The 56,702-nt window shown below is 45.2% G+C and carries 59 protein-coding genes and 1 tRNA gene (2 of these 60 only partly in view); 20 read left to right on the forward strand and 40 right to left on the reverse strand.

What is annotated here, in order from left to right; genetic code table 11:
- A protein-coding gene (gene clpP / locus IMZ16_RS02910) for an ATP-dependent Clp endopeptidase proteolytic subunit ClpP (protein WP_193440418.1) crosses the window boundary here: on the forward strand, positions 1-536 show its 3' portion. Its footprint begins 145 nt before the window's first position; 536 of the gene's 681 nt are visible here — the last part of the coding sequence; the start codon falls outside the window, past its left edge; its stop codon occupies positions 534-536.
- Between the two features lie 114 nt (positions 537-650).
- Positions 651-1,052 carry an acyl-CoA thioesterase gene (locus IMZ16_RS02915; RefSeq protein ID WP_227411550.1) on the forward strand — a complete coding sequence of 134 codons (402 nt, stop codon included), beginning with the start codon at positions 651-653 and terminating at the stop codon, positions 1,050-1,052.
- A 33-nt stretch (positions 1,053-1,085) separates the two neighbouring features.
- On the opposite strand, the gene dnaJ is transcribed toward IMZ16_RS02915, so the two are convergent.
- The 4 genes from dnaJ to proS form a co-directional block, all read right to left on the reverse strand.
- Positions 1,086-2,201 (reverse strand): molecular chaperone DnaJ, encoded by a 1,116-nt coding sequence (gene dnaJ / locus IMZ16_RS02920; protein WP_073180453.1) that lies wholly within the window; start codon positions 2,199-2,201, stop codon positions 1,086-1,088.
- A gap of 18 nt (positions 2,202-2,219) precedes the next feature.
- Positions 2,220-2,762 carry a nucleotide exchange factor GrpE gene (locus tag IMZ16_RS02925; RefSeq protein ID WP_193440419.1) on the reverse strand — a complete coding sequence of 181 codons (543 nt, stop codon included), beginning with the start codon at positions 2,760-2,762 and terminating at the stop codon, positions 2,220-2,222.
- Between the two features lie 116 nt (positions 2,763-2,878).
- Positions 2,879-4,156 (reverse strand): OmpA family protein, encoded by a 1,278-nt coding sequence (locus IMZ16_RS02930; protein WP_193440420.1) that lies wholly within the window; start codon positions 4,154-4,156, stop codon positions 2,879-2,881.
- 96 nt (positions 4,157-4,252) lie between these two features.
- Entirely contained in the window at positions 4,253-5,728 is a 1,476-nt protein-coding gene (proS, locus tag IMZ16_RS02935; RefSeq protein ID WP_193440421.1) for a proline--tRNA ligase, read from the reverse strand.
- Between the two features lie 124 nt (positions 5,729-5,852).
- On the opposite strand from proS, the gene IMZ16_RS02940 reads away from it, so the two are divergent.
- Both IMZ16_RS02940 and IMZ16_RS02945 read left to right on the forward strand, forming a co-directional pair.
- Complete coding sequence (locus tag IMZ16_RS02940; RefSeq protein WP_193440422.1) at positions 5,853-6,812, forward strand: hypothetical protein; 960 nt, start codon at positions 5,853-5,855, stop codon at positions 6,810-6,812.
- A gap of 27 nt (positions 6,813-6,839) precedes the next feature.
- The gene (locus tag IMZ16_RS02945; protein WP_193440423.1) at positions 6,840-8,252 is read left to right on the forward strand and encodes an OmpP1/FadL family transporter; all 1,413 of its coding nucleotides are present in this window, start codon (positions 6,840-6,842) and stop codon (positions 8,250-8,252) included.
- 55 nt (positions 8,253-8,307) lie between these two features.
- Here the strand turns inward: IMZ16_RS02945 and IMZ16_RS02950 are convergent, their stop codons facing one another.
- Positions 8,308-8,997: a ZIP family metal transporter gene (locus IMZ16_RS02950; protein WP_193440424.1), complete on the reverse strand. Its 690-nt coding sequence runs from the start codon at positions 8,995-8,997 to the stop codon at positions 8,308-8,310.
- 46 nt (positions 8,998-9,043) lie between these two features.
- Here IMZ16_RS02950 and IMZ16_RS02955 point away from each other — a divergent pair, with 46 nt between their 5' ends.
- A complete protein-coding gene (locus tag IMZ16_RS02955; RefSeq protein ID WP_193440425.1) occupies positions 9,044-10,207 on the forward strand; it encodes a THUMP domain-containing class I SAM-dependent RNA methyltransferase in 1,164 nt (387 codons plus the stop codon).
- A 3-nt stretch (positions 10,208-10,210) separates the two neighbouring features.
- Positions 10,211-11,212 carry a glycosyltransferase gene (locus IMZ16_RS02960; protein WP_193440426.1) on the forward strand — a complete coding sequence of 334 codons (1,002 nt, stop codon included), beginning with the start codon at positions 10,211-10,213 and terminating at the stop codon, positions 11,210-11,212.
- A gap of 75 nt (positions 11,213-11,287) precedes the next feature.
- Here IMZ16_RS02960 and IMZ16_RS02965 read toward each other — a convergent pair whose 3' ends face one another.
- Positions 11,288-17,017, reverse strand: coding sequence for an alpha-2-macroglobulin family protein (locus IMZ16_RS02965; RefSeq protein ID WP_227411551.1), 5,730 nt, complete (start codon positions 17,015-17,017; stop codon positions 11,288-11,290).
- A gap of 140 nt (positions 17,018-17,157) precedes the next feature.
- On the opposite strand from IMZ16_RS02965, the gene IMZ16_RS02970 reads away from it, so the two are divergent.
- The 4 genes from IMZ16_RS02970 to IMZ16_RS02985 are packed head-to-tail and all read left to right on the forward strand — an operon-like array spanning position 17,158 to position 19,099.
- The gene (locus IMZ16_RS02970) at positions 17,158-17,394 is read left to right on the forward strand and encodes a hypothetical protein (protein WP_193440428.1); all 237 of its coding nucleotides are present in this window, start codon (positions 17,158-17,160) and stop codon (positions 17,392-17,394) included.
- Positions 17,382-17,690 (forward strand): type II toxin-antitoxin system RelE/ParE family toxin, encoded by a 309-nt coding sequence (locus IMZ16_RS02975; RefSeq protein WP_193440429.1) that lies wholly within the window; start codon positions 17,382-17,384, stop codon positions 17,688-17,690. The genes IMZ16_RS02970 and IMZ16_RS02975 overlap by 13 nt, the downstream gene beginning before the upstream one ends.
- On the forward strand, positions 17,690-18,793 hold the full coding sequence (recF, locus tag IMZ16_RS02980) for a DNA replication/repair protein RecF (protein WP_193440430.1): 1,104 nt from the start codon (positions 17,690-17,692) through the stop codon (positions 18,791-18,793). The genes IMZ16_RS02975 and recF overlap by 1 nt, the downstream gene beginning before the upstream one ends.
- A gap of 12 nt (positions 18,794-18,805) precedes the next feature.
- Positions 18,806-19,099, forward strand: coding sequence for a DciA family protein (locus IMZ16_RS02985; protein WP_193440431.1), 294 nt, complete (start codon positions 18,806-18,808; stop codon positions 19,097-19,099).
- On the opposite strand, the gene IMZ16_RS02990 is transcribed toward IMZ16_RS02985, so the two are convergent.
- From IMZ16_RS02990 to IMZ16_RS03000, 3 genes are read right to left on the reverse strand one after another with little or no spacing between them, the layout of a single operon-like run.
- Entirely contained in the window at positions 19,088-21,106 is a 2,019-nt protein-coding gene (locus IMZ16_RS02990; protein ID WP_193440432.1) for a recombinase, read from the reverse strand. The genes IMZ16_RS02985 and IMZ16_RS02990 overlap by 12 nt on opposite strands.
- Positions 21,107-21,120: 14 nt before the next feature.
- Positions 21,121-21,765: a monofunctional biosynthetic peptidoglycan transglycosylase gene (gene mtgA / locus IMZ16_RS02995; protein WP_193440433.1), complete on the reverse strand. Its 645-nt coding sequence runs from the start codon at positions 21,763-21,765 to the stop codon at positions 21,121-21,123.
- A gap of 32 nt (positions 21,766-21,797) precedes the next feature.
- The gene (locus IMZ16_RS03000; protein ID WP_193440434.1) at positions 21,798-22,847 is read right to left on the reverse strand and encodes an ABC transporter substrate-binding protein; all 1,050 of its coding nucleotides are present in this window, start codon (positions 22,845-22,847) and stop codon (positions 21,798-21,800) included.
- Positions 22,848-22,892: 45 nt separating this feature from the next.
- On the opposite strand from IMZ16_RS03000, the gene IMZ16_RS03005 reads away from it, so the two are divergent.
- The 3 genes from IMZ16_RS03005 (at position 22,893) to IMZ16_RS03015 (ending at position 25,062) form a co-directional block, all read left to right on the forward strand.
- Positions 22,893-22,966 (forward strand) — tRNA-Arg (locus IMZ16_RS03005).
- Positions 22,967-23,128: 162 nt separating this feature from the next.
- The gene (gene tyrS / locus IMZ16_RS03010; RefSeq protein WP_193440435.1) at positions 23,129-24,424 is read left to right on the forward strand and encodes a tyrosine--tRNA ligase; all 1,296 of its coding nucleotides are present in this window, start codon (positions 23,129-23,131) and stop codon (positions 24,422-24,424) included.
- Positions 24,424-25,062, forward strand: coding sequence for an alpha/beta hydrolase (locus tag IMZ16_RS03015; protein ID WP_193440436.1), 639 nt, complete (start codon positions 24,424-24,426; stop codon positions 25,060-25,062). Before tyrS ends, IMZ16_RS03015 begins: the two co-directional genes overlap by 1 nt.
- Here IMZ16_RS03015 and prmA read toward each other — a convergent pair.
- The 5 genes from prmA to IMZ16_RS03040 form a co-directional block, all read right to left on the reverse strand.
- A complete protein-coding gene (prmA, locus tag IMZ16_RS03020; RefSeq protein WP_193440437.1) occupies positions 25,059-25,883 on the reverse strand; it encodes a 50S ribosomal protein L11 methyltransferase in 825 nt (274 codons plus the stop codon). The two genes, IMZ16_RS03015 and prmA, sit on opposite strands and share 4 nt — an antisense overlap.
- 66 nt (positions 25,884-25,949) lie before the next feature.
- Positions 25,950-26,705 carry a triose-phosphate isomerase gene (tpiA, locus tag IMZ16_RS03025; RefSeq protein ID WP_193440438.1) on the reverse strand — a complete coding sequence of 252 codons (756 nt, stop codon included), beginning with the start codon at positions 26,703-26,705 and terminating at the stop codon, positions 25,950-25,952.
- Between the two features lie 24 nt (positions 26,706-26,729).
- The gene (locus IMZ16_RS03030) at positions 26,730-27,080 is read right to left on the reverse strand and encodes a tellurite resistance TerB family protein (RefSeq protein ID WP_193440439.1); all 351 of its coding nucleotides are present in this window, start codon (positions 27,078-27,080) and stop codon (positions 26,730-26,732) included.
- A gap of 2 nt (positions 27,081-27,082) precedes the next feature.
- Positions 27,083-28,159, reverse strand: coding sequence for a BT_3928 family protein (locus tag IMZ16_RS03035; protein WP_193440440.1), 1,077 nt, complete (start codon positions 28,157-28,159; stop codon positions 27,083-27,085).
- Entirely contained in the window at positions 28,160-28,726 is a 567-nt protein-coding gene (locus IMZ16_RS03040; protein ID WP_193440441.1) for a DUF1599 domain-containing protein, read from the reverse strand.
- 57 nt (positions 28,727-28,783) lie between these two features.
- Here IMZ16_RS03040 and folP point away from each other — a divergent pair, with 57 nt between their 5' ends.
- The 3 genes from folP to IMZ16_RS03055 all read left to right on the forward strand — a co-directional run bounded on the left by folP (position 28,784) and on the right by IMZ16_RS03055 (position 32,675).
- Positions 28,784-29,620 carry a dihydropteroate synthase gene (gene folP, locus IMZ16_RS03045; protein ID WP_227411552.1) on the forward strand — a complete coding sequence of 279 codons (837 nt, stop codon included), beginning with the start codon at positions 28,784-28,786 and terminating at the stop codon, positions 29,618-29,620.
- 90 nt (positions 29,621-29,710) lie between these two features.
- Entirely contained in the window at positions 29,711-31,798 is a 2,088-nt protein-coding gene (ppk1, locus tag IMZ16_RS03050; RefSeq protein WP_193440442.1) for a polyphosphate kinase 1, read from the forward strand.
- Positions 31,779-32,675, forward strand: coding sequence for a Ppx/GppA phosphatase family protein (locus IMZ16_RS03055; protein ID WP_193440443.1), 897 nt, complete (start codon positions 31,779-31,781; stop codon positions 32,673-32,675). The genes ppk1 and IMZ16_RS03055 overlap by 20 nt, the downstream gene beginning before the upstream one ends.
- Here the strand turns inward: IMZ16_RS03055 and IMZ16_RS03060 are convergent.
- The 14 genes from IMZ16_RS03060 to IMZ16_RS03125 all read right to left on the reverse strand — a co-directional run bounded on the left by IMZ16_RS03060 (position 32,672) and on the right by IMZ16_RS03125 (position 43,546).
- On the reverse strand, positions 32,672-33,124 hold the full coding sequence (locus IMZ16_RS03060) for a hemerythrin domain-containing protein (RefSeq protein ID WP_193440444.1): 453 nt from the start codon (positions 33,122-33,124) through the stop codon (positions 32,672-32,674). The two genes, IMZ16_RS03055 and IMZ16_RS03060, sit on opposite strands and share 4 nt — an antisense overlap.
- An 84-nt stretch (positions 33,125-33,208) precedes the next feature.
- Positions 33,209-33,616: a c-type cytochrome gene (locus tag IMZ16_RS03065; RefSeq protein ID WP_193440445.1), complete on the reverse strand. Its 408-nt coding sequence runs from the start codon at positions 33,614-33,616 to the stop codon at positions 33,209-33,211.
- A gap of 1 nt (position 33,617) precedes the next feature.
- Positions 33,618-34,187: an SCO family protein gene (locus IMZ16_RS03070; RefSeq protein ID WP_193440446.1), complete on the reverse strand. Its 570-nt coding sequence runs from the start codon at positions 34,185-34,187 to the stop codon at positions 33,618-33,620.
- 1 nt (position 34,188) lies between these two features.
- On the reverse strand, positions 34,189-35,007 hold the full coding sequence (locus IMZ16_RS03075) for a formylglycine-generating enzyme family protein (protein WP_073180134.1): 819 nt from the start codon (positions 35,005-35,007) through the stop codon (positions 34,189-34,191).
- 9 nt (positions 35,008-35,016) lie between these two features.
- Entirely contained in the window at positions 35,017-36,069 is a 1,053-nt protein-coding gene (gene nirK, locus IMZ16_RS03080) for a copper-containing nitrite reductase (protein ID WP_193440447.1), read from the reverse strand.
- Positions 36,069-36,518, reverse strand: a complete 450-nt coding sequence (locus IMZ16_RS03085) for an RrF2 family transcriptional regulator (RefSeq protein ID WP_227411553.1) — start codon at positions 36,516-36,518, stop codon at positions 36,069-36,071. The genes nirK and IMZ16_RS03085 overlap by 1 nt, the downstream gene beginning before the upstream one ends.
- Before the next feature lie 118 nt (positions 36,519-36,636).
- Positions 36,637-36,879, reverse strand: a complete 243-nt coding sequence (locus IMZ16_RS03090) for a NifU family protein (protein WP_073180138.1) — start codon at positions 36,877-36,879, stop codon at positions 36,637-36,639.
- A 9-nt stretch (positions 36,880-36,888) separates the two neighbouring features.
- The gene (locus IMZ16_RS03095; protein WP_193440448.1) at positions 36,889-37,992 is read right to left on the reverse strand and encodes an Mrp/NBP35 family ATP-binding protein; all 1,104 of its coding nucleotides are present in this window, start codon (positions 37,990-37,992) and stop codon (positions 36,889-36,891) included.
- A 66-nt stretch (positions 37,993-38,058) separates the two neighbouring features.
- On the reverse strand, positions 38,059-39,303 hold the full coding sequence (locus IMZ16_RS03100) for a dicarboxylate/amino acid:cation symporter (protein WP_193440449.1): 1,245 nt from the start codon (positions 39,301-39,303) through the stop codon (positions 38,059-38,061).
- 101 nt (positions 39,304-39,404) lie between these two features.
- Positions 39,405-39,824 carry an SH3 domain-containing protein gene (locus IMZ16_RS03105; RefSeq protein WP_193440450.1) on the reverse strand — a complete coding sequence of 140 codons (420 nt, stop codon included), beginning with the start codon at positions 39,822-39,824 and terminating at the stop codon, positions 39,405-39,407.
- Positions 39,824-40,300 carry a BON domain-containing protein gene (locus IMZ16_RS03110; protein ID WP_193440451.1) on the reverse strand — a complete coding sequence of 159 codons (477 nt, stop codon included), beginning with the start codon at positions 40,298-40,300 and terminating at the stop codon, positions 39,824-39,826. The genes IMZ16_RS03105 and IMZ16_RS03110 overlap by 1 nt, the downstream gene beginning before the upstream one ends.
- Before the next feature lie 76 nt (positions 40,301-40,376).
- Positions 40,377-40,958: an alpha-ketoglutarate-dependent dioxygenase AlkB family protein gene (locus IMZ16_RS03115; RefSeq protein ID WP_227411554.1), complete on the reverse strand. Its 582-nt coding sequence runs from the start codon at positions 40,956-40,958 to the stop codon at positions 40,377-40,379.
- 57 nt (positions 40,959-41,015) lie between these two features.
- Complete coding sequence (speB, locus tag IMZ16_RS03120) at positions 41,016-41,876, reverse strand: agmatinase (RefSeq protein WP_193440452.1); 861 nt, start codon at positions 41,874-41,876, stop codon at positions 41,016-41,018.
- Positions 41,877-42,118: 242 nt separating this feature from the next.
- Positions 42,119-43,546, reverse strand: coding sequence for a hypothetical protein (locus IMZ16_RS03125; protein WP_227411555.1), 1,428 nt, complete (start codon positions 43,544-43,546; stop codon positions 42,119-42,121).
- A gap of 292 nt (positions 43,547-43,838) precedes the next feature.
- On the opposite strand from IMZ16_RS03125, the gene IMZ16_RS03130 reads away from it, so the two are divergent.
- Positions 43,839-44,501 carry an HAD family hydrolase gene (locus IMZ16_RS03130; protein ID WP_193440453.1) on the forward strand — a complete coding sequence of 221 codons (663 nt, stop codon included), beginning with the start codon at positions 43,839-43,841 and terminating at the stop codon, positions 44,499-44,501.
- A gap of 45 nt (positions 44,502-44,546) precedes the next feature.
- Here the strand turns inward: IMZ16_RS03130 and IMZ16_RS03135 are convergent, their stop codons facing one another.
- The 9 genes from IMZ16_RS03135 to hemB all read right to left on the reverse strand — a co-directional run bounded on the left by IMZ16_RS03135 (position 44,547) and on the right by hemB (position 51,056).
- Entirely contained in the window at positions 44,547-45,176 is a 630-nt protein-coding gene (locus IMZ16_RS03135; RefSeq protein WP_193440454.1) for an FMN-dependent NADH-azoreductase, read from the reverse strand.
- Between the two features lie 53 nt (positions 45,177-45,229).
- Entirely contained in the window at positions 45,230-45,814 is a 585-nt protein-coding gene (locus IMZ16_RS03140) for a Crp/Fnr family transcriptional regulator (protein ID WP_193440455.1), read from the reverse strand.
- An 81-nt stretch (positions 45,815-45,895) separates the two neighbouring features.
- Positions 45,896-47,287, reverse strand: coding sequence for a type III PLP-dependent enzyme domain-containing protein (locus IMZ16_RS03145; RefSeq protein ID WP_073180159.1), 1,392 nt, complete (start codon positions 47,285-47,287; stop codon positions 45,896-45,898).
- Positions 47,288-47,305: 18 nt separating this feature from the next.
- On the reverse strand, positions 47,306-47,512 hold the full coding sequence (locus IMZ16_RS03150; RefSeq protein WP_193440456.1) for a hypothetical protein: 207 nt from the start codon (positions 47,510-47,512) through the stop codon (positions 47,306-47,308).
- Complete coding sequence (locus IMZ16_RS03155; protein ID WP_193440457.1) at positions 47,505-47,966, reverse strand: PIN domain-containing protein; 462 nt, start codon at positions 47,964-47,966, stop codon at positions 47,505-47,507. The genes IMZ16_RS03150 and IMZ16_RS03155 overlap by 8 nt, the downstream gene beginning before the upstream one ends.
- 11 nt (positions 47,967-47,977) lie before the next feature.
- The gene (locus IMZ16_RS03160; protein WP_193440458.1) at positions 47,978-48,598 is read right to left on the reverse strand and encodes a thiamine diphosphokinase; all 621 of its coding nucleotides are present in this window, start codon (positions 48,596-48,598) and stop codon (positions 47,978-47,980) included.
- Positions 48,599-48,682: 84 nt separating this feature from the next.
- Positions 48,683-49,246: a cob(I)yrinic acid a,c-diamide adenosyltransferase gene (locus IMZ16_RS03165; protein WP_193440459.1), complete on the reverse strand. Its 564-nt coding sequence runs from the start codon at positions 49,244-49,246 to the stop codon at positions 48,683-48,685.
- A complete protein-coding gene (gene lptB / locus IMZ16_RS03170) occupies positions 49,218-49,994 on the reverse strand; it encodes an LPS export ABC transporter ATP-binding protein (RefSeq protein ID WP_193440460.1) in 777 nt (258 codons plus the stop codon). Before lptB ends, IMZ16_RS03165 begins: the two co-directional genes overlap by 29 nt.
- Before the next feature lie 72 nt (positions 49,995-50,066).
- Positions 50,067-51,056 carry a porphobilinogen synthase gene (gene hemB, locus IMZ16_RS03175; protein WP_394368280.1) on the reverse strand — a complete coding sequence of 330 codons (990 nt, stop codon included), beginning with the start codon at positions 51,054-51,056 and terminating at the stop codon, positions 50,067-50,069.
- 88 nt (positions 51,057-51,144) lie between these two features.
- On the opposite strand from hemB, the gene IMZ16_RS03180 reads away from it, so the two are divergent.
- Positions 51,145-51,495, forward strand: coding sequence for a T9SS type A sorting domain-containing protein (locus IMZ16_RS03180; protein WP_073180352.1), 351 nt, complete (start codon positions 51,145-51,147; stop codon positions 51,493-51,495).
- Positions 51,496-51,528: 33 nt separating this feature from the next.
- Here the strand turns inward: IMZ16_RS03180 and deoC are convergent, their stop codons facing one another.
- From deoC to IMZ16_RS03195, 3 genes are read right to left on the reverse strand one after another with little or no spacing between them, the layout of a single operon-like run.
- Positions 51,529-52,275: a deoxyribose-phosphate aldolase gene (deoC, locus tag IMZ16_RS03185; protein WP_193440462.1), complete on the reverse strand. Its 747-nt coding sequence runs from the start codon at positions 52,273-52,275 to the stop codon at positions 51,529-51,531.
- An 11-nt stretch (positions 52,276-52,286) separates the two neighbouring features.
- Entirely contained in the window at positions 52,287-52,961 is a 675-nt protein-coding gene (gene trmD / locus IMZ16_RS03190) for a tRNA (guanosine(37)-N1)-methyltransferase TrmD (protein WP_193440463.1), read from the reverse strand.
- A complete protein-coding gene (locus tag IMZ16_RS03195) occupies positions 52,958-54,223 on the reverse strand; it encodes an NAD(P)/FAD-dependent oxidoreductase (protein WP_193440464.1) in 1,266 nt (421 codons plus the stop codon). The genes trmD and IMZ16_RS03195 overlap by 4 nt, the downstream gene beginning before the upstream one ends.
- A 105-nt stretch (positions 54,224-54,328) precedes the next feature.
- Between IMZ16_RS03195 and IMZ16_RS03200 the strand changes: the two genes are divergently transcribed.
- On the forward strand, positions 54,329-55,195 hold the full coding sequence (locus tag IMZ16_RS03200; protein WP_193440465.1) for a glycoside hydrolase family 25 protein: 867 nt from the start codon (positions 54,329-54,331) through the stop codon (positions 55,193-55,195).
- Positions 55,196-55,369: 174 nt separating this feature from the next.
- Positions 55,370-56,702 carry the 5' portion of an ABC-F family ATP-binding cassette domain-containing protein gene (locus IMZ16_RS03205; protein WP_193440466.1) on the forward strand. The gene runs 563 nt beyond the window's last position, so 1,333 of the gene's 1,896 nt are visible here — the first part of the coding sequence; the start codon lies at positions 55,370-55,372; its stop codon lies beyond the right edge, outside the window.

Genomic DNA, 56,702 nt, shown 5'->3' on the forward strand with positions numbered 1-56,702 from the left:
TGGATGTATTTTCCCGCCTGATGATGGATCGCATCATCTTTCTGGGGACGGGAATCGATGATCAGGTGGCAAATATTGTGACGGCGCAGCTTCTGTTCCTTGAAAGTGCAGATTCCGCGAAGGATATCCAGATTTACATCAATTCGCCTGGTGGAAGCGTTTATGCAGGGCTGGGCATTTACGACACGATGCAAATCATCAAGCCTGATGTAGCGACGATTTGTACCGGGATGGCAGCCTCGATGGGCGCCGTTCTGCTGGTAGCCGGCGAAAAAGGGAAACGCAGCGCGCTGAAGCATTCAAGGGTGATGATCCATCAGCCTTCTGGCGGGGCACAGGGTGTAGCCTCGGATATGGAAATTAATTTGCGCGAAATGCTGAAGCTGAAAAAGGAACTATACGAAATCATCTCCCAACACTCTGGGCAAAGCTACGATTGGGTGGAAAAGGCCTCCGACCGTGATTATTGGATGACCTCTCAGGAAGCAAAGGAAATGGGTATGGTAGATGAAGTGCTTGAAAGAAAAAGAGACTGATATATTTAAATATTTTGTAAAAAATTCCGCTTGAAATTCAGGCGGTTTTTTTATTTTTACGAAAAATTATTTATGGCATCTCAATCTACCGACCTGTCTAATTTTAAATTTTCTATGCCCGTTCCCATTCGCTGGAATGATATGGATGCGCTGGGCCATATTAATAATGTTCTGTATTTTGAATATTTTCAAATCGCAAGAGGTGAGTATATGAATACAGCGAGCAAATCCTGGGACTGGACTAAGCATATGTTTGTAATCGCCCACATTGAATGCGATTATTTTAAAGAAATAAATCCATTCACCAAGGATCCAGTAATAAAAACCAGGGTATTCGGCATTTCCAATAAAAGTTTTGATATGGAATATGCGATCGTGAGTACTGGTAAAGATGGAGAGCAGGTACTGCACGCTATCGGCAAAAATGTAAATGTCTATATCGATATGACTACAAAAAAATCTGAAACCATTCCTGACTGGCTAAGGGAGGAGCTTAGCCATTTTGAAGGATTATAACAAAATCCCGCAAACTTGCTGCGGGATTTTGTTTTAGCTGAATAAATCTTTTACTTTATCGAAAAATGTTCTCTCCTTTCCTGAGGGTTCTGCCTTCATCTCGCCCTCTTTCAGCTGGCGTTCGAAGAATTCTTTTTGCTCGGGGGTAAGGTGCTGCGGGGTCCATACATTAATATGCACAAACATATCGCCTTTACCATAGCTCTCCAAACTTGGCAAGCCTTTCCCGTTCAATCGGAGAATTTTTCCTGACTGCGTGCCAGGATCTATTTTTACTTTGGCCTTTCCACCCACTGTCGGTATTTCCTTCGAAGTTCCGAGAGCTGCCTCTGCAAAGGAGATGTAAACTTCCTGATGCAGATTATCCCCCTCCCGCTTAATGCTCTCGTGTTCCTCCTCTTCTATCAAAACAAGTAGATCGCCGGGAATACCGCCAAACGGCGCATCATTTCCTTTACCTCGCACGCTAAGCTGAACCCCTTCCCGGGCACCTGGCGGTATGCTGATTGTAACTTCCTCATCTTCTTTAATAAGACCTTGGGCATCCGCTCCCGCCGGGATATAATCAGCAACTTTCCCTACTCCCTGGCAAGTAGCACAAGTCTGCTGGCTCTGCATCTGCCCGAACATTGTATTGACAACTTTGAGCTGAACTCCCGAACCACCACAAGCAGGGCAAGTTTTGGAAGTGGCCCCATCAGCCATTTTCAAGCGTTTTACTTTGATAACTTTCTGCGCGCCACCCATCATTTCCTCAAGATTAAGCTTGATGCGTACCCGCAAATTGGAGCCGCGCACCTGCTGAGGCCTTCCACCACCAGCACCACCGAAACCAAAATGCCCGCCGAAAATATCCCCAAACTGGCTGAAAATATCTTCCATACTCATACCGCCGCCGAAGCCCCCGCCGAAGCCTCCTGCACCACCTACGCCGGCATGGCCGTACTGATCGTAGCGAGCACGCTTATTTGGATCGCTGAGGATTTCATAGGCTTCCGCAGCCTCCTTAAACTTTTCCTCTGCCACGGCATCGCCTGGGTTTTTATCCGGGTGGTACCTTACCGCCTGCTTCCGGTAAGCTTTTTTTATCTCTTCGGCCGTCGCAGTTTTCGGTACTTCTAAAATTTCGTAATAATCTCTTTTTGCCATCCCACTGTTTTAGAAAAATTACTGCCCGATTACTACCTTCGCAAAACGGACTACCCTACCGTTCAGGATGTAGCCAGTTTCTACCACATCTACAATCTTGCCTTTCAACTCTTCGGATGGGGCGGGAATTTGCGTAATAGCTTCGTGGTGCTCCACATCAAAGTCATCTCCGGGTTTTACCTCCATTGTCTGCAAGCCTTTTTCTGTAAGTTTATTTTTAAATTTTTGGTAGATGAGTTCTACACCCTTCACCAGATCTTCATTACCAGTTTTTGAGATCTCCTTTAGTGCCCGCTCAAAATCATCCAAAATCGCGAGCATAGAAACCATCATATCCTGATTAGCAAATTGGAAAAACTCGAGTTTCTCCTTCGCAGTTCGCTTTTTGTAATTTTCAAATTCAGCATATAGTCTTACATACTTATCTTTTTCCTCGGAAAGTAAATCTTCTACAGATTTTTGATTCTCTTCCGTAGATGGTTCTTCTCTTGCCCCTTCCGTTGCAGGATGCGCTTGGTTAATATCTATTTGCTCTTCTGGCAATTCTTGATTTTCATTCATAATTTAAATTTTATAAATCTTAATATGACAAAGAATCTGCCAAATTTTGTATGTGGACAATTAGTCACAAAAAAACTCCCGACCAAGGCCGGGAGTTGAGTATAGTGTGAAATTAATTATTTTGAGAATCTTACAGCCATTTTTCTGTCTTTAGCTCTTTCAGCGTCAGAAGCAGAAGCATCAACTGTAGCGAATTCTGATCCGTAACCTTCAGCGCCAGTTACTTGTGAACCTACACCATATTTTTCAAGCTGAGACTTAATAAAGTTCGCTCTTCCTTGAGAAATTTCTTTGTTGACGGCTTCATTACCTGTTTTATCAGTGTAGCCTCCAATTTTAACTTTAGCATCAGGATACGCTTTCAGGATCTTAGCAAGGTTTTCAATTTGAGCTTCAGAACCAGCCTCTAGCTGATCTTTAGAGCCGTGTACGAAGTTTACATTATCAAAATCATACCATACAGCTTTCAGACCTTCTTCGTTGGCATTTGCGTATTGACCGCTCTGAAGGTAAGAAATCATTCTCTGTTCAAGACCATTAGGATAGCCTCTGAGAGCGGTACCGTTTAGGTCAATGTCCTGAAGTTCTCCACGGTTAGCAGGAGCTGTAACGGCTGCTGTATCTACCATAGTAGAATCTTCTACAACAACTGTGGAATCAGCCGGCTGCATAGGGGTTTCAGGATTTTTCTTATCGCACTGCTTCCAAAGGAACCATCCTGCGAGAAGAAGCAGAAGAAGCGGAAGAAGCCACTTCCAGATTGAATTGTTATCCTTTCTGTCCACATTTACATGCGTGTTGCCTGCTCTGTTTACATCAGGATTGCCTTGGTTGTTTGTGTTCATAGTTTTATCTTTTAGATTGTTGTTTGTTGTAGAGGTTGTAAAATCACCCAGACCAAGGCTAGCAAGTGAAAGACCAGCAGGAAGAAGTGCGGAAACATGAGATTTCTGCTGCTCTAGCAGTCTGGAAACGCCCGCTCTGTCAAGATTCTGATCAGATGCATACTTGCTTACAGTACCCAGCGTAGCGCCTGTCACCATATTTGCAAGGGAATTCACAGTAGAGTTATTTACACCTGCAAAAGATGCTACAGATGAAAATAAATCACTAGCTCTGCCGCCGAAAATCGTATTCAGTACTGCTGAGATTACGGAGTTATCAGAAGTGCCTCCGACAAGGTTGTTTAGATAGCCCTGGCTTGCAGAACCAAAAATTGCATCAAGAAGCGTAGGGTTTGATGCATTTCTAGCCATACCGCCAACCACTGCAGGAAGCAGTCCGCTAATCGCTTTGCTGATTCCGGATTCACTTTCGCCAAATTGCGTTGATGCCTGAGTAATCAGGGCAGGACCAAGTTGTCCTTTGATTAGATCAATTAAATTTACTGACATAATAATTTGTTTTTCTGGTGAATCTTAGCAATTATTATTCCAAAAACTGAAAAATGTCATATTTTCTTTTGAAATTTATATTAAGTTTATGTTAACTTAATACGCTTTCGCGAAAATCACCCGTTGGTTCGATGGTTTTCCGCTGATTAAGGAAACGCCTTCCTCCAAATCATTATCCAGAGGAATGCAGCGGATGGTAGCCTTCGTTTCTTCCTTGATTTGCTCCTCTTCTTCCGCTGTGCCGTCCCAATGCGCGGAAATAAAGCCGCCCTTCTCTTCCAGCACTTTTTTAAATTCTTCGTAAGTATCCACCTTGGTAATATTTTCCTCGCGGAATTTCAGAGCCTTCCTATATATATTGTCCTGAATTTCCTGCAGAAGTTGCGCAATATTTTCTGCAATATTTTCCAGCGGTTTTACTTCCTTCGTCAATGTATCACGGCGTGCAACTTCCACGGTTTGGTTCTCCAAATCCCTTGCACCCATCGCAATTCTTACCGGCACGCCTTTTAGCTCGTATTCTGCGAATTTCCAGCCGGGCTTGTTTTGGTCATCGTCATCAAATTTCACGCTGATGCCTTTTTGTTTCAGCTCTGCCACGATTTTATCCGCCACTTCACGGATTAGGTTTAATTGCTCTTCACCCTTAAAAATCGGCACGATTACCACCTGAATTGGCGCTAATTTCGGTGGAAGCACTAGGCCATTATCATCGGAATGTGCCATTATCAAAGCGCCCATCAGCCTTGTGGAAACGCCCCAGGAAGTTGCCCACGCATATTCCAGCTGACCTTCTTTATTTGTAAATTTCACATCGAAGGCTTTGGCAAAATTCTGCCCAAGGAAATGCGATGTCCCAGCCTGAAGCGCTTTGCCGTCCTGCATCATCGCTTCTATGCAGTAGGTTTCATCGGCGCCGGCAAATCTTTCGCTCGGCGTTTTCACGCCGCGAATTACCGGTACGGCAAGCACATTTTCCGCAACATCGGCGTACACTTCCAGCATTTTCTCGGTTTCTTCCATCGCTTCTTTCCTGGTGGAATGCGCCGTGTGCCCTTCCTGCCAAAGGAATTCTGCGGTGCGAAGGAACAGCCTCGTACGCATTTCCCAGCGTACAACATTCGCCCACTGGTTGATGAGTATCGGCAAATCGCGGTAGCTCTGAATCCAGTTTTTGTAAGTGTTCCAGATGATGGCTTCGGAAGTTGGGCGCACAATCAGCTCTTCTTCCAGCCTGGCTTCCGGATCCACGATTAATTTCCCTGGATTTTCGGCATCATTTTTCAGGCGGTAATGTGTAACCACGGCACATTCCTTAGCGAAGCCTTCGGCATTTTTCTCTTCCGCTTCGAAAAGGCTTTTCGGCACAAACAGCGGAAAGTATGCATTCTGGTGTCCGGTTTCCTTAAACCTTCTGTCCAGCTCATCCCGCATTTTTTCCCAGATGGCGTAGCCGTAGGGCTTGATGACCATACACCCACGCACACCGGAATTTTCCGCCAGGTCGGCTTTTACCACCAGTTCGTTATACCATTTGCTATAATCTTCCGCACGGGTCGTTAATTTTGTCATAAAATTTAACTTTTCCTTTAATTTTAAATCAAAAGCCAGAAGCGAATTGCAAACTGACATATTATAAATATGGTACAGTTTTGGCTTTTGTGCAAAGATAATTGAAATACATTTTTCTGACATCATGGAAAAAAATATCTTTGATAAATTTTTAAAAAGAAATCTGAAAAATTCTTTTCTGGCATTTTCCGCCGGCCTACTCCTCGCATCCTGCGGATCCTATATGAACGGATACAGCGAGACCGACGGTGTGTATTACGACCCGAGCCGGGATACCGTACCCCAAGGCACATACAAGGGCTACGCCGGCAATAGGGTGGATGAAAATTATGACTACAGCGCAAGGCCGGAAACCGAGGAAGATATAGCCCGCTATGGCAGAAAGGGCTATAGGCGCAACTGGAACGAGAAAAAATCCGACTCCGACTGGGGAGAATATGCGGGAAGCGAGACCCAATATAGCGGCTGGGGAAGCGCCTATGCGCCGTGGTATGGTAGCTTTGGCTACGGCTGGGGGCACCCTTATTATGGCGGCAGGTTCGGGATGAGTTTTGGCTGGGGTAGCCCGTGGTATAGTGGATATTATGGCTATGGTGTAAATCCATATTGGTATGGTGATCCATTTTACGGAGGGTTCTATGGCTATCGACCTTATTATTATTCTCCTTACTACTATTCGCCGTATTATGGCCCATACTATTATGATTATTATGGGTATGGCGTACCTTACCGCTATAGTGTTCCGCGCAGAAATGTCGGGCCAAACAGCTATCCAACTGACGGCAATAACGGGAGAAGTTCCTCAGCATCTCAGCCGGCATACTCCGGTAGGGATGCAGGATTCCGCACCAGCTACCCGCAGGGGCAGCGCCCATATAGTGGCGCGGATAGGAGCAGATCCGACGGGATGGGTAATAGAAGTATTTACCGAGAAACTCCTTCGCAGCAGCGCAGCGACACCTACCGGGATAACTCTTACCGTTCCTCCGGCAGCTATCAAACCGGCGGCTACAACGGGAACTATGGTGGCGGCAGTACAGGCGGAAGCCGTACCGGAGGTTTCCGTACCGGGGGCAGCAGATAATTTTAAAATAACTTTACAAATTCAAAAATGTTTAAAAAAAGTATAGCAGCAGCATTCCTTACCGCTGCATTCAGCACTGCTTGGGCGCAGGATGTCTCTACCGTCAGGAATGCGATGGAAGTCTATGATACCACACCCCAGGGCTCCGCAAAATACAATGCAATGGCTGGAGCTATGGGCGCCCTTGGTGGGGATATCAGCTCCGTAAATGTGAACCCTGCCGGTGTGGGAGTTGCCATCGCCAGCGAAGTATCGGCGTCTCTACTCATTCAGAGTAATAAAAATGAAAGCACCCTCTTCGGTGAGGGCAACAGCTTTAAAATTAACAATGCTAATGTCGGGCAGGCTGGTGGCATCCTTGTTTTCAACACGGAGGGCGGCAACACGAAGATTAAAAATGTGAATCTCGGATTTAGTTTTTCCTCGAAATCCGCGGAAGAATATCTCGAGAGCCGTGGGCAGAACAGCATCACCTTCCAGTTCCCAGAGGATCAGCTCCAATTTGTGCGTCACGCGTATGATAGAACGGGAAATGTGGCTAAAACTACCCTGGCTGCGGGTGCAAATTACGATCACAGACTCTATTTCGGTATCGGTTTGAACCTTCATAATGCGAGCATCGACCAATACGATACTGCGTCTATGCGCTCCGTGGCAGAAAATTTAACTGACAGCTACTTCAAACAATACACGCCCTACGGGGAAGACGGAACCGGATTTTCTGCCAACATAGGCGTGATTGGTAAAATCAATAACCAAATCCGCCTGGGGCTGGCGCTGGAAACTCCCACCTGGTGGAATATCGACAGAAGCTATTATTACTACAGCCCTGTAAACTCCAATGACGATGGACTTTATACTGAATCACGCGATTTACGCACCCCGATGAAGCTTTCGGCAAGTGCGGCAATTGTGCCTTCGAAAAATTTTGCCTTCAATGTGGATTTAATCCAAGGCATCAGCAAACCGAAATTCACCACCGGAGATAAGGACTTGGAGGATGAACTGAACAGCTTTTTCGAGGACGGAAAAAACAGCACGGAGGTGCGCGCAGGAGCGGAATACCGAATTAATCAGTTCAGAATTCGTGGTGGTTATGGATTTGCCTCCAATCCTTTTGGCGACAGAAACCTTTACACCGTGGCGCAAAACAACACGGCAAGCCAGGTGAAGTACGACAATCTCTACGCTGGCACGCGCAACACTTTTGGCATCGGGCTGGGCTATGATTTCAAATCATTTTATGTGGATGCGGCTTACCAGAATATCAGCTCTAAATTTTCCAACCCTTTCCTGTATGGAAATGACCCGGCAGGCACGCAATATTTTTCCACAAATTATTCTAATCCAAACGGCTATTTCGGGAACGACGGATCCGTAGTATCCGAGGTGAAGAATACCCAAAACAACTTTACAGTAACGCTCGGCTGGAGATTTTAATATTTTATGAGAATTTAGCGAATAACTTCGGGCGAAAATCCGAAGTTTTTTTTTGTTAATGGTAATGGAAATTGTGGCTAAGCAAGGCTAAGGCTATGCCGGAAACCACGAGCAGAATTTTCTGCCAATCGATATTATGATTTTTATTCGATTCAAAAATGATGGCGGATGCGATGTGCAGGAAGATTCCGCCAACTACCGCCAGAAAATACGGCTGAAGCGATGCATCGAAAAAGCGGCCAAGCCACATACCAAGCGGCGAAGCGATTGCAAAAAGTGCCACGGTGAGCATTCCGCCGAATTTGATTTTTTTCGAACCGAAAAGGAAGGCGCCCAACACAAAGGAACTGGGCAGGTTGTGGAACAAAATCCCGAGAAGGTAGGGCGAAATTTCGCGCGGATTTTCCGCCAATGGTATGCCTTCGATAAAGGCGTGAACAACGAGCCCTATCATCAGCGAAAGCGGCAGAATGCCTTGGGAATCGCCGTGATGAATGTGGCCGTGCTCAAAGCCTTTCGTTAAACTTTCCAAAACCAGCTGCAGCAAAACGCCAACTATCACGAAAATCCCGATGCCGTGAATTCCCGATGAATAAACGCTTGGGAAGACTTCGTTCAGACAAATGGCGATGAGAAAGCCCGCCGCAAAAATGAGCAGGTTTTTCGCCAAAACTTTCTGGCGGCCAAACTTCGCACCCACTAAAGCGCCGATAACCACGCTGAGAATCAACAGAACTTCAACCACAATTCTGCAAATTTAGAGTAAATTTGTCTTTGCGAAAAGTAAAATTGTGGATACGGAAAATCTGGAAATTCAAATAAAAACATTTTTCGGGCTGGAAGAAGTGCTGGCAGCGGAAATCCAAAAGTTGGGCGGCAGAAATGTGGCGGCGAAAAACCGCGCTGTAAGCTGCACCGGCGATTTGGGATTTCTCTACAAAATCAATTACTCCGCAAGAACGGCAGTGAAAATCCTGGTTCCGATATTTTCATTCAAGGCCTTCAATGAGCAAAAATTTTATGACACATTGGCGCGTTTTGACTGGTCGGAATTTATGGATGTGTCCCAAACTTTCGCCATTGATGCCACGGTAAATTCCGACCGCTTCACGCATTCCCGCTTTATGACGCTGAAAATGAAGGACGCCATCGTGGATTTTTTTCAGGAAAAATTCCACAGAAGACCGGACATCGATACGAGAAATCCGGACATCAAATTTCACCTGCATATCGACAGAGACTTGGTGACCATCTCGCTTGATTCTTCCGGTGAACCGCTATACAAAAGAGGCTACCGAAAAGCGCAGGGCAAAGCGCCGCTGAACGAAGTTCTGGCAGCAGGAATGCTTCAAATCGCAGGCTGGGACGGCAAAGGCAACTTCCTGGACCCAATGTGTGGCAGCGGAACCCTGCCCATCGAAGCGGCAATGATGGCGATGGAACTTCCGGCGCAGATTTTCCGGGAATCCTTCGGTTTCCAAAACTGGAAAAATTATGACGACGAACTTTTCACGAAAATCAAGAATTTCCGCCTAAATAGAATTCAGGAATTCAGCGGGAAAATTATTGCCTATGATACTGATAATGAGGCAATTGATAATGCGCGGAAAAATATTGCAGCGGCAGAACTTGAGGATGTAATTGAAATAGAGCAGAGAAATTTCTTCGATACGAAAAAAAAACATTTTCCTTTGCTGATAGTTTTCAATCCACCATACGATGAACGGATGAAAATTCAGGATTACGATTTTTACAAAAAAATAGGCGATACCTTCAAAAATCAATACCCTAATACTTTGGCCTGGATTATCACTTCTGACCTTGAAGCTGCGAAAAAAATCGGACTTAGGCCTTCACGAAAAATCAAACTTTTCAACGGAAAACTGGAAACAAGATTCCTGCAATACGAAATGTATGAAGGCTCTAAAAAAAAGAAATTTACTGATAACCAATAATTTGTGAAACCTACTTTTTCCATCGTCATTACAATATTTAACCGGAAGGATGAGCTTTTCGAACTGCTGAATTCGCTGGCTTTTCAGACTGATAAGGATTTCGAAGTCATCGTTGTGGACGATGGCTCTCAAATTTCACTTTTACCAACAATTGAGCTTTTTAATGAAATATTGGCAATTCAGTTTTTTCGCAAAGAAAATTCTGGCCCTGGTTTGTCGAGAAATTTCGGCGGGAGAAAATCCAACGGTGAATGGCTGATTTTCCTGGATTCTGATGTGATTCTGGAAAAGGATTACATTGCCAATGTGCGGCGAAATATCGCGGAAATTTCGTGCGATGCTTTCGGCGGTGCAGACCGTGCGCACAAAGGTTTCAACCTGATGCAGAAAGGGATTTCCTACGCGATGACTTCCGTACTTACAACCGGCGGAATTCGCGGAAGCAAAAAAGCAGTGACGAAATTTCAGCCGAGAAGCTTCAATATGGGCGTGAAAAAATCGGTATTTCTGAAAGTGGGCGGTTTTTCGGAAATGCGTGTAGGCGAAGACCCAGATTTATCGATGAAACTTTGGGAAAATGGCTTTACCACGGCGTTTTTCGATGGCATTGCGGTTTACCACAAAAGGCGTGTGGATTTGGGAAAATTCTCAAAACAGGTGTATCAGTTTGGCTGCGCAAGGCCGATTCTCAACCAAAGGCATCCAAAATTCGTGAAGCTCAGCTTTGCATTTCCATCGCTGTTTTTGATTGGCTATTTCCTCGCATTCATCGAATACTTCGTGCTGAAACAGGGCTTCGTATTGGCGCTTTACGGCCTTTACACGCTGCTCGTATTTTTCCACGCAATGCTCACCACGATGAACATTAGCATAGCAGGAATCGCCGTAATTGCTACCTACATTCAGCATTTTTCGTATGGCTATGGCTTCCTGAAAACTTGGTTTCTTCTGAATGTGATGAAGATGAAGCCGGAAGAAGCCTTTCCGGAAGGCTTTAATGGATGATTAATGGTAATTGATTGATTACTAGTGAATTACATCTGTGCTTCAGCATCAAGCATTCATATTAGGTATTAATCGTCATTTATCACTTATAAAAATCCTTTCGCCTTTCGATCTTGCATTCATCTGCGGTGCGTAGTAATTTTGCAGCGTGCTGAAACCGTTGCTAAAACTGCCCGCCGCATTGCAAACTAACTCATACTCAAACACATAGCGGCCTTTCGGCATATACTGGATGTAGAAATTCGTGCTCGCATCCTTCGTGCTCTGATAGTAGCCCAGCGAATTTTTCCAATGATAGCCGGAAAGCACATCCACAGGTTCAAAACCTGCCGCCCTCATATCTTTCAGGTGCACAAATTCCAGGTTTCTGTCGGTATTCAGGATCAATCGTACGGATATCCTGTCGCCTATTTTCAGCGGTGTCTGCTCAGAAATTTTTTGCAACTGCTCGCCATTTTCCGTATTGATTTTACGGTAAATTTCCTTCGTGATTGAAATATAATTCTCGCTCGATTTTACCTTTTCCAAATCCTCATAATACTGCCAGAAAACGCCGCCCTGCACAATTCCTGCACCTGGTTTTGTAACGGTAACTTCCGCCAAAGATTTGTCGATAATCTCAGGTTTCACCGTCGTTTTGATATAGCCCGTAGCTTTCGCGTCAGGATTTGCTAATGGCTTGCCGCCCCAGATTATTGTAGCCTTATCGCTTTCCAGCGAAGTCCAGGATTTACCGCTGTTCATTATCGTGAATATCACTTCTGCCGTGCTTCTCGAGGTATCCCAGCTTGAAACTTCCTTCTGCGTTATCAGCCATATTTTCAGTTCTTCGATGAAATTTTCATCCTTCGGCCGAAGTTTCTGGAAGGCTTCCAGCGCACCAGAATGATTCACGATTTTAGATGAATACCAACCCCAGCTGTTCAGATTTTCCTTCCAGTAAACGCCCTGCGTCTGCGTTTCCGCCGAGGTTTCCTTCAGGTAAGTCATCAGTTTGTCCGACTGCGTTTTCAGCCCGTAAAAATCGAAAAGCAGCGCAGCACGGTGCAATCCGTAAAAAGTAAAATCGCGGATTTCCGCTTTTGGTGCCTTCTGAATAATCAGCGCTTTCAGCTGTGCGCCCTTCCCTTTCAGCGGAAATTCCTTTTCCCAATAATGCCGTGCATCCAGATAATCCAGCACGAAATTATTCCAAACATTTTTCTTTTCTAAATCGTAGTACCTAAGCGCTTCATTCTCAACATATTTCACCAGTTTTTCCACCATTTTTCGCTGACTTCCAGCCTGATATTCCGCCAGATTTCCGCCAAGCCATTCGTAAATTCTGCCCAAATTTTTCAGGATGTAAACCGATACATAATAAGAGCTCGGCGAATTCCTCACCCAAGAAAATCCACCGTCAGAATTCTGCCATTTCATCAGATCATCCCAGTCGGTCTTTATGGATTGCCGCATCGTATTAGCATCGAAAAGCCTCGCCAAATCCTGCATTTGCTGCGCTTCGTGCTTGCTGCGGAACACCCACGGTGTTTCTTCCAGAAGAAGCTGCTTCAGTTCCTGATTTTTCTCCAGGTTGGATTTCAGCAAATCTTTCGATTGATATTCTTCAAAAACCTTTTGCAACCGTGGATTTTGTTTAAAAATTTTACTCGCCAGAACATCGGCAAACCATTTGTTGAACTGAACATCTGCCGAAATATTTGCATCTTCTTTCAAGCTTGGCAGCGCTAAAATTACTTCCCAAATTGGATTGGTGGTAAGTTCCAGCGTGTTCGCATAGTTTGAAGCGGTGGCAGATTGGTTTTCTGCTAAATTTTTGAGGGTAAAAGTTTTCGTCTCACCCTGCTTCACGAAAATCGGCTGAGCATCGGTGATGAGCATCCTGTTCGGCAAAATTGCCACGGCATTCTGTTCGCCGTCCGAAAAGTTTCCAGCCTTTGCCACCACTTTTAAAACCACAGATTCTACGCCGTATGGCACTTTTAAAATCCAGTTTGCCACGCTATTTTCCGCGGCATTCACCGAGAAATTCTGAACTAAATTCTGCCCGAATTTTTCCGTGATATTTTCATTGGTAAAGGCATCCAGAACTTGCAGCTGCGCACTTCCGCTCAAGGCCTTCGCCGAAAGATTTGAAATCCTCGCCTGAATTTGAATCTCATCATTTTCCCGCAAAAATCTCGGGAAATTCGGCGTCACCGAAAATTCCTTCTGCGTTACCACATCCTTTTCCAGCGTGGCAGCACGGGCATCTTTGGTGTGCGCCAAGAACATCAGCTTCCATTTCGTCAAAGCTTCCGGCGAAGTGAATTCAAAATGCACATTGCCATCCTGATCGGTAAGAAGATTTGGGTAGAAAAATGCCGTTTCCTGCAAGTTTTGTCGCACCTTAACTTTCTCTAAATCAGCAGGTTTCTCGGCAAAATCCGTTTTCTTAGTTTCCGCCAGATCTCTCGCTGATTCTGCGTAAGCCATCGTTTTTGCCGTCCTGTTTTTGCCGACACTCATTGGAGCAGGCGCCGCCTGATACATCACATTGGCACTGTAAGCCACAGCATTTCCGTACTCCAGGCCTTCATTAAACCAGCGGAATTTCGGCTCGGAAATCCTGTAAGTTTCCAGGTATTTAAAATTTTTCCTCCAATAACTTTTTTCCAGCTTTTGCCAGGAATTTCCATAGGAATAAAATCGTGCTGTATCACGGTATAACTTCCTCCAATTGAAATAGTTAGGCGAAAAATTATCCAGCGATTTGTCGTACATCGTAGCCAAAACTTCGGCATTTATTTTCTCGGAATTCTGCCCGGAAATTTTCACCGTCCATTTTTCTTTTGAGTTCGGCTCGATTTTATCTCGGAAAGTTACTGTCTCAATTTTCAGCGATTTATCTTCCTGATTAATCGGCAGCGTTAGGGTTTTTGTTTGAAAATCATTAAACGCAATGATTTGAAAATCAAGCTGTAAGGATTTTATTTTCTCATCCCTCGGAATTTCCACGGCATATTCGTAAAGCCCGTTTTTCATCGCAATCTCGTGCGGTTTTACATTTCCGTCGCCGTTTTGTAGAAATATTTTCAGCTGAGCATCAAGCACCGATGAATAAACGAAAATGCGTGCTTTTTCGCCTCGGTCAAAGGATTTTTTCTCGGGCAAAACTTCCAGCATTGTGCGCGGGAAATTTTTCCCGGCTTTATCCCACACCGTGAAATATTGCGTCGTACGGATGGTATCATTGCCCTCCACATTGAAAAATTCCAGGCGGTAGGTTCCGGCTTCCAACTCACCCAGCGAGATTTCCGCATTGCCGGACGGCTGCTGGGTTTTGTTTAAAATTAACTTTTCAGTAGGCCAGTTTTCCGTCAAATCTTCCTTGCTGAAGCGGTCGTTCGGGAATTTTCTTACGAATTCCTCCCTGCTCATTTTTGGCAAATCCTGAATTTCGCTACGGAAATTTTCCCGGAAGATCTGCTGCGGTTCTCTCAGTTTTTCCAGCCTGATTTGGTAAGGTTTCTGTAAATTTTCACCGCTGTAATTCTTGGTTTCTACTTTTATTTTAGCATCTTCACCGCTGAAAATTTTCCCGAGGTTTTCCGCCGAAATGTAATGCGAAACGCTGGCTACGGTTATCGTTTTCGTTGCGCTCTGCGTTTCACCGTTGATGTCCGTTACATCCGCTAAAATTTCAAAATTATCCACCTGAATTCCCTCCAGCGATTCATCTTTTTTCAGGTCGATTTTTATTGTAAATTCGCCGCGCTCATTGGTTTTCGTTTCGCCGAGAATTGAATTTTCATTATCTTCCCTTGGCTCAAACCACGGGAAATAACGCCAGCGCATATTCCGCTTTTTAATCTCAAAATTTACGGCGATATTGCTAAGCGGAACACCTGAAAAACTCGCAGCGTTGCCCTTCAGTTCAATGGTTTCGCCGTATTTGTACTCGTTTTTCAGCGGCTCAAAAGCCACCTCAAATTTCGGCCGCTTATATTCTTCAACCCTGAAACTTTTGTATTCATTACCGATTTTTATGGAAAAATACCCGTTCAACTTTCCGTGCGGCAAAACGAAATTTCCGCTGTAAGAACCAAATTCATTCGCCGTAAATTCCTTAGTTTGAAGAATTTCACGATTGGCATCAAGCAGCGAAACCGACTGAGAAACCCCGGCGTTTACCGTCTCTTTTTCGCCATTCAGTTTTGTGTTAATTACTTTAAAATAAACCGTTTGCCCAGGGCGGTAAATCGCTCTGTCTAAAAAAATCTGAGTTAGCGAATTTGGATAATTTCCACTGTAAAATTTGTGACTACTAAAATTATACAATTCAAAATTATTTCCTCTAAATTTTACGAATCCTTCAAAACCGTAATAATTTTCGCTAGCAAAGGAAAACCTTCCCTGTTCATCTGTTATCGTGGAAACTTTCCCTGTTTTTACATCTCTAAAAATTTCGACCGGAATATTTGGAACCGGCTTTCCATTTTCTCGATTTACAAGTTGATAAATTTTCGAATGCTGATTTACGCTTGGTGCAATTTCAATAATTCTGTATTCCGAAGCAATGAAATAAAATTGCTCTTTTTCTTTATCTATTTGATATTCAGCAATATAAATCCCTGAAGGCAATGCCGGAATTTCCAGTGAAGTTTTGTAGGATTTATAATCTTTCTTCGAAGGAAGTGTAAAATTTTCAGTTGTATAAAGTTTTTTCTTTACGGAAGAAATAGGGAATTTGTAATTATGAAACAGATGATTTTTAAAACTTTCTGCATCAGCTACCTGAAAAATATTCAGCGTAAATTTTTCAAGATTTTTATGTTCTGCAACCAGATGAATTGGCTTGTCACTTTTCGTAACAAGCTCATAATCAAGCGTTAAAGTTGATTGCTTAATATCATTTTCTTTATTTACTATAATATTGATGTATTTTGAATTTTTAAAGCTATTCTTTGCATTTTCCAAAATTTCAAGTGCCTTTATATTTTCTCCTTTTCTACGATAAAGATTGGCAATATTTTCCGCTATAAAAATTTTGTAATCATTTTTTCCGCCAGAATTATAAAGCCACTCAAGCTGCGCAATTTCATCCTTGCACTTTTGCTTTTCGCAATTAAATTTCAACTGCAAATGCTGAAATCTCAACTTGGCATTTCCTGAATTTTCGGCAATCCTTTCATCATATATCTCATTGATTTTCTGTTGATTAGCCTTAATTTCGTTCGCTGTGAAAAGTTGATCGTCATCCAAAAATTCTATCTGCTGAATTGCAACCCAATCGGCTAAAGTTGGCGTGAATTCTAAATCAAAATCATCCTGAAAAATTTTCTGATAAGGCTTCAAACTCACCTTCTGCAACTGTGGCTTTTCAGCCTCCAATTCATTGAAAGATTTCAGAAGATGATTCTTAAAATCCATTTTTGTCCAGGTTTCAATCTGTGTAACATCCTGATTATCAACGCTTGTCCGCTGGTTAATCTTCCACTTATTTTCCTGATAATATTCGTAGAGAAACGAGCCGAGCAAAACTTTGTAAAGCAACCTATCCTGATTTTTCAGCTGCTTTTCCACAGTGCTAAGTTTCGTGAAAAACTGCGTAGCCACATCATTTTTCTCGTCATCATAAGTATTGTTCACGATGCTGAATTCCGATTTCAGCGAACGGATTAATTCCGCCGAATTGCCTTCTTTCAGGGCTCTTTCCTGAATTTCCAAAATCAGCGGAAGGTTATTTTTGTAGCGGCCTTCCCTGTAATTGCTCTCGATTTTTTTCCATTGTTGTTCGTAGAAATTCTGTCCGAAAACTGGCATTATTCCAAAAAATAGTATAAAGATTAGGAGGTATTTGTTCATTCCCGGCAATTTTTCGCGGAAAAACCGCTGCGCTAAAATTAGGAATAAAATCCGTGCCGCATTTCGGTTTTGGATTGCTATCTTTACAAAAAATTGCGATGGAAGATTTGCTGACATTACGAAAGAGAATTGTTGAGAAAATTTCTCGAACATCCGATGTTGAGAAATTAAAAAAAATGGATGATTTGTTGGAATCAGAATTAGAAAATTCGCAACAAATCAAACTTAATGATGCACAAATCTCATTACTAAAACTTGCTGAAGAAGATTTTAAAAATGGGAGATTTTCAACAGACGACGAAGTAAAGAAAATGGCTGAAGAATGGCTGAAATAGAAATTTTTTGGTCGGAAATTGCAATTAATCAGCGAAAAGACATTGTTAAATATTGGAAGAAACGAAATGGAAATTCTAACTATTCAAATAGACTTAACGGACTGATTAACAACAAGTTAAACACATTAAAACTTCATCCAAAAATCGGAACTTTGATAGAAAATTTCGATGCAAGAATGCTGCATATTGAAAACTTCGGATTAGTTTATCAATTGAAAACAAATCAGGTAAGAATTCTCGCATTTTGGGATCAAAGACAGGATCCGGAAAAACTGCTTGAATTGCTGAAAAGCTAATGATCATCCGCAAACTTTCTTTAATTAATTTCAAAAATCATTCGGAAAAATCGTTTGAGTTTTCGCCGCAGATTAATTGTTTCGTGGGAAATAATGGCGCCGGAAAAACGAACATTCTGGATGCGCTGCATTATGTTTCGATGGGAAAAAGTTTTCTCAATAATTCTGATTTACATAATATTCAAGAAAAAACGGATTTTTTTACGATTGATGCAATGGTGTTTGATGATGAAAAAGACAACATTATCAAAATTCAGCAGCCAAATTCTTCGCGGAAAACCATCAAAAAAAACGACAAAGCCTACGACAGAATTGCCGATCACATTGGATTTTTGCCCAGCGTTCTCATCTCACCCTATGATTCTAACCTGATTTCCGATTCCGGTGAAAGCCGAAGAAAATTTTTGGATGCAGTAATTTCTCAAACCGACAGAACTTATCTCCACCATCTAATCCAGTATCAAAGAACGCTACAGCAGAGAAATGCCCTGCTAAAGTCTTTTGCGAAAAATCGTTTTTTTGATGCGGATTCTTTAGAAATCTACAATGAACCTTTAATGAATCACGGTGTTGAAATTTTTACCAAAAGAAAAATTTTCATCGAAAATCTTCTGCCGATTATTCAGAATTATTACGACATCATTTCGGGTGGAAAGGAAAGAATATCAATTACTTACAGTTCGGATTTAACGGAGAATAACAGCAATGCGAAAGAATTTTTCCAGCAATTATTAGATGAAAATCTTGATAAAGACCGGATTTTGACGCACACTTCAAAAGGCATCCACAAAGATGATTTGCTTTTCGAAATGAATGGGCAATTAATCAAGAAAATCGGTTCGCAGGGACAGCAAAAATCCTTCCTGATTGCGCTGAAATTAGCCCAGATGAACTCGATAAAATCGCTCACTGGAAAAACGCCGATACTTCTGCTCGACGATATTTTCGACAAGTTGGACGACGGCAGAGTTTCACAGCTAATCGAGCTGGTAAACCAGGAAAATTTCGGCCAGATTTTCATCACCGATACGCACAGAGAGCGCACGGAAAAGATGGTAAGGAAAATAAGTGATCAATCTGTCATTTTCGAAATCGGCAATTAATTCTAGTTTTTAATGCGAAAAAAGAAAAGAGAATTCGTAGCGTCTGAGCTGGTGAAAACCTTCGCGCAGAACCACCAGTTTGAAAATAAATTATTTGCATTTGAAATCAAGGATTTTCTTCAAAGCTTGCCCCGCAGCGGTTTGCAGGGCGAGATTGAAAGGATCAGCATACGGGAAGGTAGCCTTCTGCTGAAGCTAAGATCGCCCCTCTTGCGACACGAGCTTCGGATGCGAAAATCTCAATACCTGGGAATTCTTCAGGAAAAATATGGCAAAGAAAGAATTGCCGAATTATTAATTTTTTGAAAATTCATCTGCAGCGGCGCCGGTTTTATTATCCATTTCGGTCTGGATCGGGAGGAAGAACAGGGCAGGCTTTTTTATGAAGTATTTAAAAATTTCCGAGTTAATTTCGCCAAAATCTGCCGCATCGATTTCCCTGGAGCGCATCGCCAAAATCATTGACAGGCCAAAACTTACAGCGAAATTTAGAAATCCTATCAGGAATACAGTAAAAATACTGATCCAAAGAGTGCTATTTTCCACAATAAAATCATGTCCGTAGAGCCCTAGCGCAAGGTTGCCCGCTGCGAAGGTGATGTGCCTGATATCCAGATCAAGCCCAAGGAAATGCCCTACCGGCGCCGTGATCCCCATGAATATACCGAACCAGAAATTAGACATTATCCCAGCCCAGTTTTTTGCGTAATATCTTGAAACCCCTTCAGCAAAAGGCTTCCCGAACAGGGTGATCAAAATGCGGTTATTGGCAAGCCGCTTCGGCATCTGGTAATACACAGAATTATTGCCAACATTCCCCGCAATAATTCCTGAAATAAATAGAAACACCCCGGCGATGCAGGAATGCAGCACCACCTTCGTTTCCCGAGGATTCAGGTCTGCCAGCAGCTTTTCAGCCTTTGGCGCAGCAAAGTTCAGGGTAAAAAGTACATCCAGCCCATAGATTAGCAGCAGCGCCGCGGGGAATGCCCACAGCACATTGCCCACGAATGCAATGAACTGACTTCGCACCAGCCGCGCCACCGTATGCGCAAAACCACGGAAGTTCTTCTCCGTATTGTTGCCCTCGGAAAGCTCCCTAGCCAGGGCGGCGGCCGTCATCGCCGGCTGCTTAGTCGCAAGCGTAAACCCTAGAAGATTAATCATTATGAAACCCATAGAATAGTTTAGCGAGTACAAAAAGGCGTGACCAAACTCGCTGGTTTCCGCGAATCCATAGAGCAGCTTCAGGATACAGAGCGCGCCGACGATAACGCCGCCTCCGCTCGCCTTCCAGAACATTTTCAAATAATCACCGGCAGTGGCAGTGATGTAATGCGAGCCGGTTTCCGCGGTGTGGTTGGTAATAAGGTGGGAAATGAGGCGGGTGCTGTCGTTGGCCAGCTCCCGAAGGTTGTTCCTGTGAGATTTGTATTCCATGATGTTCATCACCAGGTCTTGAGATTTTCTTAAGACATCTTCCTCAGAATCTATCACCAGTAAATCCAGACATTCGGAAATGCGCTTCAGCATCTGGCGGATTTTCAGCAGGGACTGGTTGATTTTCCCGGAAATGCCGTAGACCGAGGCATTCTTGAAAGCATTATCTACAAACTCCTCACACTGTGTGAGATACACTTTTATCTGCTTCAGGTTCTCATCCTGTGAACTTAATTCTAAACCGGGGTCTTCTTCAAAGATTTTCACCAGTTTTGAAAGCTCGTCCTGCAGGGCGATGAAGGGATTATCAAAGCTGCGGTACTCCGGTACCATATGGAAAATTTCCTGATCGAGTGCTGAGCCTATCGCCCGCCAGGCAAGTACTTCCATAGAAAAAAGTATCTGCTGCTTTACTTCGGGGCGGGAAATAATCTTATCAATTTTTAACAGCCTAAAAAAATCATCCGCTTGCTCTCTGGAAATTGCCCTGAAATAGGCCAGGTCCTGCTTCGGGCGTACAGAAACCGTATCCACCACATGCCACACGGTTTCCTCATCCTCCACCGGCGGGATGAAGGTGTTTAGCAGGCGTTTTTTGAATTCACTGATGAATGCAGTTTCCGAAAGAATATTCGCCTCCGTAAGCGAGAGTGTGAATGGTTTCCCTCCGAAGATATTATGAAGATAGGCAGAAAAATTCTCGGCTATATCTTCATTATCGCGAAGAAAAGAAACCACCTCCTGAAAATCCGCACGCTTGACAGCCCTAAGCACCTGCGAAAGCGGTTCTAAATTCTGGGACTCATTCCCAAAACTGAAGTACCTCCGCAAAACTGCGTCAAAATCAGGGCGAAGAATATTCCGGCTGGCCATTTGGCAAAGGTAAATTATTTCAAGCTGACGGTCTGCATCTGCCGCAAAATCCAGCGGTGTTTCCAGGCGAGTTTCCCGTCGGGGTTTTTGGGGTCGTAATTTCTGGGATTCGGGAGCACCGCGGCTATCCACGCCGCCTCGCTTCTGTCGAGGTCTTTCGAGTTTTTTCCAAAATAATATTTTGCCGCAGCCTCCACGCCGAATACGCCACGCCCCATTTCAATGCAGTTCAGGTAGCGCTCCAGGATCACCTCCTTGCCCCAGAATTTTTCTATGATAAAGGTGTAAAAAGTTTCCAGCCCCTTCCGGATCCAGCTTCGCTTCTGCCAAAGAAATACATTCTTTGCCGTCTGCTGGGAGATCGTGCTGCCGCCGCGTAGGCTCCCGCCCTTTCGGTTGTGCTCTATCGCCGCCTGAATTTCCCTGCGGTCGAAACCATTATGCTGAAAAAAAGACTGGTCTTCGGAAGCCAGCACAGCTTTCTGCACATTGGTTCCCATCTCGGAAAGCGGGATGTATTCGCGCTGCAGCCTGCCGTACTCCGCGAAAGCGCTGATCTGGGTAATGGTAATGGGCGGGTTGAAGTACCTCCCGAGCACTACCGCCAGAGCATTGAGAATGATCAGTAACCAAATTATTCTTCTTATAAACCTGAACATAGGTGCAAATATAAAACTCTTGCAGCTTTGGCTTAGTCTGAGATTTTCTGCATATACACCAGCGAGTCGTTGGGAAAAAGTTCAGGATGGAAAATCTTCACATAGTCCCGAAGCACCAGATCCGCCCTTACCGCCCCACTCTCGAAATAGTCATTCGCCTTAGCTCTTTGCCTCTTCCCTATCGTATATACTCTGCCCCGCTGAAAGACTTCCAGCCGCGCATAGTTGGGATTTGCAGCCAGCAATTCCTTTTTACTCCTGTGATTCCCAGCATTTACCCATACTTCTGCATTGCTGCCCTCTGAAAACACCTGCTCGAAACTGAGCGGAATGCTGCGGGTCTCGTCATTATTTTTCAAAAAATAATCAGCATTGGCATCCTTAAAATATTTTGCAGCAAAAGTTTTTCCGCCTGGCATAAACCACTGATTCCCATACATTTCATTGGCGATGATCTTCGGTTTATTATTTGCCTTAGAAGCAGCATTTTTATAAATAGCATAGTTTTTTCTCACCTCCGCAAACACAGAATCTGCCAACTTTTCCTGGCTGAATAATTTACCAAAAACCTTTAAATACGCGCTTTTTATAAGCGGATCGCTCTCCCGATATTCATCAAGGAAAATTATTCTTATACCGTTTTCTCGAAGGATTCGGTAAGAATTCTCAAAAATTTCAATATAATTAGTAATAACCGCGTCCGGCTTCAGCGCAATTATCTTCTCCAGATCATATTTCTGTTCGTTGCCCACCACCTGTATTTTTCCCGAATTCAACATTCCGGTAATTTTCTCCGAGTAAATGTATTCTGGACTCGCGATAGCTGTAATTCTACTTTCGCCACCAAGCTCGGCGATATACCCTGTAAGGCTGGAACTGAGGAGCACGATTTTTTTGAGCGGCAGATCGGACTTTTTTATTTCAGTTTTAAATTTTCCAGAATGTATGACGAGCTTAGTATCCGTTTCAGTAAAATACAGATTTTCAGAAATTTGCAGTGAATAATTATTGGGCTCGGACTGTTTTTTTTTGCAGCCTGATAATAGAATGAGAATAAAAAGGAAAAAAAATCTGATTTTCATTTGCCAAAGTAAAGTAAAAAGTGCTATATTTGCAAACCAAAATTCGGGCTCGTGGCGCAACTGAATAGCGCATCTGATTACGGCTCAGAAGGTTACAGGTTTGAATCCTGTCGAGCTCACAAAAAAATGCAGATTTCCACTGGAAATTTGCATTTTTGCATTTATAAAACCTGATGATTGAGATTTTCAATTAGCCTAAAATATTAGGAAAACCTAACGATCTGATTTTAAGCAACTTGCAAAGTCAACCACCATTCATCACCTATCAATTATTGAAAAAAATGAATCCATTTATAGAAGAACTGAAATGGCGCGGACTTTTCCACGATGCGATGCCAGGAACCGAAGAGCAGCTGAATAAGGAAATGACGACCGGATACATCGGCTTCGATCCTACGGCTGACTCCCTGCACATCGGCAGCCTTATCCCGATAAAAATCCTGGCGCATTTTCAGCGGCACGGCCACAAACCGATAGCTTTGGTGGGCGGTGCAACGGGAATGATTGGCGATCCTTCCGGAAAATCTTCCGAGCGGAATTTGCTGGACGAAGCCACGCTGAAACATTATGTGGACTGCATTGAGAAGCAGCTTTCGCGGTTTCTGGATTTTAGCGGAAACTCTGAAAACAGCGCTGAACTGGTGAACAATTATGAGTGGATGAAGGATATTTCCTTCCTGGATTTTGCGCGGGATGTCGGGAAAAACATCACCGTAAATTATATGATGGCGAAGGATAGCGTGAAGAAGCGGTTTTCCGGTGAAGGCGGTGCAGAAGGAATGAGTTTTACGGAATTCACATATCAATTACTTCAGGGCTACGATTTCCTTCATCTTTTTCAGGAAAAAAATGTGAAATTACAAATGGGTGGTTCAGATCAGTGGGGAAACATTACCACTGGAACTGAACTCATCCGCCGAAAAACTCAGGGCGAAGCCTTTGCGCTGACGGTTCCGCTCATCACCAAATCGGATGGAACGAAATTCGGAAAATCTGAAAGCGGCGAAAATTACTGGCTTGATAAGACGAAAACTTCGCCCTACAAATTCTACCAATTCTGGCTGAATGCAACGGATGAAGATGCGGAAAGATTCGTAAAATTCTATACTTTCTTGCCCAAGGAAGAGATTGAAAATCTGATAGTTACGCACAAAGAAGCGCCACACGAAAGAAAACTGCAGCGCAAACTTGCGGAAGAAGTAACGATTTGGGTACACGGCGAAGAAGAGCTGGAGAAAGCGGTGAAGGCTTCGGATATTCTTTTTGGAAAATCTACAGCGGAAGATTTGGTAAGTCTGGACGAAGAATTATTCCTGGAAATTTTCGACGGCGTTCCACAAAAGGAAATTGCGAAAAATTCAATAATCGGCGAAAATATTGCGGATTTATTAAGCGTAACATCCGGCTTCCTGAAGTCAAAAAGTGAAGCACAGAGAGAACTGAAAGGCAATTCTATTTCCGTAAACAAACAGAAAATCACCGCTGATTTCACCGCGAAAGAAAGCGATTTGATTGACGGAAAATTCCTGCTGCTGCAGAAAGGGAAGAAAAATTATTTCATTGTAAAAGCAATCTAATGGACTTGAAATATTTGGTTCGTGAGCCTGAAAACATCACGGAAAATACACCGATAATCTTTCTACTTCACGGCTACGGAAGCAATGAGCAGGATTTATTTTCGTTCACGCCGGAACTTCCGAAAGACTGGATTGTCGTGAGTTTTCGTGCGCCAAGAAATACGCCTTACGAAGGATTTTGCTGGTATGACATTGATTTTAGCAGTGCGGAACGCTTTATCGATGTTGAACAGGCGGAAGAATCTTTATCGGCTATTTTGGTAAAAATCACCGAGATTAAAAAGTTTTACGGCATCGAAAATGCACCAACGCATATTGCAGGATTTTCGCAGGGCGGAATTTTGTCTTATGCATTATCCTTAAAAAATCCGGAAATTTTTGCGAAAGTCATATTACTGAGCTGCTATCCAGAAATGCGAATTTTGCAAAATATTGAAAAAAACAAAAAGAAGTTTCAGCACCTGAGATTTTTCGTTTCTCACGGTACTGAAGACGCCGTAATTCCGCTAGAATGGGCGAGAAAAGGTGCGGATTTACTTTACGATTTGGGCTGTTTTTTCACTTTTCGGGAGTATGTGGCTGGCCATGGAATCAATCAGAAAAACTTCATCGATTTGATGCAGTTTTTGAACGATTAATATTCGAGCAGCAGGCTTATCCACTCTTCTTTTTGATGTTTCTCATTGAAAGTCAATGCGTTAGCCGTGCAGACTTCCAATATATCAGCCTCATCGAAATAGCAGATTCCGGACAGCAAAAGTTGTCCGCCGGAATTTAGAACCCTGGTGTAAGCCGGAATGTCCGAGATTAAAATATTGCGGTTGATATTCGCCAAGATGATGTCGAATTTTTCCGTGCCCAAATTTTCAGCGGTGCCCTGCTGTATCTCAATTTCCGCCCGATTTCTCGCTGCGTTTTCCCGGGAATTCTCCACCGACCATTCATCAATGTCAATGGCAAGCACCTTTTCTGCGCCCTGCTGCTTCGCGAATATTGCAAGCACGGATGTTCCGCAGCCCATATCCAGAACCGTTTTCCCGGCAAAATCCATTTGCAGCATTTGGCGAAGCATCAGGTAAGTTGTGGGATGATGACCGGTGCCAAAAGACATTTTCGGCTGGATTACAATTTCGTGCATAGCAGACTGTGGCTCGTGAAACTCCGCCCGAATCAAAACCTTATCTTCCACAACGATCGGCTCGAAATTCTTTTCCCACTCTTCATTCCAGTTGATGTCTGGCATTTCCTGACAATCATACGAAATTTCAATCGAATCATTTTGAAAGATATTCAATGAATCCAGCGATTTTCTATCAAATTCATTTTTAGGAATATAAGCTAAAATCGCATCGCCATCTTCTGCAAAACTGTCGAAACCAACTTCTGCCAATTCTGCAATCAGAATTTCATCCCACGGATTTTTTGGCGAAATTTCAAAGCGGAATTCTAAATACTGCATCTGCCCAGTTCAATTTATACAAAAAGAAAGTCCCAAACTTTTGGTGAGGGACTTTCGGAAATTCAATTAAAATGCTTTGATAATTTTTGAAAAATCTTCCGATTTCAACGCTGCACCGCCGATCAAACCGCCATCAATATCCGGCTGAGAGAAAATTTCCTTCGCATTATCCGGCTTCACAGAGCCACCGTACAAAATCGAAACCTCATCGGCAACTTCACTGCCATATTTTTCCGCAATCAGATTTCGGATGTGCGAATGAATTTCCTGCGCTTGTTCCGGCGTTGCAGTTTCACCAGTTCCTATTGCCCACACAGGTTCGTAGGCAATTACCACTTTTTTGATTTCGTCTGCCGAAAGATTGAAAAGCGCTTCTTCGGTCTGCTTTTTCACAACCTCCAAATGCTGCCCAGCCTTCCTCTGCTCCAAAGTCTCACCGTTGCAATAAATCGGCGTAAGGCCTTTATCCAAAGCCATTTTAACTTTTCTGCTGCAATTTCCATCGCTTTCTCCGTGGTATTGCCTGCGCTCAGAATGCCCGACAATTGCACCTTCTGCACCCACCGATTTTACCATATCTGCAGAGATTTCTCCGGTGAAGGCGCCGCTTTCCTGCGCACTAATATCCTGCGTGAAAACTTTCACGGAAGAATCCTTCGCTAAATCCACAGCCAATGCTGTAAAAAGTGAAGGTGGCGCAATATAAACTTCGCAATTTGAAGGCTTATTTTTTAAATATTCCGTAATTTCATTAATCAGAGATTCTGCTCCGGCAAAATCCTTGTTCATTTTCCAGTTTCCAGCTACAATTTTCTTTCTCATATTTGTAAGTGTTTGATTATCAGATTATTCGTAATTCCAAAGGTTTTTCAGAAGCTTGTAAAAACGGTGCTCATCATTTGAAACGGAATCATCGGCCTTAATCAAAGTTTTGGCAAATTGCACAAATTTTTTGCGCTCATCTTCCGTGGAATCGTCGTAAAAGCAGCGGGCGTGAAATTCGAAATGGTCTTTCCAATCCTCAGGATGCAGCGTGGCAATTATCTCCAGCTCATTATCCAGATTCATCCTGAAAGGAAATTCTTCTGCCAGGTATTCCTGAATCATCATCCCTTCTTCCGGCGCAAATTCGCCATCAACCGACGAAAGGATCATCAGCAAATGATAGCCGGCAATCGATTTGTTTGATTTTTGCATAATCAGTTTTTAATGTAGTCTTTCGCAGAGCGCTTCTCCACGATTTTTCCGTTCTGTAAAGTTAGCACAAAAGGATTACTCCGCGCAATAGTTTTTATCGCCGTGCCATCCATCGTTGCATTTTCTACGCCTGGAATTAAATTCCGTACCGTAGAAACCGGCAGTTTCATCGCGTTTTCTTCACGCAAAATTTTACTCCAGGTTCTGTTAATCAGCAGGTTATCGGCGTTTCTCGGATTGTAGCAAAAAAGAATGACGGCTTTTGGCGCATTCAAAATCCTGTCAGTAATTTCTTCACCCGAAGAATCCAAAATGATGAATTTTGAAATTTCCGACTGATATCCTGTGGATTTCGTAATATTCACCGTCTCAAAAATTTCCCACTGAGAATCTTCTCCCCACAAGGATTTATCACCTAAATATTCCTCTTGATTCCTCTCGATTACCTCTCCGGATTTTTTATTTTTTAGTTTGAAAAGCGTTTCGCACTCCATACTTTCCAGCGCAATTTTCTCCTTCTCTTCCTTCAGATCTGTCCCGATTTTATAATTACGAAAATCAATCAGCGGTTCGTGCTGAATACCGAAATAAACGGCAATCGCAGCAATTGCCACGCTTCCTAAAAATGCAGGCATTGCGAAATTCAGCGGCCTTTCTTCATCGAAATTTTTACGGTAATTCAACCATAAAATAATCAAGGCGGCGAGAAGGATAATATCCTTGATGAAGCTTTGCCAAGGTGTAAATTTTATCGCATCGCCAAAACAGCCGCAATCTGTAACTTTATCAAAAAAAGCGGAATAAAATGTGAGAAATGCAAAGAAAATACACAATGCCATTAAAAATCTCAGTGTATATTTTAGTTTAATCTTAAAAATTAAAGCCAAGCCTAAAAGCATTTCTGCCGTGGAAATCAGCACTGCAAAAATGAGTGAAAACGGCATCAGGAAAGGGAGATTAAAAACGCCTGGCGCAAAATATTCTTCCATTTTGAAAGAAAATCCCACAGGATCCACCGCCTTTACAAAGCCTGAAGCCACGAAAATCAAACCGATGATGACGCGAAGCACTTTTATCATTTATGCAAAATTTGGTTTAAATTTTTGCGAATCTTCATCCAACCGAATTAGGCAGAAAACCGCATAGTTCAGCATATCAAAAAAATTGGCATCCAGACCTTCCGACACTAAAGTTTTCCCGAAATTATCTTCTATCTGCTTGGTTCTCAATACTTTCTGATAAATCAAATCAGTGATGGATGAGATTCTCATTTCACGCCAGGCTTCTCCGTAATCGTGGTTTTTCCGCTCCATCAGTTCGGCCGCTTCTTTGGTAAATTTATCGTAAAGCGCCAGAATTTCTTCCCTGCTGAAATCCAGGTTTTCCGCCACCCCAATTTCCAGCTGAATCAGGGCAATCACTGAATAATTGACGATGGCGATGAAGTTATCTTCCTGAGAATCACCGACCTTCGAAATTCCAGTCTCCTGAAAATTCCGCAAACTTTTCACCTTGATATAAATCTGATCGGTAACCGATGGCAGCCGCAAAACACGCCAAGCAGCACCATAATCCTGAAGTTTTTTGCTGAACAAATCTCTGCACCGCGAAATAATCTGATCGAACTGAAGCCTTGTATTGAGCATCGTTTTTGTTGATTTTTCAAAAATAAGGAATTTTGGCGCAATGTTTATTTTTGCGAAATGCACACATTTCTGAACACGCCGGATTCTCATTTTTCGCTGAACTGTAGCGGAAATTTGCTAAATCTTTCCACGCCGAAAATTATGGGCATCCTAAACATTACGCCGGATTCTTTTTCGGACGGCGGAAAATTCAACACAGAAAAATTTGCGCTAAAGCACGCTGAGCAAATGGTTTCGGAAGGTGCGGACATCATTGACATCGGGCCGCAAAGTACAAGGCCGAACGCTGAAAAACTTTCGGCGAAGGACGAAATGCAAAGGCTCGGCAGAATTATTTCGCTCATTAAAAATGAGTTCCCCGAAATTCCCATCTCCATCGATTCGTTTTACTCTGAAACCGTGAAGTTTGCGTTTCAGCAGGGTGCAGAGATTATTAACGATATTTCAGGCGGACAGTTTGACGAACAAATGTTTGAAACGGCGGCAGAAACAAAGATGCCGTACATCCTGATGCACATCAATCCTTCCTACGAATCAATGCACGAAAAGATTGATTATCAGAACATTACCACTGCTGTCAACAAATATTTTTCCAAAAAAACGGAAGAGCTTTTGGCATTGGGCGTAAAGGATATTATTTTAGACCCAGGCTTTGGTTTCGGGAAAACGGTGGAAAATCAGCACGAACTTTTGGACAATACGGATAAAATTGGTTTTGGGAAATTCCCTGTGTTAATCGGCATCTCCAGAAAATCATTCATCTACAAACCGCTCGGAAAATCGCCTTTGGACATCAATGAAGAAACCCAGGAACTTCACCGAAAAGTCTTAAAACTCGGCGCAAAAATCCTTCGCGTTCACGATGTGAAGGAAGCGAGGAAATTGTTTATTTAAAGACTCAACAGTTCTTTAAAATTTTGTATTTCTAATTATCTAAAACCGTAACTCTAAAAGAAAAGCGTATTTTTACGCAAAAGTTATCTAATGGCAGAGCAGTTTAATCCGCGGGATATCACCTGGCTGGCGTTCAATGAGCGGGTGATGCAGGAGGCGATGGACCCTACGGTACCGCTCCCGATGCGCATCCGCTTTCTGGGAATTTTCTCCAACAACCTTGATGAATTCTTCCGCGTGCGAGTCGCCGGCCTTAAACGCGCCCTGGAAATAAAGGACAAACACTGGGCGGAATCCTTTTTCGATGCGCCCTCTAAAATCCTCGAAGGCATTACCGACATAGCCATCGCCCAGCAGAAAAATTTCAGCACTACCTGGGAGCAAATCCAGCAGGAAATGGCGGAGCAGGGCGTCTTCATCCGCACACCAAAGCAGCTGACGCCGGAGCAGAAAGTTTTCGTAAAAAAATATTTCGACGAAAGCGTGGAAAGCAATGTGGTGCCGATTCTCCTCAGCGAAAACAAGCCGATGCCCTATATGCGGGATAAATCCCTATACCTCGGCGTGGCGATGCGCAAGAAAGAGTGGCTATACGAGAGCAGCTTCGCCATTATCGAGGTTCCCTCCCGCTTCAACGGGCGCTTCGTGCTTTTGCCTACCGACAACGGGGAAAAGCATGTGATGCTGCTGGAGGATGTCATCACCTTTATGCTGCCTGAAATCTTCGGATTTTTTGGCTTTGATGATTTTGAAGCGCACGCTTTCAAAGTGACCAAGGATGCGGAGTTTGACCTGGATAATGATATTAAAACCAACCTAGCCGAGAAGATAGAAAAGGGGATAAAAAACCGCCGCCGCGGCAAGCCTACGCGATTCGTTTTCGATAAGGATATGGACAAGGCGCTGCTGGAATTCCTGATAAGGAAATTGAATTTAACCAAAAAGGACAGCATCATCCCGGGAGGAAAAATCCACAATTTCCGTCACTTTATGGACTTCCCCGAGGTATTCCCCAAAGAACCGGCAAATGAGGCGCGCCGCCCCTTCCTCCACCCCAAATTCCCGAACGACCACCGCATAACGGAGGTAATCCTGAAGGAAGATGTGCTCCTCTCCTTCCCGTACCACGACTATCGCCCGGTAATAGACCTGCTGCGGGAATCTGCGATGGACCCTGATGTGAAATCAATACAAATCACAGCCTACCGGCTGGCTTCTAACTCTAAGATTATCAATGCCTTAATTAACGCCGCTAGGAACGGCAAGGATGTGACCGTAATGCTGGAGTTGCGCGCGAGATTTGACGAGGAAAGCAACCTGATGTGGAAGGAAATCCTTGAGCCTGAGGGCATTAAGGTTTTAACGGGCATTCCGAATAAGAAGGTGCACGCCAAGCTCTGCATCATCAAAAAAAGGCAGAATAACAAGACCATACAGTATGGCTTCATCAGCACCGGAAACTTTAATGAGAAAACTGCGCGCATCTATGGCGACCACCTGCTGATGACCAGCGACAGGCGCATTATGGCAGACATCAACAAGGTATTTGATGCGCTGCGGCACCCGAAGGAAGATCCGGAAAAATACCTGCAAGGCTGCAAAAATCTACTGGTGTGTCCCCGTTTTATGAGGGAGAGCATTTATGAATACATCGACCGGGAGATTGCCGAGGCGAAAGCCGGCAGGAAGGCGCACATCATCGTAAAGGTAAACTCCTTGAGCGACAAGTACTGCATCCGCAAGCTGTACGAGGCAGCACGCGCCGGGGTGCAAGTACAGATGGTAGTACGCGGCATCTATTGCGCTGTAAATCAGAAAGATTTTAAATCTAAAATCCAGTCCATCAGTATCGTGGATGAATATCTGGAGCACGCAAGGATCATGTATTTCTACAACCGCGGGAATGAGGATGTCTACATCTCCTCTGCCGACTGGATGACGCGCAACCTGGATCACCGCATAGAGGCTGCGGTAAAAATTAACCAGAAAAATCTTAAAAAGGAACTGATAGACATCCTGCAAATTCAGCTAAAAGACAATGTAAAAGCGCGGATACTGGACAATAACCTGAAAAACGGATATGTGAAGCGTAAAGAGGGAGAATCTGAAGTGCGCTCGCAGATTGAAACCTATAACTATCTGAAATCCAAACTGAAAGATGAGGCTGGCAGCAATTGATATCGGCAGTAATGCGGCAAGGCTATTGATCAACGAGGTGAAACAATCGCCGGATTCCGCCCCGGAATTCATTAAGCTGAACCTCCTCAGGATACCACTGCGGCTGGGAATGGATGTTTTTAAATACGGCAATATAGGCGAGGAACGGGAGCAGATGGTGCTGGACACAATGAAGGTCTTCTCTGATTTGATGAAGATTTACAAAGTGGAGAACTACCGCGCCTGCGCCACCTCAGCGATGCGGGATGCTGCGAACGGAGAGGAAATCCGCAGAAAAGTGCTGGAGACCTCGGGCATTAACATAGAAATAATTTCCGGAGACGAGGAGGCGGCGCTCATTTTTGAAAACCAGATTGCCGAGGCGATGGATACGCAAAATGCCTATCTATACATCGATGTGGGCGGGGGCTCCACAGAGCTTACCTTCTTCGAAAACAATACGATGAGGTACAAACGCTCGTTTAATATCGGGACGATACGCCTGCTGAACGGGCTGGTGACGGATGATATGTGGAAGGAAATGAAGGAGGAAATCCGCAAGAATATCAACAGTAAAAAACCTGTGGTGGCAATAGGCTCGGGAGGGAATATCAACAAAATCTTCAGTATGAGCAAAACGAAGGAAGGCAAACCTATGGCACTCTCTACGCTGAAGAATTTTTACCGGGAGATCTCCCCGCTGACTGTGGAGGAGCGTATGAGCAAATACAACTTCCGCGAAGATCGGGCGGATGTGATTGTACCGGCGCTGAAGATCTTCGTGAGCGTGATGCAGTGGGCGGACATTAACAAAATCTTTGTACCGAAGATCTCCGTGGCGGACGGCATCATCCATAGCCTGCACCGCCTGGCTGCCGGTATTGTTCAGGAAAATTAAAGCCAGAACTCGTCGGGATACGCATCCTCGTGCGGGTGATGCTGCTGCGCGAGCTGCCTTCCTATCCCCTCCAGCTGCTCCTCACTCAGGGAGTCCTCGTACTCGGGGAAGAGTTTGCGTTCTTCGAAACGGATGTGCTGCTGAAGGCTCTTCGCAAATTTCTCCAGCAAATCATAATCTGCGGAGGCTGAGATTTTGTTAATGAGCTCGCGGATTTCCGCATGCTCAGCGTCCATCATATTTTTCATTTCGGAATTTTGAATTTCCGGCAGCAGATCATCTTCCAGTTTAAAATGTTCCTCCAGATGCTCTTTCCAGAAATATAGGACATATGCCCGTATGCGGTCGCTCTCCACATTTTTGCGGATTCCTTGCCGAATTTTCCAGACGCAGAGCAGGCCGTAGTGGTGGTCTCGGGAAAAAGGGATCAGGTTCTCGTTTCGCTTCATTTATCAGAAAAAAAATTAAATCGTAAGAATTTTCTGCAAAAAAACTGCGGCAGAATTTTATCTGCCGCTTCTTTATCATTAAAATTATTTCAGTGAAAGGATATATTGCACCATCTTGGTAGCATTCTCTTTGCTAAGCCCGGCGTGAGGCGTCATCGGAATATCGCCCCAGTGCCCCTGGCCGCCTTCTATGATCTTCTGTGCCAGCATTTCCGTATCCGCCTCGGTATATTTTTTCGCAATATCCTGATAAGATGGGCCTACCAGTTTCGTATCCACCTTGTGGCAGGAAAGGCAGTCTGAGCCCTTTACCAGCGCCTCGCCTTCCGCCTCGGGGGTGCCGGCACCTTCTGATGCCATTTCTCCATTTTGTGCCGTTTCCGGTTTTGGCTCCTCCAGCATTACATTGGATTCCGTAGGCTGGGTTTCTTTCTTCGAGCAGCTCACTGCAGTCATAGCCGCGAGGGCTGCCATCATCACAAGTTTCTTCATTTTATCTGGTTTTAAGTTGGTTTTTTATTTCTTTTACGAGTTTTTCTTCGCTATCTTTATCCAGGCCCTCCTGCTGATAGGCTAGCCTCCCATCTTTCGCATACACAGTGATTATGTTGCTGTGCGAAAACTCCATCGGGCTTATTTCCTTGTACTTTACCGCCATTATATTTGCCAGCTCCCGCGTATCCGCCTCGCTCCCGCGCAGGAATGTCCAGTTGCTGCCTGCAAGGCCGTAGGTCTCTAGGTGTTTCTGCATCGCCTCTGGGGCATCATTTTTTGGATCAATGGAGATGAGCACGAACTGAAGCCTCTCCGGATCCTTCACCCCCACTTTCTGCCAAAGCGCCTTCATCTCTGCCGTGAGGCGCGGGCAAGCCGTGGTACAGGAGGTGTAGATCATCGATACTACCAGCACCTTGCCCCGAAAGTCTGCCAGGCGAATTTTCTCCCCATTCTGCGTTTCCCATTTTGAGCTTACCTGGTACAGAGAATCCGCGGGGATGCCGTGGTCCTTGCGCTGGCAGGCTATCAAAGTTAAGGATAAAATTAAGTATTTTAAAAATTTCATATCAGTTTTCGTTCAAATCCTTCGCACACCGGAACCCCAGATTATTAAGACAATAGTCTGCCCGGAGGCTTCCGCGGAGCGCAAACCGCATAAATGCAGCATAGTTTTCCAGATCGGAGGAGGTGACGGCCGCCCCTGCGCAGAAGAGAGATTCGTTCGGCACCTTATCGTCACGGCTTTCTCCGCTCACCATCACGGAATTAAAATCCTCCGTCCATTCCCAGACCAAGCCGTACATATCATAAAGCCCATAAAAATTCGGTCTGCCGGATTTTACAGGCTTGCCGGGCTCCATCTTCTGGGCATAGGTACTCAGGATATATCTTGTAAATTCCGGATCCTTGGAGGCATCCTTCCGGTTTGCATCCGCAATCGCTGCAAATTCCCATTCATCTATGGTCGGGAGCCTCTTGCCAACACTTTTGGCGTAGGCATTTGCTGCGTACCAGGACACATTGGTCACCGGTGCGTTCTTATCTTTGTCCTTTGGCAGTTCAAAATCTCCCTGCCAAGATTTGAGGTAAGTGGAGTCTGCGTAAATTCTCAAAACTTTGCTCCTCGCCCATTGCGGATTTTTTTTTACAAATTCTAGAAACTCAGCATTGGTCACAGGGCTTTCGTCCATCTGGAAGCCTTTTACCTGAATTGTATTTGCTGAATCTTTGCCAAAGAAACCCTTATAGCTGCCCGCCTCCACCACTTTCATAGGCTTGTCGGAATGTGCGGGCTGCAGCTCCCGCCGCTCGGGCAGTGGATTTCCGGATTTATCACTGCAACCCTGGAGCAGCAGGGCGAAAAATACCAGCAGAAAATTTCTCATTTTTCCTTATCAATACCCGGAACTTTTTTTATCACCCGCAGCATTGAATATTTTCGGATTCTCCGGTCCGGTGACTTTTATTTTACCCAAAGCCCCCTTGTTGAATGCGCGGAACAAGGCGTGATCTACAATCACATACTCACCGGGAACATCAGCTTTAAACTCCACAATGGCCGCGCCACCTGCTGGGATCATCGTGTTGCCGACATTATGGTTGATGAGGTCGCCGCCTTCCACATATACTTTGTCGAAAATTTCACCGATGACGTGGAATGCCGAGCTGAGATTCGGGCCGCCGTTCCCCACGAATAGCCTTACTGTCTCCCCTGTTTTTACCTGGAGCTCATTCTTACCTACCAGCGCGCCGGTGCTCCCGTTGAACACCACATATTCAGGTTTCTCGTCGAGAGCCTTGGCCATATCGAATTCCTGGAGCCCTTTCTCGCCGTACTTTCCTTTGGTATAAAAATCTCCCTGCACGATGCAGAATTCCTTATCCACTTTGGGCAAGCCTCCCTTCGGCTCTACCAGCACAAGCCCGTACATCCCGTTGGCTACATGCATCCCTACCGGCGCCGTAGCGCAGTGGTAGATGTACAGCCCGGGGTTCATCGCCTTGAAGGTAAAAGATTTCTCGGTTCCGGGTGCCACGAAAGTCGCCTGGGCGCCGCCACCGGGGCCGTTTACAGCGTGCAGGTCTATATTGTGCGGCAGGGTGCTGTTTTCATTATTTTTAAGGTGAAGCTCCACCTCATCCCCTTCTCGGAAGCGCAGGAAACTTCCGGGCACCGTGCCGTCGAAAGTCCAGAAAGTGTACTGGGTACCGTCAGCAAGTTCGCCTACTTTTTCTATAGTCTCCATACGCACTACCACCTTTCTCGCAGGTCTGTCGCCCACTGGCTCTGGCAGAAATGGGGGTGCCACTCTTTTATGAGTAATCGCCTCGCCTTCCACTTTTATGTCTTCTGGAGCGGAGGCAGACCTATTGCTGCTATTTTCCTTGCAAGAGTAAGTACCGAGGAGGGCTGCCATTGCTGCACTCAAAATAAATGATTTTTTCATTATGTTAATTTTTTCAATTTCAAAAATGTAGTCTGCAAATCTGCATCTTCCACAAACCTGGCGAGCGGCACTCCATCCATCATCGCGATGATCTGCTGCCGTATCGGTTTAAAATCCCGATGCATAGGGCAGGGATTTTTATCCGAACAATGCGGCAGGCCGAGCAGGCATTGCGCAAAGAGACTTTCTCCGTCTATCACCCGCACCACATCTCCCAGTGACTTTCGAGTATTTTCTTCTGTCATAAAGAATCCGCCGCGCGGTCCCTTAGCAGAGCTGATGATACCCTCCCTCCCGAGATTCTGCAGGATTTTGGCTGCAAAGAATTCGGATGCGCCCGTGTCGGAAGCAATTTCTGCAGCGCTGTAGCGCCTGCCTTCCGCGGATCTCTGTGCTAAAAATATCACGGCGCGCAGCGCATACTCACAAGTTTTGGATAATATGCTCATTGCTTTCTTCAACAAAGTTAAGGAAGTTTTTTAAATAAAACACCAGAAAGTATTTTATTTAAAATGAGTATAAAAAAACTCAGCACTTACGCTGAGCCTTTGGATTTTATTATCTTATTCAGACTTCGCCAGTCTCGATGACATCGGTAATTTCCGGAGCGTGCTGCTTTATCATATTTTCTACCCCAAGCTTTATGGTTGAAAAGCTCATCGGGCAGCCGTTGCAGTTCCCAATCAGCCGCACGAAAACTTTGGTTCCTTCCACGCGGACGAGTTCTATATCGCCACCGTCTTTATTTAAAAAAGGTCTTGCGTTTTCCAGGGCATTCATCACGCGCCCGGTAAGGGTTTCAGTATTCATTTTTTGCAATTATTTTTTGGGGGAGCAGCCCGCCATATTGGTAATTTTCACAGCTTCTGTAGGTGGCAGATTTTTATTCCTTTCTACGAGGCTTTCCACCATCTTCCTTGCTGTGTTTTTATAAACTTCTGCAATTTTACTATTCTCCTGCAGGGCAGCCGGCCTTCCGAAGTCGCCTGCTTCGCGTATGCTTTGGATAAGCGGTATCTCGCCCAGTACCGGGATGCCGAGATCATTTGCCAAATACTGTGCGCCGCCGCGGCCGAAGATATAGTATTTGTTCTCTGGCAGTTCCTCAGGTGAGAAGTAAGCCATATTTTCTATAAGGCCAAGCACGGGGATATTGATGCTTTCCATTGTAAACATCGCTATACCCCTGCGCACATCCGCAAGGGCTACATGCTGCGGCGTACTCACTATTACTGCGCCGGTTACCGGCACCTCCTGAATTATGGAAAGGTGGATATCGCCAGTGCCCGGGGGCAGGTCGATCAGCAGGAAATCCAGCTCGCCCCAGTCGGCATCGCGGATCATTTGGTGCAGAGCCTTGCTTGCCATCGGGCCGCGCCATACCACCGCCTGGTTTGCTCCCGAAAAGTACCCGATGGAAAGCATTTTTACGCCGTAGTTTTCTATTGGCTGCATCAGTTTGCGGCCGTTCACCTCTACAGAGAGAGGCCTACCGCCCTCGGTATCTAGCATAGTTGGGATGGATGGACCGTAGATGTCGGCATCGAGAAGGCCGACTTTGAAGCCCATTTGGGCCAGCGTTACTGCAAGATTAGCCGCCACCGTAGATTTCCCTACGCCGCCTTTGCCGGAAGCGATGGCAATAATGTTCTGTATGCCGGGAATTTGCTTTCCTTTGATTTGATTCTGCTGGACTTCCGTAGGCTCCGGGGAGATGATTTTAAGCTTCAGCACCACATCTTCCCCAAACTCGCTGGCGAAAGCTTGTTTCATCGCGACTTCCAGCTTCTTCTTCTCGTGCATCGCGGGGGAGTGCGCCGTCATGTCGATGTAAACATCATCGCCCATTACCTGGAGGTTTTTTACCAGGTCATCGACCTCTATTTCTTTTAAGAATTCTTGTACTCTGGACTTTGTAAGCATTGTAATTTTTAACTGTTACAAATTTAAGTAATATTATGCAGTTTTAAGTATGGGCTGCGCATCAGCTTATGCCATCTCTTCGGCGAGCTCGCCTTCCCATTTGGAGACTGCGGTAGTGGCCAGGGCATTGCCGAGGACATTCGTCATACTCCTGCCCATATCGCAGAAATGGTCGATCGGGAGAATCAAAGCAATCCCCTCCGGTGGGATTCCGAACATGGAGCAGGTAGCCACGATGATAACGAGGCTGGCGCGCGGCACCCCTGCGATGCCTTTGGAAGTGAGCATCAGCACGAGGAGCATCACTATCTGCTGGCCAATGCTCATCTCGATACCGTATATCTGCGCGATGAATATGGAGGCGAAAGTCATATACATCATACTCCCGTCCAGGTTAAAAGAATAGCCCAGTGGCAGAATGAAAGAGACTATCTGTTTGTTGCAGCCGAATTTCTCCAGCTCCTCCACCAGCTTTGGGAATACTGCCTCCGAGCTGGTGGTGGAAAATGCGATCAGCAGCGGCTCCTTGATGTGGCGCAGAAGCGAGAACAACCTATTTCCTAAGATGATATACCCCGCAAGCATCAGCACCAGCCAGAGCACTAGCAGCCCGAAGAAAAAATCCCTTAGATAAACGGCGTAAACGGTAAAGATCTCAAAGCCCTTAGTAGCGACAATTGCCGCCACAGAGCCAAACACGCCCAGCGGTGCCAGCCACATAATGTAGCCTACCATTTTCAGGATGGCTTGCGCACATATGTCAAGAAATTCTACTACTGGCTTAGAATAATGCTGGCCGAGGCTGGCGAGCGCGATGCCGAACATTACGGAAAATACTACAATTTGGAGAACTTCGTTCACAGCTAATGCCTCGAAAACACTCTTCGGCACTACATGGTTTACAAAATCCTCCAGGCTGAAAGATTTGGTATGAGAAATGAGCTCACCTGCACCAGATGTATCCTCGATACTAAGATTCATCACCTTTCCCGGCTCCATCCAGTTGACAAGTAAAAGCCCGATAAAAAGCGACACCACCGATGCCGTAATGAACCAAAGCATTGCCTTGCCGCCTACCCTGCCGATCATGCTCATATCGCTCATCCGCGCTATGCCCACCACCAGCGTAGTAAAAACCAGCGGTGCAATAATCATCTGTACCGCGCGTATGAATATTACGCCGAGCAGCTTAATATTTTTCGAGAAACTGTCGGCAGTTTCAGGTTGATAAAAATGGACTACCGCGCCCAGGGCCACACCAAGAACTAAAGCAATAATGATAGCCCAAAAGAGTTTGTTCTGAGATTTCATAAATAATAATTCGATACAAAATAAGGAATTTTCATCGAGTTTTGCTAAAAAAAATCCTCCTGCCGCTGCAGAAGGAAATTCATTAAGAAAAAATTGAATTTTTATGCTTTCAGATAGCGCGCATATGCGTAGCCTTCTTCGCCGTTGGAAGTTTTCACTCTCCACCAGTCGTCAGAGGTTTGCTCTACCAGCGTTACCAGCGATCCTTTAGCGGCTTTTGCCACCACATCGGCTTCTGTAGAAGGCTCCCTGCGGATATTCAGGTTGGATTCTTCGGTAGCCACGGTAAGGTTGGTGCCGGAAGCCAGGCCGGAAACCTGCACATCCAGGTTGATATCGTTGGCAGTGTATGTAGGATCTATGGCGCCCAAAGCGTTCCACACGGAATCCTTCGCCGTGCTGTTCGCCGCGTTTCCGGAAACATATAGAATGCCGTCCTGCTCCTGTACCTGTAGGCCGGTGATGCCTGCAGTCTTAGCCGCAGAAATCACGCTTGCGTATTTGTCCTGTAGTGCGCTCATTATTTTACTTCGTAATTATAGTTAACTTTTCCAACCTTCAAGGCATCTACAGATTCCTTGATTTTTCTTGCCTGCTCAGGCGTGGCATTTCCTGTAAGAGTAAGCTCGTTGTTTACCACCTCCACTTTCACGCCTGGGTAGTCCTTCACTGCGTCCTGTACGCGCTGCTGAACTGCAGGGTCCACCGCAGAAGCAGTCTGAACAGGTTCTGCCACCGTCGTCATATCCATCACATCCTTGATACCCTTGATACCCTTCAGTTGACTGATCGCCGCATCGCGCTCCTCAGCAGACGAGAAAGTACCCTGCAGGTGAGCCACACCATTCTGGTCTACAGTTACACTTGCATTAGGATTACCGGCTACCATCTCTGTCGCCTGGTTTTGCAGCGCCACGGTATCTACTTTTTTCTTGCAAGAAACCGCGCCGAAAGACATTGCCAATGCCAATGCAGAAACTACGAATGATTTTTTCATCTTGATAATTTAATTTTCGTTTATGCTGTAAAAGTAGGAATAAATTCCAATTCTGCAAATATTGTGGAAAACTTTTTCAAATCTTGGCGACGGTACGGAAAGTCAGGCTGATCCTCGGTGCGTTAATTTTTTTCGAAATTGGTAAGGAATGCTGCCAGAATTCTTGCGTATCGCCCTTCATCAGCAGCAGGCTGCCGTTTTCCAAAACCTGCTCCGCTTTTTCCTTCGTGATTTTATGGCGGAAAACAAACTTCCGCTCCGCACCGAACGACAGCGCTGCAATGCCCGTGCTGTGCAGCATTTCCTTCTCATCATCGCTGTGCCAGCTCATTCCCTGGGAGCCGTCCTGGTAAAGATTCAGCAAGCAGGAATTGAATTTCGCACCGGAAATTTCTTCGGCAGCAGTTTTCAGCTCCCGCAATTTTTCCGGGAAGATTTCCGCGCGCCTTGTTTTCCCGGAATAGCGATATTCCATTTCCCAATCGGCAAACCACGCCACTTTTCTTTTGGTAAAAATCGTCTTGCCGAACATCAGCACCTCATCGTGCTTCCACGGGATTTCCCTCAGCAGATAATCCATCCAAAATTCGCATTCCTCCTCGGAAAACACCTTCCCGAAATAAACCGCATCGCCATCCATTGGAAGAAGGTTTTTCAAGGAAAAACGGTTAATAAGGTTAATGTTGACGCTAAATTCTACAAAGATTCTTCCTGCCTAAAGCTTTCGGCCACCTGCTTTATGGTAGTACGCCAGCATTTTGTAATAGAGTTTTGCGGCGAGAAATGCCGTAGGCTTCGGCATTGCAGAATCCATCAGCTCCACGATGTCAAAGGCTACCACATTACATTTCTCGAAAACTTTCCTCAGCAATTCAAGTACTGGGTACCACTGCAAGCCGCCTGGTTCTGGCGTTCCGGTAGATGGTGCTATGGCAGGATCGAAGGCATCCAAATCAATCGTAATATACACATTTCCAGAAACACGCTCCAAAACCCCCTCAATCCAGTTGGCATCATTCGCGATGTCGTGCGCCCAGAACATATTTTCCGGCTTCACGAACTGCATTTCCTCGATGTCGCAGGAACGGATGCCCACCTGCACCAAATTCAGCTTCTGCGATGCTTCGAAAACTGCGCAGGCGTGATTGCAAGCCGAGCCGTGAAACTCCGGCCGCAAATCCGTATGGGCATCCAGCTGCAACACCGTAAGGTCAGGGTATTTCTCGCCAAAAGCCCTGATAGAGCCAATCGACACGGAATGCTCCCCGCCGAAAAGCGTGAACAGCCTGCCATCGTGCTGCAACAGCTCCTTGGTTTTTTGGTAAACGGCATCGGTCATCGCTTCTGGCGAAGAATTTTCGGCAACTTCCCCGGCAAGCCAAACGCCTTCCAGGTAAGGCTCCGTACTGGTTTCAATGTCGTACAGCTCCATATTTTCGGATGCATCCAGGAAAAGCTCCGGGCCTTTATCGGCGCCCTTTCCCCAGGTTGATGTGCCGTCGTAAGGCACAGTAAGCAGCATCACTTTTGAATTTTCCAGCGTGGCATTTTCTTCAGGAATTCCGGCGTAAGTCATCGTTTTCGGGTTTAAGGTTTAAAAAGTTTAAGGTTCAATGTACAAAAGTTAGAAGATTTGGCAAAAATAAAAAAGATTATTCAGGTCTTCCCGCGGCAATAATGCGTGAGGGATAGTAGCGGATAGCCCGCAATGCAGCATAGCGCAATGAGGACTTGCAGCGGATAGCCCGACCGGTTTTTTGCTGAAAGGCTTTGGCGTTGGCAGCAAAAGACCGGGCACGCCCAAAAAATATAATATTCCTACTTCTTCTTCGCTTTTATCCGCAGCATTCCCATCAGGGTGCCCTGCCACCAAACACCGTCTTCCGTGATGACGCCCACCATCTGAATCGGGTCTAAGCCCTGCCCGTCAATATCGCCAGGAATGCTTTGTGCGTGCAGGATTTCGCCGGTTGCCGCATCCACTGCCATTGCCTGTAAAACTTTGCCGAGCTTGCCATCTTTTTCAGGTTTGCGCTCATAGAGATACACGATGCCATCGCCGCAAGCCAGGCGTGGAACGGTGGCTGAGTAGATGTCTTTTTTCCACTTTAGCTGAAGTCCGCCTGGCGTGATGTCCCAGCGTGCAAGTCCGGGTGCGAAAGGCGCATTTTCCGGAACGGATTTGCCCGCGCTTTCCGGATAGGCAGGGTACGGATAACCATAGGTGGATTCGCCGATTACCATATTGCCGACGCCAATCATCGAGCATTCCGTGCCAGAAGCACCGGGCTCAAAAATGCCAGTGGTGTGCAGGATTTCGCCGTCTTTGGTGCGATGTATGATGAGATTTTCCTGACGGTCGGCATTGTCGGTAAGCATCACGAAATCCGATCCGTTCGTTCCGAAAAATGTCGGCGAAGCACCTGTACCCCAGGACAACTGCCCTGGTTTGCGGTGAGAGCCACGGTCGTAAGCCTTGCGCCAAAGGATTTTTGGCGCGCCGTTTTCATCCACATTCAGCAGGTACATCGCGTGCGAAGTGGTAACGCCCACACCTTCCGGCGCTGTGGATATGGAATTATCAATCGTCTCTTCTTTGCTGCCAAGGTCAATGCCGTGCACCTTGCCGTTCTCATCCACCATTGCTACGCGGGCTTTTCCTGTGCCGATCCAAACTCTGCCTTTAAAATCGGGCATCAGGGAAGTTGCGGCATCGCCTTCCACCTGTTTCATAAATTCTGAAAGGTCGGTCTGCTCATCTATGAACAATTTTTTACCGTCATTACTGTGAGCGATGCGCAAAAGCTGCGAATTGCCATCCACCAAAACCACGCGGTTTTTGTGATCCATATAGGCATAGGTGCCGCCAAGCAGCGAGCCCTGTGCCACGGAAATTTTGCTAAGGACTTCGCCAGTTTCCGGATCGAGTAGCAAGACTCTCGGCGGAAATTCACGGGTTGGCGATGTGTTCATCGTCAGGATAAAACCATCGGTGCCTACCATCACGGTTGGGCAGGTGCCTTCGAGATTGAAAAACTGAATATCCCATTCCGTAGCGCCTGGGCCTTTCGCCGGCGTAGCATCGGAGGAGTGCCCGTCGGCGTGCATACTTGCGCTGCCAGCCGGAGCCAGATAGGGATTGGTTTGTGCGGTGTATTTTATCGGTGTTGTTTCCATATTCGAAGTTGAGCACGCCACATTGCAAAGGGCGGTAATTGCGATGATTGAATGAAGAAGTTTTTTCATAAAGGTATTTTCTACAAAGGTAGGGAAGAAAAGTTTTAAGGATTTTGGAGTTGGGGGAAATTAATAATTAAACTGAGCGTAGTTTCGCGTGAGGGATAGTAGCGGAAAGCCCGCAATGAAGCGCAGCGAAATGAGGACTTGCAGCGGATAGCCCGACGCAAACGAAGGGAGTGGAGCGCGCGAGCGAAGCGAGCGCCGAAACGACCGAAGTGCAGCGGCACGCCAAAACTAAAAATCGCCTCATCTTCTTTGAAATTACGATTTGCCGTACCTTTGCAGGAAAATTCTGACGATGCCGCTGAGAGCCGTGCTTTTCGATATGGATGGGGTGATTGTGGATACCGAGCCGCTGCACCGGAAGGCGTATTTCCGCACTTTTGATGACCTGAAGATTGAGGTTTCGGAAGAGTTCTACGCCACCTTCACCGGTGCTTCCACGAAGCGTGTGTGCAATGCGCTGATTGAGAAATTCGGGCTGCAGGAATCGCCGGAGGAAATCGCGGAAATTAAGCGGCGGTACTTCAAGCATTGTTTTGACCACGATGAAGATTTTGACCTTTTGCCTGGCGTGCGAAAGCTGATTGAGCATTATTTTGAGCACGGCATCAGGCTGGTGCTGGCTTCTTCAGCGAGTATGACGACGATTGACTGGGTGTTTGAACGCTTTGGGCTAGGCGACTTTTTCATCGGCAAAATTTCCGGTGCGGATTTACGGGAATCAAAGCCGCACCCAGAGATTTTCGAGAAGGCTGCGGAAATTGCCTCCGAAGCGAAGGAAAACTGTCTGGTTATCGAAGATTCCACCAACGGAATTCTGGCGGCCCACCGTGCCGGAATTTTCTGCGCGGCGTACAGAAGCCCGCACAGCAAGGGTCAGGATTATGCCCTTGCCAATATCGTCGTGGATGATTTCGCGGATTTGGAAGTTGGGAAGCTGGAAAGGTTTTTTGGGTGAAAATCCTGAAACCTTTTACTTTAAAATATTTTGCGTGAAGGATAATCAATATTTTATATCAGCTATTTTAGCAAAAATTTCTTTCCGAGAATTTTCTAACTTTTCGCCACCATATTCTTCATTATCAATGGAGAAGATTTTAATATCTTCAACACCCATAATCTTAAAAACCGTTTGAAGATAGGTAGTTTGAAAATTCATATGGGCATTATGTTCATTAGATGCATACCCATTATCACCACGGGCAGATAGCACAAATAATTTTTTATCTTCCAGTAAGCCAACATAATCACCGTCAGGTTCTCCAGAGCGAAACTTCCATGTTTCATTAATTCTCATTATTTGGTCGATATACGCTTTCAAAGAGCTTGGTATAGACCAATTATACATAGGAACGCCGATTACATAAATATCAGCGGTTTTTATTTCATCAACTAATAAATTACTAAGCTCGAGCGGTTTTTGATTATCAATGGTTCTATCTTCCGGTTTGATGAATGCAGCCTTTATCCAATTATCATCAATATGAGGAATTGGCTGTAAACCTACATCTCTAAAAATAAACTCATCGTTTGGATTGTTCATTTTCCATATTTCCTGAAAAAAACCTGTCATAGCTCTGCTTTGAGAAGCATGGATTCTTGTGCTGGAATTTACAATTAAAATTTTTCGCATAGTTTTGATTTTTCTCTGCGAAATTATTCGAAAGTTTTTTTGAAAATATTGATTTAGTTCAATGGAAGTCTATTTTTTATTCTGCTAAGCATTTCCGGTGATATGTTAAGGTATGAAGCAATAAGGTATTGAGGGAATCGTTCTGTTAACTTTGGATATTGTATAATAAATTCCAAATATCTTTTTTCGGCACAGAGTGTATTATTAGCAACAATTCTTCTCTGTAAAGTGCCTAGATAGCTTTCAAGAATTTTTCTAAAATACTTTTCAAGTTTTGGAATCTCCAATATCATTTTATCATAACTATTTTGAGAAATTTGAAGTAGTGTTGTATTTTCTATTGCTTGGATATTAAAGATTGATTTGGTATTTGTTGAAAAACTATGAATGTCTGATGCCCACCAATCTTCTACTCCAAGAAAGAGAATTTTTTCAGTACCCCGCCCGCTATCAATGTAAAACGCTTTTACGGCACCATTTAAAATATATGAATCGTATTTACAGGTTTCTCCGTTTCTTAAAATATATTCTCCGCGATTTATTTTTTTCTCACGCCAAAAATTTGATACCAATTCAATCTCCGTGTCATTTAAAATAACATGTTTCGAGATATTTTTCAGTAAAGGCTCAATATTCATCTTACTATAAATATTAAGAAAGGAATTCTTAATTGTAAAGTCCAACAAGAATTTTAATCACTATAGAACTTATTATACTTATCAATAGCCCAGCAGTTTCAGCACATCTTCCGGCTCCTGCTTTTCACGGAAGATTTCATAAATAAAGTTGCCGTCCTCATCCTTATCAATCAGGATGTGCCTTGGCTGCGGCATCAGGCAGTGGTGTACGCCGCCATAACCGCTGATGCTTTCCTGATAAGCACCGGTGTTGAAAAAGCCGATGTACAAAGGCTTCGTGTCGCTGAAAACCGGCAGATAAATCGCATTGGTATGCTGCTCGGAATTGTAATAATCGTCGGAATCGCAGGTTAATCCGCCCAGGAAAACGCGCTCATAAGTATCATCCCAGCGGTTTATCGGCAGCATTATGAAGTGGCGGGAAATCGCCCAGGTATCGGGCAAAGTCGTCATAAAAGACGAATCTATCATATTCCATTTTTCCCTGTCGTTCTGCTGTTTTTGGGAAATCACCTGGTAAAGATTCGCACCGCTCTCTCCCACTGTGAAACTTCCGAACTCGGTATAAATATTCGGCTCTTCTACGCCTTCCTCCTCGCAGAATTTTTTGATTTGAGAGACAATCTCGTCCACCATATATTGATAATCGTAGTCGAAATTCAGCGAGGTCTTTATCGGGAAGCCACCGCCAATATTTAGCGAATCCACTTCTGGCGCGATTTTCTTCAACCTGGCATAAACCCTGAGGCATTTATAAAGCTCATTCCAGTAGTACGCCGTATCCTTGATGCCAGTGTTGATGAAGAAGTGAAGCATTTTCAGCCGTGCATTCGGATGCTCCGCGATTTTCTGCGAATAATACGGGATGATGTCCTTGTACCCGATGCCCAGCCTGGATGTATAAAATTCGAACTTCGGCTCCTCCTCTGAAGCTATTCTGATGCCGATGTCAAAAGTATTATCGATGCTCTCCGTCAATCTGTCGAGTTCGCGGTAATTATCGATAATCGGGATGATGTTTTCGAAGCCGTCGTTTATCAGGTCAGAAATTTTATCGAGATAATCATCCGTCTTGAAACCGTTGCAGATTACCTCAATGCTTTTCCCGAATTTCCCTTTATTGTAAAGGGATTTCACGATGTCCATATCGTATGCCGACGAAGTTTCGATGCTGATTCTGTTCTTCAGCGCTTCCTCCAGCACGAAGCTGAAATGCGATGATTTCGTGCAGTAGCAATAGGTGTATTTCTTCTGATAATCGTGCTTTTCGAAGGCCTCTTTAAACCAGGTTTTAGCCCGGTTGATATTCTGAGAAATTTTCGGTAAATAGCTGATTTTCAATGGCGTACCAAACTCCTCAATCACTTCCATCAATGGAATATCGTGGAAAAACAGGTTGTTCTCCTCGGTGTGAAATTCCTCCGTTGGGAAGTACAGTGTCTGGTCAATCAGTTCGGAATACTTTATCTTCATCGTAAAAAATCGCGTGGTTTAAATCTGCAAATTTGGTGAAAAAGTTTTATCCTGCGGCTTTTCTCTTAGCTTTTTGTCGAACATTGTACCCTCCAGTTTTTTATCCAGATATTCACGCTGTTCCTCAAAAGTCATATCCATCATTTCAAGGCTCATCTTGTCACGGATTTCCCTCAACAATTTCACCATACTTATCTTCTGTTTTTTTTCAATCGATTTATCCATAATGCAATAATTCTTTGGGTGAACGAATTTCTATCATTTTATAGCCCAGCTGATAATTGATACCATTGTAGCCACGGATTCTGTTCAAATTTACAATATGCTTGAAATTCCAGCTGACCAACGCATCTGCTCCGGAAATTGTGGCCATTGCAATATGCTCACAATCTGCCAAACTCGTTCTTCCAACAACATTAGCTTCCAAGTATTTCAATGCCAATGCTTTTACCTCTTGATTGACCCGTACCTTTTCGAAAAAATCATTCTCAAAATTGTCAAAGAAATTCCGCACTCTTTCAGGTGCAGGCTGAAGCTCTGATACCAACAAATCCGATACAATCAAAACGATTTCTCTTTGAAAAACCCTTTCGAAAAAAGCCTCGGTCGGATTTTTAAACTCCTCATCAAAATACCCGCCAACTACCGATGTATCTATGTAAATTCTCTGTTTTTGCATTGGCGGTAAAATTAATCATTCCCGATGAAAACCAGCAGAGCGCCACTCTCAAACGAAATTTCCACCAAATTCTCTACCGCCAGATTTCGTGTGCCTATTCTTCCGGTCTGGCTCAGGTTTTCATTGTTCAATGGCCATTTCAAACCTTTGGTGGTGATGTTTTCCGCCGTTGGAAACGGATAAAGCGAAATCATTTTGCCTGAAACATTTTCCATTACCAAATGCTTCGGCGCAAAAAAATATTCCGAAAACTCATCGAAAAAGCGGATGTTCATTTTGTCTTTGAACTGAAACGCGGCCGAAAGATTTCCCAAAAAGTGATCCATTTCCTTTCCGCTGCCTCCGAAAACATCCACGCTTTTTGCGCCTTTTTCCTCCAAAATCTGCAGCGCTTTTTGAAAATCCGTGAAGTCTTGATTTGGCGTTTCAATGATTTTCTCCGCAAATTCTTCCTCCGGAAGACTCTCCCAGGAATCGAAATCTCCCGAAATAAAATTCAACTCCTCCAGCGGAAAATTTTTCGCCTTCAGATAATGAAACGCACCGTCTGTACAGCCGATTAAATCATAGCCGGTAACCTGCGGCAAAACTTCCGGCGGCGTTCCATTGATAAAAAGCAGGGATTTTTTCACTTAATCAGACTTAGGATTTGAGAGCCAAGAAGCAAGACTTTTTACTTTTACCTTTTACCTTTTGTATTTTTACTTTTACCTTAGTTATCTCGGTTTCCAAAACTCTTCCGCTTCACCTTCAATTTTCGAAATGTAGCGCGCCAAAATGAAGAGATAATCCGAAAGCCGGTTGAGATATTTGATTAATTCCGCGCGCACTTCCTCCGTTTCCTTCAGGAAAACCAGGCTGCGCTCTGCCCTTCTGCAAACTGTTCTGCAAAGATGAAGCGCCGTGGCAGCTTTTCCGCCGCCAGGCAAAATGAAGAATTGCAGCGGCTCCAGCTGTTCATCAAGAGCATCCATCCACTCCTCCAGCTCTTCGGTTTCCTTTTCCGAAATCGTAAGCGGCAGTCTTGGTTTTCCGTTGGCAAGCATCAATTTGTCGATTGGCGTCGCAGCTTCGGAGCCTACCGTGAACAGGTCAAACTGTATTTTTTTCAGTTGGTTTAAAACTGCTTCATCCGCAATCCAGCTTTTCGCAAAGCCTATGGCAGCATTCAGCTCATCGATGTTGCCGTAGCTTTCCACCCGTGCTGATGCCTTGGAAACCCTTGTGCCGCCATAAAGCGCGGTTTCACCTTTATCGCCGGTTTTCGTGTAGATTTTCACTGCTTTCTGTATCTTTACCCAAAATATCCTGATAAACAAAGTTTTCTCCGAGATAGGCGGCACGCACTTCAGGATCATCTGCCAAATCTCTCGGCAAACCTTCCTTCAGGATCCTCCCCTCGAACATGATGTAAGTTTTATGGGTAATGGCAAGCGTCTGCTGCACATTGTGATCGGTAATCAGAATGCCGATATTTTTATCCACAAGGCTCCGTACGATTTTCTGAATATCTTCCACAGCAATCGGGTCCACACCGGCGAACGGCTCATCCAGCAATATAAAATTCGGGCTGGTTGCCAGGCAGCGCGCAATTTCGGTACGCCGCCTTTCTCCTCCGGAAAGCAGGTCTCCTCGGTTGTTCCTCACATGCTCGAGAGAGAATTCTTCTATCAGTTCTTCGCACTTTCTGCGCTGCTCCTTTTTCGGAAGTTTGGTGAGCTGCAGTACCGCCATAATGTTTTCTTCCACGGTAAGTTTGCGGAAAACCGAGGCTTCCTGCGCCAGATAGCCTATGCCCTTCTGCGCGCGCCGGTACATAGCATCGCGCGTAATGTCTTTATTGTCAAGGAAAATTTTTCCGGAAGTAGGCTTCACGAGGCCCACAATCATGTAGAACGAGGTGGTCTTTCCGGCGCCATTCGGGCCTAGCAGGCCGACGATCTGCCCCTGCGCGACTTCTACCGAAACGCCTTTTACTACTTTTTTCTGGCCATACTCTTTTACGAGTTCTTCCCCACGGAGTATCATACCTGCAAACTTACGGATTTAAGAGTTTCTTTTCCCCAAAAAACCTCCGCCGCCGGGAGGTCGGCATAAATTTTAGCCCAGAAGCTTCGCCGCCTCTTTCGCGGCATAGGTGAAGATCATATCCGCTCCGGCCCTCTTTATGCAAGTCAGGCTTTCCATCAGTGCCAGGTTATTATCCACCCAGCCGCTGGCTGCAGCTGCCTTCAGCATAGCATATTCACCACTGGTGTGGTACACTGCGATAGGCAAATCTATGGCTTCCCGAACTTTCGCCACAATGTCCAGGTAGGGCATTCCGGGCTTTATCATAATGATGTCTGCTCCTTCCTCCACATCTTTATAAACCTCGTTCAGCGCCTCGCGGGAGTTGTGGAAATCCATCTGGTAAGTTTTTTTGTCCTTCGGGATGTCTTCAAAATCCTTCGGGGCACTGTCCAGCGCATTGCGGAATGGGCCGTAGAAAGAGCTCGCATATTTCGCGCTGTAGCTCAGGATGCCCACATCTTTAAAATTATTTTCCTCCAGCGCCTCGCGGATAGCCGCCACCCTGCCGTCCATCATATCGCTCGGCGCCACGATGTCCGCGCCCGCCTCCGCCTGGGATACCGCCATACGCGCCAGAGCGTCGTTGGTAGAATCGTTATCCACTTTCCCTTCGGTGATAATCCCGTCGTGCCCGTACATCGAGTAAGGATCAAGTGCCACATCCGGCATTAAAACCATCTCCGGGACAGCATTTTTCACCTCACGGATGGCACGCTGCATCAGCCCGTCTCTGTTCCAGGCTTCCGTGCCGGCATTGTCCTTCAGGTCTTCGGAAATTTTTGCATAAATGTTTACTGCCCTCACCCCGTGCTGATACAGTTCCCGGCATTCTTTTACCAACAGATCTATGGACAGCCTGGAAACGCCGGGCATAGAGCTAATGGCCTCCCTGTGGCCGCTGCCTTCTATCACAAACACCGGCAGTACAAAATCTGCCGGGGATAAAACTGTTTCCCTCACCAGGCTTCTCAGCGCCTCGCTGGCGCGCAGGCGCCGGTTTCTATGGTATTGCATTATTAAATTTTTGTTAATGCAAAATTAATGATAAAAATGCTTGAATCTTATTTTGGAATTTAATATTTTTGTGCGAATAAATCTGAAGCGTGTGAAAAAATTTTTATACTCGTTTTTCCTTTTTGCACTGTTTTTCAGCGGGTTTAATGCAAATGCCAATCCCGCCACCGAGCCTTCTCCGGCAGTTCAGAAAGCGGATGACGGGATTCTGGTGGCATACCCCAACCCTGCCCGGGATTTCATAATCCTAAAGGTAAAGGACGGTAATACGAAAATAAAGACAGTGGCTTTTTATTCCATACTCGGTGTGCAGGTTTTTCAGGTAAATGTGAACAGAAACAGTGCGGAAATTTCTCTTGATAAGCTGCGCTCCGGCAAATACCTGATGAAATACACGCTGGAAGACGGTACTCAGAAGGTATCGCAGATAGTAAAAATTTAACTCAAACGCTCAGCAAACACTGAGCGTTTATTTTTAGTAGCCGGATGCGCTGCCCAGGTCCTTACATATAGCCGCCGCAGAAGAAGTCCCTATTCTGGTAACGCCAAGCTTGATCATTTCCTCCGCCTCTTTTCGGCTTCGCACGCCGCCCGCCGCCTTGAGTTTCAGCGGGCCTGCATTTTCTTTCATTATTTTAATGCCACCCACGGTGGCGCCGTTGGGCTTTCTGTTTTCAGTTTTGTAAAAGCCGGTAGAGCTTTTTACAAAAATATGCTCCTGCTCGTCGGCAGTGAAGTTTGCCTCTGCGACTTCACGAATCAGGTTGGTAATATCTGCAATCTGCGCCTCTCGGAGTGCGGCGATTTCGATGATCCATTTTACCGTTTTGCCGTTCTCGATTCCCAGTTTGGTGCACTGAAGCACCTCATCGCGGACGAAATTGATCTGTCCATTTTTAAATGCTTCGAAATTTATCACAAAATCCAAGTCATCGGCCCCGTCATCTATCGCCTGGCGGGCCTCCGCAAGTTTCTCCCCTACAGTAGCCGTTCCTTCGTGGAAACCTATCACCGTTCCTACTTTTACTCTGGAATCTTTTTTTGCTAAATATTCCTTCACCGGTCTTACGAAATTCGGGCGGATCATCACGGCATAGAAATTTTCTGCATCGGCTTCATCAGCCAAGTCCAATACTTTCTGCCAGGTTTCCTCCTGGGAGAGCCCCGCCTGCTCAGGGAGTTTCAAATATGTGGAATCAATATAATCCTGAATTTTCATCATTAAATTTTTGTTTAATCCAAAAGATCCGGGCGCCTTTCCGCGGTGATGCGTAGTGCCTCATCGTGCCGCCACTGCTCTATTTTTGAGAAATTCCCACTCAGCAAAACATCGGGAACTTTTAAGCCTTTGTAGACCTCCGGCCGGGTGTAGATCGGCGGCGAGAGAAGGTTGTCCTGAAAGCTGTCGGTAAGGGCGCTCTGCTCGTCATTCAGCACACCGGGCAGCAGGCGGATTACGGCATCCGCAAGCACGCAGGCTGCGAGCTCTCCACCGGTGAGCACATAATCTCCGATGGAAATTTCTTTGGTAATGTGCAGGTCGCGCACGCGCTGGTCGATGCCCTTGTAATGCCCGCAGACAAATATCAGATTTTCCTTGATGGAGAGGGTATTCGCCGTCTTCTGATTCAGCGTTTCCCCATCGGGGGTGAGGTAGATAATCTCGTCGTATTGCCGCTGAGATTTCAGTTCGCTGATGCATTTGTCCAGAGGCTCCACCATCATCACCATTCCTGCGCCGCCACCGTATGGCGCATCATCTATTTGGCGGTAATTGTTTGAAGACCAGTTTCTTATGTCGTGAAAAACGACCTCGGCCTGGCCTTTCTCCATAGCCCTTTTCAGTATGGAGGTGCGGAACGGGCTCAGCATCAGGTCCGGTACGGCGGATATTATATCAATCCTCACTGCTCTGTTGCGCTCTCTTTATTGGCAGAGGCGATGATCAGCCTTAGCGAAGAATCCCTGTTGAAGTACGCCCACATCCAGTTGAAGAACACTGCAAGCTTGTTCTTCACTGAAAGGATAAGCATAAGGTGGAGGAACATCCAGAAGTACCACGCCAGCACGCCCTGAAATTTGAGATGCGGCAGATCTACCACGGCGCGGTGTTTCCCCACGGTAGCCATACTGCCCAGGTCGGTATATTCGTATTCTTGCCAATCTGCTTGGGATTCTTTCAGTAAATTGTCGCCAAGATTTTTGCCCTGATTAATTGCCACATTGGCGAGCTGCGGGTGCCCATGCGGATATTTCGGTGTTTCCATATAGGCGACATCGCCGATGGCAAATATGTTTTCCGTATCTTTTATTTTGTTAAAACGGTCTACAATGTAGCGGTTGCGCATAATCTGTTCCGGCATAAAGCCATCGATAATGTTGCCGGTAACGCCTGCCGCCCAGATTACATTGCAGGCAGGGATCTGCATACCGTTGGATAGGTAAACCGTGCTGCCGTCGTAGTCTTCCACCTTTTGCACTACCAGCTCCACGCCGAAATCTTTGAGGTATTTCTCCGCTGCGTCCTGAGATTGTGTGCTCATTGAGCTGAGTGGTTTTTCGGTGGTGCTTACGAGGATGATTCTCAGCTTCCGGAAATTCATATTCGGGTAGTCCCGTGGGAGGATTTCGTTCTTCATCTCCGCGAAGGCTCCTGCCAGCTCCACGCCGGTAGGGCCGCTTCCTACTATCACGATATTCCAGTTGCCCTCATCACTTCTTCCTCTTTCGATGATCAGCTTCTCAAAAGTCATCAAAATATGGTTCCTTATTTTTATTGCCTCCTGAGTGTTTTTCATCCCGAAGGCATTATCTTCCATATTTTTATTACCGAAAAAGTTAGTTTTACACCCGGTAGCGATGATGAGTTTATCGTAAGTAAATTCAGAATCGGAGGTGATGATTTTATTTTCCGACGGCACTACGCTCTGCACATCCGTCATCCGGTATTGGATATTGTTGGAGCGTTGGAAGATTTTTCTAAACGGGAAGGAAATGTTGCTCGGCTCGATACGGCCGCAAGCTACCTGGTAGAACAGCGGCTGGAACATATGATGGTTCACCTTGTCTATCACTATCACCTTTTTACCCTTCTGGTTGTTCAGCTTCTGCGCCAGCTGCAGCCCGGCAAAGCCACCTCCTATTATTACAATTTTTTCCCTCTTTTTCATGGGGACAAAAATACTGATATTTTCGCGGCTGAAAATTCTTAGGCTTGGTTTTAAAGATTTTTAATGTTAATTTTTCTTAAAGATAAAACGATATTTTTGCAGCCGATGAGCCAAGCGAAGAAAAAAGCAAGGAAAAAGAAAAAGCCGGCGAAACCGCAAGCCAAAGGCTACCGACTGAAAATCATACTCTTCGGTGCATTTCTGCTGGTGTTCTTTTTCGCAGGGCTGTTCATTACTTTTAAGGATAAAATCGCGTTTCACTGGGCGAGCTATTTCAATAAATTTGAGCATAAAACGCTGACGAACACGGAGTTTGAGCGGAACAGAATCCATACCATCATTTCCGAAAATACGGACAAGGTTTTCGGCATCGATATTTCGCACTACCAAAGGAAGGAAGATATAAAGTGGGACAGCCTGAGCATTGGCAGCGGCAGCATCCCGATACGCTTCATCATCCTGCGCTCTACGATGGGAAACCACGGTGCAGACCGACATTTCCCGGAATACTGGCAGAAAGCCAAGCAGCACAATTTAATCCGCGGCGCTTACCATTTTTACCGGCCGGATGAAGACCCGGTGCTTCAGGCTAATAACTTTTTGGCTACGGTAAATTTGGAAACAGGTGATCTGCCGCCGGTTCTTGACATTGAAAAACCGCCGCTACGAAAGACGAAGGCACAGCTGATACAGGATTTGAAAATCTGGTGCCGCATAATGGAAGAGGCCTACGGCAGAAAGCCCATCATCTACACCTACTACCATTTTTACAAGGACAACCTTCGCGGCGAATTTGACGATTATCCACTGTGGCTCGCCAATTACAATCCCGTGAAAACGCCTTCACCAAGCGATGAATGGCGTTTTTGGCAATTTTCGGAAAAGGGCATCGTGCACGGCATCAACACCAAGGTTGACCTCAATGTTTTCAACGGCGGAATGTTCGCCTTGCGACGAATGGGGATTGATTAATGAACAATCAATTAAAAATTGACAATTGATAAGGAAACGCTGTGAACCTAAAGCTTGTAGAAGGGTAAAAATCTGTGACGCTTAGTTTACAACAACGGATGAAAACCTAAATCCGTATTTTTACAAATTAGAAGAGAATCAATCATCATTTATCATCATCTTTTATCTTAAGGCGTGAACTACATTTCCGCAGAAAATCTTACGAAGTCTTTTGGTGTGAAGGTCCTGTTTGAAGGGATTTCATTTAATGTGAATGAGGGCGATAAAATCGCACTCGTGGCGAAGAACGGCAGCGGAAAATCTACCCTGCTGAAAATTCTGATGGGCAGGGAAATTGCAGATTCTGGCGAAATTTCTCTCAACAAGGATATCCAAATCGTGCTCTTCGATCAGGAAATTGAATTCGACCCGAAACTTTCCGTGGAAGAATTTATGATGACGCTGGATTCCGCACCAATTTTAGCACTAAAAAATTACCGAAAGGCTTTAGAATCTGGAAGCGCCGCAGAAATGGAAACCGCACTTGCAGAAATGGAACTGCATAAAGCCTGGGATTTGGAAACGGAGATGAAACAGTTTCTCAGTCAGCTGAAAATCAATGACTTAAATGCTGAAATGGGCCATCTTTCGGGCGGTGAAGTGAAACGCGTAGCGCTAGCCAAGCTGCTCACCGAAACAAGGGCGGAGCACCGCCACACACTGCTGATAATGGACGAGCCTACGAACCATCTGGATGTGGATATGGTGGAATGGCTGGAAAACTACCTGAACAAGGCGAAAATTACGCTGCTGCTAGTAACGCACGACAGATATTTCCTGGATGCAGTATGCGATAAAATCTGGGAAATGGAAGGCCGGCAGCTCTTTGTGCACCAGGGTTCGTACGCCACCTATCTTGAAAACAAAATGATTCGGGAGGAAAACCTGAACGCAACAATCGACAAGGCGAACAACCTGTACCGCAAGGAACTGGAGTGGATGAGGCGGCAGCCTAAAGCCCGCACCACAAAATCGAAATCACGGATTGATGCCTTCTACGAAACGGAAAAAATTGCGAAAACCGATACGAGAAAGCAGAGCCTGGAACTCGATTTTGAGATGAAACGGCTGGGTAAAAAAATTCTTGAACTAAAAAATATTTCCAAACGCTATGGCGAAAAAGTGCTGCTAAAAGATTTCAGCTACCAGTTTCAGCGCGGCGAAAAGATGGGAATCATCGGGAAAAATGGCGCAGGAAAATCTACCCTTCTGAACATTATTCTGGGCAACGAACCTGCAGATTCCGGCGAAATTGAAACCGGCGAAACGATAAGTTTCGGGCATTTCTCCCAAAAAGGAATTCAGTTCAACGAGGATGAAAGGGTGATAGATTTCATCCGGGAAATCTCGGAAAATTTTCCGCTGGCCAACGGGAAAGTGATTTCCGCATCGCAGTTTTTGCGGATGTTTTTGTTTGACGACCAAACGCAGTATTCACCCATTGCCAAACTTTCCGGCGGCGAAAAGC

Source organism: Cruoricaptor ignavus (assembly GCF_014961145.1).
In the GTDB taxonomy this organism is placed as follows: Bacteria; Bacteroidota; Bacteroidia; order Flavobacteriales; family Weeksellaceae; genus Cruoricaptor; species Cruoricaptor ignavus.

What these genes read in the sequence shown, in the direction of transcription:
- IMZ16_RS02925 (WP_193440419.1), bottom strand. Translation starts at nt 2,762, where the DNA reads ATGAATGAAAATCAAGAATTGCCAGAAGAGCAAATAGATATTAACCAA.
- IMZ16_RS03055 (WP_193440443.1), top strand. Translation starts at nt 31,779, where the DNA reads ATGAGGCTGGCAGCAATTGATATCGGCAGTAATGCGGCAAGGCTATTG.
- ppk1 (WP_193440442.1), top strand. Translation starts at nt 29,711, where the DNA reads ATGGCAGAGCAGTTTAATCCGCGGGATATCACCTGGCTGGCGTTCAAT.
- IMZ16_RS02940 (WP_193440422.1), top strand. Translation starts at nt 5,853, where the DNA reads ATGGAAAAAAATATCTTTGATAAATTTTTAAAAAGAAATCTGAAAAAT.
- IMZ16_RS02965 (WP_227411551.1), bottom strand. Translation starts at nt 17,017, where the DNA reads ATGCCAGTTTTCGGACAGAATTTCTACGAACAACAATGGAAAAAAATC.
- nirK (WP_193440447.1), bottom strand. Translation starts at nt 36,069, where the DNA reads ATGAAAAAATCATTTATTTTGAGTGCAGCAATGGCAGCCCTCCTCGGT.
- IMZ16_RS02985 (WP_193440431.1), top strand. Translation starts at nt 18,806, where the DNA reads ATGCGAAAAAAGAAAAGAGAATTCGTAGCGTCTGAGCTGGTGAAAACC.
- IMZ16_RS03140 (WP_193440455.1), bottom strand. Translation starts at nt 45,814, where the DNA reads ATGAATATTGAGCCTTTACTGAAAAATATCTCGAAACATGTTATTTTA.
- IMZ16_RS03090 (WP_073180138.1), bottom strand. Translation starts at nt 36,879, where the DNA reads ATGAATACTGAAACCCTTACCGGGCGCGTGATGAATGCCCTGGAAAAC.
- IMZ16_RS03095 (WP_193440448.1), bottom strand. Translation starts at nt 37,992, where the DNA reads ATGCTTACAAAGTCCAGAGTACAAGAATTCTTAAAAGAAATAGAGGTC.
- IMZ16_RS02945 (WP_193440423.1), top strand. Translation starts at nt 6,840, where the DNA reads ATGTTTAAAAAAAGTATAGCAGCAGCATTCCTTACCGCTGCATTCAGC.
- IMZ16_RS03105 (WP_193440450.1), bottom strand. Translation starts at nt 39,824, where the DNA reads ATGAGCGCACTACAGGACAAATACGCAAGCGTGATTTCTGCGGCTAAG.
- IMZ16_RS03075 (WP_073180134.1), bottom strand. Translation starts at nt 35,007, where the DNA reads ATGAGAAATTTTCTGCTGGTATTTTTCGCCCTGCTGCTCCAGGGTTGC.
- IMZ16_RS02915 (WP_227411550.1), top strand. Translation starts at nt 651, where the DNA reads ATGCCCGTTCCCATTCGCTGGAATGATATGGATGCGCTGGGCCATATT.
- IMZ16_RS02975 (WP_193440429.1), top strand. Translation starts at nt 17,382, where the DNA reads ATGGCTGAAATAGAAATTTTTTGGTCGGAAATTGCAATTAATCAGCGA.
- IMZ16_RS03070 (WP_193440446.1), bottom strand. Translation starts at nt 34,187, where the DNA reads ATGAAATTTTTAAAATACTTAATTTTATCCTTAACTTTGATAGCCTGC.
- IMZ16_RS02970 (WP_193440428.1), top strand. Translation starts at nt 17,158, where the DNA reads ATGGAAGATTTGCTGACATTACGAAAGAGAATTGTTGAGAAAATTTCT.
- IMZ16_RS03065 (WP_193440445.1), bottom strand. Translation starts at nt 33,616, where the DNA reads ATGAAGAAACTTGTGATGATGGCAGCCCTCGCGGCTATGACTGCAGTG.
- proS (WP_193440421.1), bottom strand. Translation starts at nt 5,728, where the DNA reads ATGACAAAATTAACGACCCGTGCGGAAGATTATAGCAAATGGTATAAC.
- IMZ16_RS03125 (WP_227411555.1), bottom strand. Translation starts at nt 43,546, where the DNA reads ATGAAAAAACTTCTTCATTCAATCATCGCAATTACCGCCCTTTGCAAT.
- speB (WP_193440452.1), bottom strand. Translation starts at nt 41,876, where the DNA reads ATGACTTACGCCGGAATTCCTGAAGAAAATGCCACGCTGGAAAATTCA.
- IMZ16_RS03155 (WP_193440457.1), bottom strand. Translation starts at nt 47,966, where the DNA reads ATGCAAAAACAGAGAATTTACATAGATACATCGGTAGTTGGCGGGTAT.
- IMZ16_RS03145 (WP_073180159.1), bottom strand. Translation starts at nt 47,287, where the DNA reads ATGAAGATAAAGTATTCCGAACTGATTGACCAGACACTGTACTTCCCA.
- tpiA (WP_193440438.1), bottom strand. Translation starts at nt 26,705, where the DNA reads ATGAGAAAGAAAATTGTAGCTGGAAACTGGAAAATGAACAAGGATTTT.
- IMZ16_RS03110 (WP_193440451.1), bottom strand. Translation starts at nt 40,300, where the DNA reads ATGAAAAAATCATTCGTAGTTTCTGCATTGGCATTGGCAATGTCTTTC.
- tyrS (WP_193440435.1), top strand. Translation starts at nt 23,129, where the DNA reads ATGAATCCATTTATAGAAGAACTGAAATGGCGCGGACTTTTCCACGAT.
- recF (WP_193440430.1), top strand. Translation starts at nt 17,690, where the DNA reads ATGATCATCCGCAAACTTTCTTTAATTAATTTCAAAAATCATTCGGAA.
- IMZ16_RS03030 (WP_193440439.1), bottom strand. Translation starts at nt 27,080, where the DNA reads ATGCAAAAATCAAACAAATCGATTGCCGGCTATCATTTGCTGATGATC.
- dnaJ (WP_073180453.1), bottom strand. Translation starts at nt 2,201, where the DNA reads ATGGCAAAAAGAGATTATTACGAAATTTTAGAAGTACCGAAAACTGCG.
- lptB (WP_193440460.1), bottom strand. Translation starts at nt 49,994, where the DNA reads ATGATACTCCGTGGGGAAGAACTCGTAAAAGAGTATGGCCAGAAAAAA.
- IMZ16_RS03195 (WP_193440464.1), bottom strand. Translation starts at nt 54,223, where the DNA reads ATGAAAAAGAGGGAAAAAATTGTAATAATAGGAGGTGGCTTTGCCGGG.
- IMZ16_RS02990 (WP_193440432.1), bottom strand. Translation starts at nt 21,106, where the DNA reads ATGGCCAGCCGGAATATTCTTCGCCCTGATTTTGACGCAGTTTTGCGG.
- IMZ16_RS03015 (WP_193440436.1), top strand. Translation starts at nt 24,424, where the DNA reads ATGGACTTGAAATATTTGGTTCGTGAGCCTGAAAACATCACGGAAAAT.
- mtgA (WP_193440433.1), bottom strand. Translation starts at nt 21,765, where the DNA reads ATGTTCAGGTTTATAAGAAGAATAATTTGGTTACTGATCATTCTCAAT.
- deoC (WP_193440462.1), bottom strand. Translation starts at nt 52,275, where the DNA reads ATGATGAAAATTCAGGATTATATTGATTCCACATATTTGAAACTCCCT.
- prmA (WP_193440437.1), bottom strand. Translation starts at nt 25,883, where the DNA reads ATGCAGTATTTAGAATTCCGCTTTGAAATTTCGCCAAAAAATCCGTGG.
- IMZ16_RS03035 (WP_193440440.1), bottom strand. Translation starts at nt 28,159, where the DNA reads ATGATAAAAGTGCTTCGCGTCATCATCGGTTTGATTTTCGTGGCTTCA.
- IMZ16_RS03100 (WP_193440449.1), bottom strand. Translation starts at nt 39,303, where the DNA reads ATGAAATCTCAGAACAAACTCTTTTGGGCTATCATTATTGCTTTAGTT.
- IMZ16_RS03130 (WP_193440453.1), top strand. Translation starts at nt 43,839, where the DNA reads ATGCCGCTGAGAGCCGTGCTTTTCGATATGGATGGGGTGATTGTGGAT.
- folP (WP_227411552.1), top strand. Translation starts at nt 28,784, where the DNA reads ATGCACACATTTCTGAACACGCCGGATTCTCATTTTTCGCTGAACTGT.
- IMZ16_RS02930 (WP_193440420.1), bottom strand. Translation starts at nt 4,156, where the DNA reads ATGTCAGTAAATTTAATTGATCTAATCAAAGGACAACTTGGTCCTGCC.
- IMZ16_RS03135 (WP_193440454.1), bottom strand. Translation starts at nt 45,176, where the DNA reads ATGCGAAAAATTTTAATTGTAAATTCCAGCACAAGAATCCATGCTTCT.
- IMZ16_RS03040 (WP_193440441.1), bottom strand. Translation starts at nt 28,726, where the DNA reads ATGCTCAATACAAGGCTTCAGTTCGATCAGATTATTTCGCGGTGCAGA.
- IMZ16_RS03085 (WP_227411553.1), bottom strand. Translation starts at nt 36,518, where the DNA reads ATGAGCATATTATCCAAAACTTGTGAGTATGCGCTGCGCGCCGTGATA.
- IMZ16_RS03000 (WP_193440434.1), bottom strand. Translation starts at nt 22,847, where the DNA reads ATGAAAATCAGATTTTTTTTCCTTTTTATTCTCATTCTATTATCAGGC.
- IMZ16_RS03060 (WP_193440444.1), bottom strand. Translation starts at nt 33,124, where the DNA reads ATGAAGCGAAACGAGAACCTGATCCCTTTTTCCCGAGACCACCACTAC.
- IMZ16_RS03200 (WP_193440465.1), top strand. Translation starts at nt 54,329, where the DNA reads ATGAGCCAAGCGAAGAAAAAAGCAAGGAAAAAGAAAAAGCCGGCGAAA.
- IMZ16_RS03150 (WP_193440456.1), bottom strand. Translation starts at nt 47,512, where the DNA reads ATGGATAAATCGATTGAAAAAAAACAGAAGATAAGTATGGTGAAATTG.